General features: G+C 70.8%; 49 protein-coding genes and 1 pseudogene (2 of these 50 only partly in view). 19 read left to right on the top strand and 31 right to left on the bottom strand.

Going from position 1 to position 57671, the window contains the following annotated elements:
* The 3 genes from OG776_RS36210 to OG776_RS36200 form a co-directional block, all read right to left on the bottom strand.
* On the bottom strand, nt 1-784 hold the 5' portion of the coding sequence (locus tag OG776_RS36210) for a DUF2637 domain-containing protein (protein WP_148007299.1). 8 nt of this gene lie to the left of the window's left edge; the window shows 784 of its 792 coding nt (coding positions 1-784); the start codon lies at nt 782-784; its stop codon lies beyond the left edge, outside the window.
* Between the two features lie 798 nt (nt 785-1582).
* Nucleotides 1583-2629, bottom strand: a complete 1047-nt coding sequence (locus tag OG776_RS36205; RefSeq protein ID WP_148007300.1) for an NAD(P)-dependent alcohol dehydrogenase — start codon at nt 2627-2629, stop codon at nt 1583-1585.
* A gap of 210 nt (nt 2630-2839) precedes the next feature.
* Complete coding sequence (locus OG776_RS36200) at nt 2840-3538, bottom strand: type 1 glutamine amidotransferase domain-containing protein (protein ID WP_329323189.1); 699 nt, start codon at nt 3536-3538, stop codon at nt 2840-2842.
* A 242-nt stretch (nt 3539-3780) separates the two neighbouring features.
* On the opposite strand from OG776_RS36200, the gene OG776_RS36195 reads away from it, so the two are divergent.
* The gene (locus tag OG776_RS36195; RefSeq protein ID WP_329323188.1) at nt 3781-4695 is read left to right on the top strand and encodes a helix-turn-helix transcriptional regulator; all 915 of its coding nucleotides are present in this window, start codon (nt 3781-3783) and stop codon (nt 4693-4695) included.
* Nucleotides 4696-4836: 141 nt separating this feature from the next.
* On the opposite strand, the gene OG776_RS36190 is transcribed toward OG776_RS36195, so the two are convergent.
* Complete coding sequence (locus OG776_RS36190) at nt 4837-5205, bottom strand: hypothetical protein (RefSeq protein WP_329323187.1); 369 nt, start codon at nt 5203-5205, stop codon at nt 4837-4839.
* 497 nt (nt 5206-5702) lie between these two features.
* On the opposite strand from OG776_RS36190, the gene OG776_RS36185 reads away from it, so the two are divergent.
* Nucleotides 5703-6851 (top strand): serine hydrolase domain-containing protein, encoded by a 1149-nt coding sequence (locus OG776_RS36185; RefSeq protein WP_329323186.1) that lies wholly within the window; start codon nt 5703-5705, stop codon nt 6849-6851.
* Nucleotides 6852-6911: 60 nt separating this feature from the next.
* Here the strand turns inward: OG776_RS36185 and OG776_RS36180 are convergent, their stop codons facing one another.
* The 3 genes from OG776_RS36180 to OG776_RS36170 all read right to left on the bottom strand — a co-directional run bounded on the left by OG776_RS36180 (nt 6912) and on the right by OG776_RS36170 (nt 8829).
* Complete coding sequence (locus OG776_RS36180; RefSeq protein WP_148007305.1) at nt 6912-7382, bottom strand: hypothetical protein; 471 nt, start codon at nt 7380-7382, stop codon at nt 6912-6914.
* A 67-nt stretch (nt 7383-7449) separates the two neighbouring features.
* On the bottom strand, nt 7450-7962 hold the full coding sequence (locus OG776_RS36175) for a hypothetical protein (RefSeq protein ID WP_148007306.1): 513 nt from the start codon (nt 7960-7962) through the stop codon (nt 7450-7452).
* A 237-nt stretch (nt 7963-8199) separates the two neighbouring features.
* Nucleotides 8200-8829, bottom strand: coding sequence for a TetR/AcrR family transcriptional regulator (locus OG776_RS36170; protein WP_261994370.1), 630 nt, complete (start codon nt 8827-8829; stop codon nt 8200-8202).
* A gap of 96 nt (nt 8830-8925) precedes the next feature.
* Here OG776_RS36170 and OG776_RS36165 point away from each other — a divergent pair, with 96 nt between their 5' ends.
* Nucleotides 8926-11163 carry an MMPL family transporter gene (locus OG776_RS36165; RefSeq protein ID WP_329323184.1) on the top strand — a complete coding sequence of 746 codons (2238 nt, stop codon included), beginning with the start codon at nt 8926-8928 and terminating at the stop codon, nt 11161-11163.
* Between the two features lie 734 nt (nt 11164-11897).
* Here OG776_RS36165 and OG776_RS36160 read toward each other — a convergent pair.
* The 5 genes from OG776_RS36160 to OG776_RS36145 all read right to left on the bottom strand — a co-directional run bounded on the left by OG776_RS36160 (nt 11898) and on the right by OG776_RS36145 (nt 17696).
* Nucleotides 11898-12920 carry a macro domain-containing protein gene (locus OG776_RS36160; RefSeq protein ID WP_329323183.1) on the bottom strand — a complete coding sequence of 341 codons (1023 nt, stop codon included), beginning with the start codon at nt 12918-12920 and terminating at the stop codon, nt 11898-11900.
* Nucleotides 12921-13239: 319 nt separating this feature from the next.
* Nucleotides 13240-14094 carry an NUDIX hydrolase gene (locus OG776_RS36155; RefSeq protein ID WP_329323802.1) on the bottom strand — a complete coding sequence of 285 codons (855 nt, stop codon included), beginning with the start codon at nt 14092-14094 and terminating at the stop codon, nt 13240-13242.
* Nucleotides 14095-14211: 117 nt separating this feature from the next.
* Entirely contained in the window at nt 14212-14895 is a 684-nt protein-coding gene (locus tag OG776_RS42535; RefSeq protein ID WP_443077390.1) for a deoxynucleoside kinase, read from the bottom strand.
* A 31-nt stretch (nt 14896-14926) separates the two neighbouring features.
* The gene (locus OG776_RS36150; protein WP_329323182.1) at nt 14927-15949 is read right to left on the bottom strand and encodes a radical SAM protein; all 1023 of its coding nucleotides are present in this window, start codon (nt 15947-15949) and stop codon (nt 14927-14929) included.
* 22 nt (nt 15950-15971) lie between these two features.
* Nucleotides 15972-17696, bottom strand: a complete 1725-nt coding sequence (locus OG776_RS36145) for an SUMF1/EgtB/PvdO family nonheme iron enzyme (RefSeq protein ID WP_329326589.1) — start codon at nt 17694-17696, stop codon at nt 15972-15974.
* Nucleotides 17697-18239: 543 nt separating this feature from the next.
* On the opposite strand from OG776_RS36145, the pseudogene OG776_RS36140 reads away from it, so the two are divergent.
* Both OG776_RS36140 and OG776_RS36135 read left to right on the top strand, forming a co-directional pair.
* A pseudogene (locus OG776_RS36140) lies at nt 18240-18644 on the top strand (transposase family protein); the annotation flags it as partial.
* Nucleotides 18645-19180: 536 nt separating this feature from the next.
* Nucleotides 19181-20566 (top strand): MFS transporter, encoded by a 1386-nt coding sequence (locus tag OG776_RS36135; RefSeq protein ID WP_148012782.1) that lies wholly within the window; start codon nt 19181-19183, stop codon nt 20564-20566.
* 47 nt (nt 20567-20613) lie between these two features.
* Here the strand turns inward: OG776_RS36135 and OG776_RS36130 are convergent, their stop codons facing one another.
* The 4 genes from OG776_RS36130 to lnt all read right to left on the bottom strand — a co-directional run bounded on the left by OG776_RS36130 (nt 20614) and on the right by lnt (nt 25783).
* On the bottom strand, nt 20614-22539 hold the full coding sequence (locus tag OG776_RS36130) for a helix-turn-helix domain-containing protein (RefSeq protein ID WP_329323180.1): 1926 nt from the start codon (nt 22537-22539) through the stop codon (nt 20614-20616).
* A 72-nt stretch (nt 22540-22611) separates the two neighbouring features.
* Complete coding sequence (locus tag OG776_RS36125) at nt 22612-23484, bottom strand: 3-hydroxybutyrate dehydrogenase (RefSeq protein WP_329323179.1); 873 nt, start codon at nt 23482-23484, stop codon at nt 22612-22614.
* Between the two features lie 60 nt (nt 23485-23544).
* Nucleotides 23545-24018, bottom strand: a complete 474-nt coding sequence (locus OG776_RS36120) for an NUDIX hydrolase (RefSeq protein ID WP_148012785.1) — start codon at nt 24016-24018, stop codon at nt 23545-23547.
* Between the two features lie 151 nt (nt 24019-24169).
* Nucleotides 24170-25783, bottom strand: a complete 1614-nt coding sequence (lnt, locus tag OG776_RS36115; RefSeq protein ID WP_148012786.1) for an apolipoprotein N-acyltransferase — start codon at nt 25781-25783, stop codon at nt 24170-24172.
* A gap of 367 nt (nt 25784-26150) precedes the next feature.
* Between lnt and OG776_RS36110 the strand changes: the two genes are divergently transcribed.
* Nucleotides 26151-27227: an O-antigen ligase family protein gene (locus tag OG776_RS36110; RefSeq protein WP_148012787.1), complete on the top strand. Its 1077-nt coding sequence runs from the start codon at nt 26151-26153 to the stop codon at nt 27225-27227.
* A 9-nt stretch (nt 27228-27236) separates the two neighbouring features.
* Here OG776_RS36110 and OG776_RS36105 read toward each other — a convergent pair whose 3' ends face one another.
* Together OG776_RS36105 and OG776_RS36100 are read right to left on the bottom strand one after the other, a co-directional pair.
* Nucleotides 27237-27782 carry a hypothetical protein gene (locus OG776_RS36105; protein ID WP_148012788.1) on the bottom strand — a complete coding sequence of 182 codons (546 nt, stop codon included), beginning with the start codon at nt 27780-27782 and terminating at the stop codon, nt 27237-27239.
* 106 nt (nt 27783-27888) lie between these two features.
* Complete coding sequence (locus tag OG776_RS36100) at nt 27889-28674, bottom strand: glutamate racemase (protein ID WP_187285924.1); 786 nt, start codon at nt 28672-28674, stop codon at nt 27889-27891.
* Between the two features lie 58 nt (nt 28675-28732).
* Between OG776_RS36100 and OG776_RS36095 the strand changes: the two genes are divergently transcribed.
* The gene (locus OG776_RS36095) at nt 28733-29908 is read left to right on the top strand and encodes a glycosyltransferase (protein WP_148012789.1); all 1176 of its coding nucleotides are present in this window, start codon (nt 28733-28735) and stop codon (nt 29906-29908) included.
* Between the two features lie 4 nt (nt 29909-29912).
* Here OG776_RS36095 and OG776_RS36090 read toward each other — a convergent pair whose 3' ends face one another.
* Nucleotides 29913-31253 carry a TerD family protein gene (locus tag OG776_RS36090; RefSeq protein WP_329323178.1) on the bottom strand — a complete coding sequence of 447 codons (1341 nt, stop codon included), beginning with the start codon at nt 31251-31253 and terminating at the stop codon, nt 29913-29915.
* 290 nt (nt 31254-31543) lie between these two features.
* Between OG776_RS36090 and OG776_RS36085 the strand changes: the two genes are divergently transcribed.
* The 4 genes from OG776_RS36085 (at nt 31544) to OG776_RS36070 (ending at nt 36275) form a co-directional block, all read left to right on the top strand.
* Complete coding sequence (locus OG776_RS36085; RefSeq protein WP_329323177.1) at nt 31544-31990, top strand: DUF6643 family protein; 447 nt, start codon at nt 31544-31546, stop codon at nt 31988-31990.
* Between the two features lie 44 nt (nt 31991-32034).
* A complete protein-coding gene (locus OG776_RS36080; RefSeq protein WP_329323176.1) occupies nt 32035-32862 on the top strand; it encodes an MOSC domain-containing protein in 828 nt (275 codons plus the stop codon).
* Between the two features lie 222 nt (nt 32863-33084).
* Nucleotides 33085-33690, top strand: a complete 606-nt coding sequence (locus OG776_RS36075; protein WP_148012791.1) for an Rv1733c family protein — start codon at nt 33085-33087, stop codon at nt 33688-33690.
* A 158-nt stretch (nt 33691-33848) separates the two neighbouring features.
* Nucleotides 33849-36275: a right-handed parallel beta-helix repeat-containing protein gene (locus OG776_RS36070; protein ID WP_148012792.1), complete on the top strand. Its 2427-nt coding sequence runs from the start codon at nt 33849-33851 to the stop codon at nt 36273-36275.
* On the opposite strand, the gene OG776_RS36065 is transcribed toward OG776_RS36070, so the two are convergent.
* Nucleotides 36245-38644: a hypothetical protein gene (locus OG776_RS36065; protein WP_148012793.1), complete on the bottom strand. Its 2400-nt coding sequence runs from the start codon at nt 38642-38644 to the stop codon at nt 36245-36247. The genes OG776_RS36070 and OG776_RS36065 overlap by 31 nt on opposite strands.
* 278 nt (nt 38645-38922) lie before the next feature.
* On the opposite strand from OG776_RS36065, the gene OG776_RS36060 reads away from it, so the two are divergent.
* Both OG776_RS36060 and OG776_RS36055 read left to right on the top strand, forming a co-directional pair.
* The gene (locus OG776_RS36060) at nt 38923-39753 is read left to right on the top strand and encodes a DeoR/GlpR family DNA-binding transcription regulator (RefSeq protein ID WP_148012794.1); all 831 of its coding nucleotides are present in this window, start codon (nt 38923-38925) and stop codon (nt 39751-39753) included.
* A gap of 109 nt (nt 39754-39862) precedes the next feature.
* Entirely contained in the window at nt 39863-40342 is a 480-nt protein-coding gene (locus OG776_RS36055; protein ID WP_148012795.1) for an SRPBCC family protein, read from the top strand.
* Between the two features lie 270 nt (nt 40343-40612).
* Here OG776_RS36055 and OG776_RS36050 read toward each other — a convergent pair whose 3' ends face one another.
* Entirely contained in the window at nt 40613-41737 is a 1125-nt protein-coding gene (locus OG776_RS36050) for a PLP-dependent cysteine synthase family protein (protein WP_148012796.1), read from the bottom strand.
* 363 nt (nt 41738-42100) lie between these two features.
* Between OG776_RS36050 and OG776_RS36045 the strand changes: the two genes are divergently transcribed.
* Complete coding sequence (locus tag OG776_RS36045) at nt 42101-42424, top strand: hypothetical protein (protein WP_148012797.1); 324 nt, start codon at nt 42101-42103, stop codon at nt 42422-42424.
* A 264-nt stretch (nt 42425-42688) separates the two neighbouring features.
* Nucleotides 42689-43213 (top strand): ATP-binding protein, encoded by a 525-nt coding sequence (locus OG776_RS36040; protein WP_148012798.1) that lies wholly within the window; start codon nt 42689-42691, stop codon nt 43211-43213.
* Nucleotides 43214-43278: 65 nt separating this feature from the next.
* On the opposite strand, the gene OG776_RS36035 is transcribed toward OG776_RS36040, so the two are convergent.
* The 5 genes from OG776_RS36035 to OG776_RS36015 all read right to left on the bottom strand — a co-directional run bounded on the left by OG776_RS36035 (nt 43279) and on the right by OG776_RS36015 (nt 49446).
* Entirely contained in the window at nt 43279-45840 is a 2562-nt protein-coding gene (locus tag OG776_RS36035; RefSeq protein WP_148012799.1) for an ABC transporter permease, read from the bottom strand.
* Nucleotides 45837-46592: an ABC transporter ATP-binding protein gene (locus OG776_RS36030; protein ID WP_148012800.1), complete on the bottom strand. Its 756-nt coding sequence runs from the start codon at nt 46590-46592 to the stop codon at nt 45837-45839. The genes OG776_RS36035 and OG776_RS36030 overlap by 4 nt, the downstream gene beginning before the upstream one ends.
* Nucleotides 46589-46897, bottom strand: a complete 309-nt coding sequence (locus OG776_RS36025; protein ID WP_148012801.1) for an SHOCT domain-containing protein — start codon at nt 46895-46897, stop codon at nt 46589-46591. The genes OG776_RS36030 and OG776_RS36025 overlap by 4 nt, the downstream gene beginning before the upstream one ends.
* Before the next feature lie 545 nt (nt 46898-47442).
* Complete coding sequence (locus tag OG776_RS36020; protein WP_148012802.1) at nt 47443-48684, bottom strand: ROK family protein; 1242 nt, start codon at nt 48682-48684, stop codon at nt 47443-47445.
* A gap of 81 nt (nt 48685-48765) precedes the next feature.
* Nucleotides 48766-49446 (bottom strand): alpha-ketoglutarate-dependent dioxygenase AlkB family protein, encoded by a 681-nt coding sequence (locus OG776_RS36015; protein WP_148012803.1) that lies wholly within the window; start codon nt 49444-49446, stop codon nt 48766-48768.
* A gap of 126 nt (nt 49447-49572) precedes the next feature.
* On the opposite strand from OG776_RS36015, the gene OG776_RS36010 reads away from it, so the two are divergent.
* Nucleotides 49573-50715, top strand: coding sequence for a methyltransferase (locus OG776_RS36010; protein WP_187285925.1), 1143 nt, complete (start codon nt 49573-49575; stop codon nt 50713-50715).
* A 111-nt stretch (nt 50716-50826) separates the two neighbouring features.
* Here the strand turns inward: OG776_RS36010 and OG776_RS36005 are convergent, their stop codons facing one another.
* Nucleotides 50827-52920 (bottom strand): GH92 family glycosyl hydrolase, encoded by a 2094-nt coding sequence (locus tag OG776_RS36005; protein WP_148012805.1) that lies wholly within the window; start codon nt 52918-52920, stop codon nt 50827-50829.
* Between the two features lie 291 nt (nt 52921-53211).
* Here OG776_RS36005 and OG776_RS36000 point away from each other — a divergent pair, with 291 nt between their 5' ends.
* From OG776_RS36000 to OG776_RS35990, 3 genes are read left to right on the top strand one after another with little or no spacing between them, the layout of a single operon-like run.
* On the top strand, nt 53212-54351 hold the full coding sequence (locus OG776_RS36000; RefSeq protein WP_148012806.1) for an ABC transporter ATP-binding protein: 1140 nt from the start codon (nt 53212-53214) through the stop codon (nt 54349-54351).
* On the top strand, nt 54348-55055 hold the full coding sequence (locus tag OG776_RS35995; RefSeq protein WP_148012807.1) for an ABC transporter permease: 708 nt from the start codon (nt 54348-54350) through the stop codon (nt 55053-55055). Before OG776_RS36000 ends, OG776_RS35995 begins: the two co-directional genes overlap by 4 nt.
* Nucleotides 55052-55726, top strand: a complete 675-nt coding sequence (locus OG776_RS35990; protein ID WP_148012808.1) for an ABC transporter permease — start codon at nt 55052-55054, stop codon at nt 55724-55726. Before OG776_RS35995 ends, OG776_RS35990 begins: the two co-directional genes overlap by 4 nt.
* Before the next feature lie 76 nt (nt 55727-55802).
* On the opposite strand, the gene OG776_RS35985 is transcribed toward OG776_RS35990, so the two are convergent.
* The 4 genes in view from OG776_RS35985 to OG776_RS35970 are tightly spaced (at most 59 nt apart) and all read right to left on the bottom strand, a layout consistent with a single transcriptional unit that may run on beyond the window.
* Entirely contained in the window at nt 55803-56414 is a 612-nt protein-coding gene (locus tag OG776_RS35985; RefSeq protein WP_148012809.1) for a GTP-binding protein, read from the bottom strand.
* Nucleotides 56365-56796 (bottom strand): DUF742 domain-containing protein, encoded by a 432-nt coding sequence (locus tag OG776_RS35980; protein ID WP_148012873.1) that lies wholly within the window; start codon nt 56794-56796, stop codon nt 56365-56367. Before OG776_RS35980 ends, OG776_RS35985 begins: the two co-directional genes overlap by 50 nt.
* Before the next feature lie 59 nt (nt 56797-56855).
* Nucleotides 56856-57329, bottom strand: a complete 474-nt coding sequence (locus OG776_RS35975; protein WP_148012874.1) for a roadblock/LC7 domain-containing protein — start codon at nt 57327-57329, stop codon at nt 56856-56858.
* Between the two features lie 2 nt (nt 57330-57331).
* Nucleotides 57332-57671, bottom strand: the end of a protein-coding gene (locus tag OG776_RS35970) for an ATP-binding protein (RefSeq protein WP_148012810.1). It continues 2381 nt past the right edge of the window; only the last 340 of its 2721 coding nucleotides appear in the window; its start codon lies off the right edge, out of view — the gene reads right to left on this strand; the stop codon is at nt 57332-57334.

Genomic DNA, 57671 nt, shown 5'->3' with positions numbered 1-57671 from the left:
TCTCGTCCTCCACGCGTCCTGGTGACGCCGGACGCGCGCTCGGCCACGAGCGGGACGTGCGCTGCCGCGGTGGCCTGGTCAGGGTGATCTGCCGGACCAGTTGCTGGAAGCAGGTGAGGGACGCGAGCGCCGGTACGACGGCCGCGGCCACACCGGTGACGGACTTGTGCGCGTCGATCACACAGAACATCACCGCGACGAAGGAGAACAGCACGACGACGTACCACGAGTGCACGGCGCGGCGTCGGTGCAGTGCGGCGCGCAGGACCGAGAGCGACGCCACCATCCAGGGACCGTAGACGAGCAGGGGCCACCAGGGACCCAGGCCGCTCCGCGTACCGGACGCGATGCGCCGCAGTGGCGCGTAGGCCACCATGCCGCCGAAGACACTCACCATCGACACGATGACGGCGGCCAGCGCGGCGATCACGAAACTCACGGTCGTCAGCCAGCTGAACCGGGACCTGCGGACCCGCACCTTCCGATGCCCCGTCGTCGAAGGCCGGACGGACCGCCGTTCCGCCGCCCACTCCTCCGGAGTGTCCATCGGCTCACCGGGGAGGTCGTCGTGGCGCGTGGGCTCGCCGCGGGGTGCCGGCACGGTGGCCGCCTGCTCCGCGGCGACCGCGTCCTGCAGGAGGTAGGTGAGCTCCTCGACCGGGTCCCAGCCCGGTTCGTGGAGGGCGTCGGCGGGACCGCCGTACCGACCGCCACCCGTGCCGCCGGGATGCCCGGGAGGCTGTTCGTGGCGAGCGGCGGAGAGATCCGGATAGTCGTCATTCACGGACGTCCCGCCCCCGCCCGCTCAGGGCCGCGTGACAGCCGTGACGTCCTCGGCCGGTCCGCAGCGGGCCTGGTTCCTCGCGGACGGCCGGCGACTCCGGGAATTCGCCCGACGGTGACGCGGCGGAAACAGGGGGGACCTGTGTGCCACCCCCGCGTGCGGCGCTCCGGGTATCAGGTGATAAGCAGGAAGCGAAGAATGTGGGGGCGTGTCGGCCGAATGTCACGGCACGGTCCACGAACCGGCCCTGCGCTGCCCCGCCGCGAAGCGCGAGCCCTGGGATATGTGCTTGGGTCATATTCACTTAACGCCGACCGCCTCCCCCGGATGCGAGGCAAACGAGTGAGAATACGAAAGCGCCTCTCCCCTCTCTTGACAAGAGAAACGATCCCGACCTTGTCATACGCAAAGATCCCGCCCCTCGCGGACCTCGGTGGCACCCACACGGGTCGCTGCCCTGACCGGCAGCCTCACGGGGGCTGTTCTCCGTCCTGGAGAAGTTTTGTGCTGCCCTCACCGGAATCGCCGGCCACGGTGCAGAGATTTCTTACTTTCACAGGACAACACCCGAGACTTCCGAGAAGCTGCTTTGATGATCAGCATGCCGAAAGGGCCTCATGATTCCGTCCGCGTTCTCGGTGATAATCCGTTCAGCGTCCCGTCCGACCAGAAATCGGACCCGCGACCGCCACCCCGCCGGACGGGAGCGGACACTCACGAAAGCCCCGCGCCGTGGGCGGGCGCCCTCAGGTCCTGCCCCCCTGAGTGGCCGCCGTCAGGGGCGGCCACATCCGTCCGTCAGATCGTGGCCGTGTCGATCACGAACCGGTACCTGACGTCGCTCTTGAGTACCCGCTGGTACGCCTCGTTGACCTGGTCGGCCCGGATCACCTCGATCTCCGCGCCGAGCCCGTGCCCGGCGCAGAAGTCGAGCATCTCCTGCGTCTCCGCGATGCCACCGATCAAGGAGCCGGCGATGGCCTTGCGGCCGGTGACGATGCCGAAGAGGTCCACGGAGACCGGTTCCTCGGGCAGTCCGACGTTCACGAGGGCGCCGTCGGTCTTCAGCAGGGACAGGTACGCGCCGAAGTCGAGGGGGGCCGAGACGGTCGAGAGGATGACGTCGAAGGTGCCGTCCAGCTCCTCGAAGGTCCGCGGGTCGCTGGTCGCGTGATAGTGGTCGGCGCCCAGCTTCAGGCCGTCGTCCTTCTTCCGCAGGGACTGGGAGAGGACGGTGACCTCGGCCCCGAGCGCGTGGGCGATCTTGACCGCCATGTGGCCGAGGCCGCCCAGGCCGAGGACCGCCACCTTCTTCCCGGGGCCGGCGCCCCAGTGCCGGAGCGGGGCGTAGACGGTGATGCCCGCGCACAGCAGCGGGGCGGCGACGTCCAAGGACAGCCCCTCCGGGATGCGGACCACGTAGTTCTCGTCGACCACGATGGTCTGCGAGTAACCGCCGTGGGTGGGCAGTCCGTCCCGGCCGGTGTCGTTGTAGGTGCCGACCATGCCGCTGCCGGTGCAGTACTGCTCGTCGCCCGCCCTGCAGTTGTCGCAGGTGCGGCAGGAGTCGACCATGCAGCCGACTCCGACGCGGTCCCCGGCACGGAACTTGGTGACGCCCGTCCCGACCGCGGAGACGATGCCCGCGATCTCGTGACCCGGGACCATCGGGAAGATCCCTTCGTCCCAGCCCTCGTCGACCTGGTGGATGTCGGAGTGGCAGATACCCGCGAATCGGATGTCGATCAGGACGTCGAACTCGCCGACGTCACGGCGCTCGATGGTGGTGCGCTCCAGCGGAGCCTTCGGAGTGTGCGCGGCATACGCGACAGTCGTGGTGGTCAATCTGATGATTTCCTAACCAGAGAGTGGTGACGTGCGGGTGGTGAGGCGTGCGCGGTAGGTGTGGTGAAGCACGCGCCACGTGCTGTGCGATGTGGTCCGTGTGGACAGGGGACCTGGGTGTCCGTGCGGGCTCGGCTGTCCATGCGGACCCGGGTGTCCGTGCGGACTCAGGTGTCCGTGCGGATTCCGTGCCGACCGCAGATTCCCGGTTCAGCGACCGGTCAGCGCGGCGACGAGCCGTTCGGCCAGTGGCTTGCTGGAGGCTGGGTTCTGCCCGGAGTACAGGTTTCCGTCCACGACGACGTGCGCTTCCCAGGCGTTCGCGGACCGGACGACCGCGCCACGGGCCGCGAGTACGGTCTCGACGAGCCACGGCGCCCGGTCGGCGGTGCCGTTCAGCCGCTCCTCCTCGTCGGTGAACACGGTCAGTGCACGTCCGGCGAACAGCCAGTGTCCGCCCGGCAGGTTCGCCGACAGCAGCGCGGCCGGGCCGTGGCACACCGGGGCGATGATCGTCCTGGCGGCGTCGGCCTCGACGAGGATGCGCCCGAGGTCGGGATCGTGGGCAAGGTCCTCCATGGGACCGTGGCCCCCGGGCAGGAAGATCGCGTCGTACCGGGCCGTGTCGACGTCCGAGAGCGCCAGCGGATCGGCGAGCACTTCGGCGGCCGCGTCGATGTAGGCGGCGAACTCGTCGGCCTCGGGGCCGGCGACCTCGGGCCGCAGGCTCACGGGATCGGCGGCCGGCTTTCCGCCGGTGGGGGCGGCGATGTCCACGGTGAACCCGGCCTGACCGAAGATGCGGTGCGGGACCACGAATTCCTCGGCCCAGTAGCCGCTGGGGTGCTTGCTGCCGTCGGTCAGCGTCCAGTGGTCGACGCCCGACAGCACCATCAGGATCCTGGCCATGTCGGTTCTCACTTTCTTTGGGCGGTTGCCAGCCGTGGCTGGGCGGAAGGGGGAGAGCGAAGTCCGTTCCGGTCGCGGGATCCGGTGCCTGTCCGGTGGGCCTCCGCAATCCAGAACACCACGCGACCGGCACCCCGCGGACGCCGCTTCCCCGCCCTGACCTGCCGGGGAAGCGTCTGCGTAGGACTCGGCGACCCCCCTTCCCCGAGCCGTCGACCGGCGCCGCGGGCGAGAATGGAGGCATGGCGAGAAACGTCGAGCTCAGCGAATTCCTGCGCCGTAGTCGCGCCCGCATCACCCCCGAGTCGGTGGGGCTTCCCGAGCGGGGCGCCTATCGGCGGGTGCCGGGACTGCGCCGCGAGGAGGTCGCCCAGCTGGCCGGCGTGAGCACCGACTACTACACCCGCCTCGAACAGGGGCGGCAGATCAGCCCCTCGACGGGGGTACTGGAGGCCGTGGCCGCCGCGCTGCGGCTGGACGCGGCCGAGCGCGCCCACCTGTACGACCTCGCGGGGCCCAAGCCCGGCGCGGCCCGCCGTTCCGCACCGACCGTGCAACGCGTGCGGCCCGTGGTCCGGCGCATCCTGGACTCCTTCACCGACCAGGCCGCCTTCATCCTCGGGCGTCGCACCGACGTGCTCGCCACCAACCATCTCGCCCGCGCCCTGATCACCGACTTCGACGCGATGCCGGCACGGGAGCGCAACCTCACCCGCTGGGTACTGCTGGACGAGGCGGCTCGCTCCCTCTACCCGGACTGGGAACAGGTCGCCGCGGAGATGACCGCCGTCCTGCGACTCGACGCCGGCCGCCACCCGGACGACACCCGCACCGCCGAGCTGGTGGGCGAACTGGCCATGAAGAGCAACCACTTCCGCCATTGGTGGGCCGACCACAAAGTCTTCGACCGCACCCACGGGCACAAACGCCACCACCACCCCATCGTCGGCGACCTCACCGTCGACTACCAGGCGTTCACCATGCCGGGCGACTCCGACCAGACCCTGTTCCTGTATCTGCCGGCCCAGGACCAGCCCTCCCAGGACGCGTGGAAGCTGCTCGCCAGTTGGAGCGCCCAAGGACCCGCGGGTCCACGGCCGTCCAGCGGCCACGGCGGCACCACGGCGCGTGGCTCACACACCCGGCGCCCCGAGTAGCCCACCACGGCACCACCCGTGGTCCTGGCCGGGAGCACCGCATGCGCCGGCATCGGCATCGGCATCGGCATCGGCATGGAAGGCACGGCGGAGCCGGTCGGCGTTGTCCAAGTTCGCCCTGTCGGCCGCAGGTCGGCGGCGCTACTCGCCGAGGTACTGGTACTCCCCGTTCACGCTTCCGATCACCACGGCCCCATCGCGGACCTGCCACTCACTCATGCCCGTGATCTCGTGGCTGACGAGGAAGAGCCCGATGACCAGGTCGTTGTCGTCGTCGGAGGCTGGAATCGCTGCCACGAGCCGCAGTTGTTCCAGAAAGCAGTCGACGGCCTGCTCGCGCATGTCGGCGCCGAAGAAGACCCAGCTGGTCCAGTTGTACTGCCGCGCCGGAAAGCCCCAGCCTCCGCTGTACGTCCGATCCGGGTTCTCGGCGGCGACGATCTCCTTGACCTGGGCCAGCTGCCGGTGGTCGCACTCCAACCATCCCCTGATCCGGACGAAGACACCCACGACGATCGCTCCCTCGTGCCTCGGAACCCGCCCTGTCGCGGCTCCGCTGTGACACCGAATCGAACGGTAGGCGGGGCGAGTTCAGCCTCGCAAAGGACTTTTTCGGAGCCAACAGGCGGTCAGCAGCTTCGTACGGCCGCTCTTCTCCGGCCCGGCTCGGTCGAACAGCGTCTCCGCGAAACCGAGGCGGTACGGCTGCGGTACGCGTCAGGAAGCAGGGTGGAAAGCGCGATGGCGAGGTCCCCGCCGTCATACTCGAGACCGATCCGTCCGAGCCGCTGTCCCGCTCCCCCGCTCATCGGCTGCGGCGGTCTCCGTGTCGGCGCGACCGGCCACCGCGGCTCCCGGCCCCGCGTGATCCGCACGGGATCCCGCGGGTCGGGATGCCGGTCCCCGCCCCCTCGGCGATTCGGTGCCGGGGAGCGATGAGTTCGCGAGGGGAGGAGAGTCGTATCCGACGTGTTCGACCACGACTCCCCGGACCGGAAGGCCGACCGATGAGCTCTCTCCACGACACCCTGCGACGACGCGTCGACGACGGCACCGTGCCGGGGGCGGTGAGCCTGGTGGCCCGTGGCGACGACGTCGAGGTGGCCGCCGTCGGCTCCGTCGACATCGAAGGCACCACACCGATGGCCCGCGACTCGATCTTCCGGATCGCCTCGGTCAGCAAGCCGGTCACGGCGGCGGCGGTCCTGACGCTGGTGGAGGACGGGCGGTTGGCACTGGACACCCCGGTGGAGAAATGGCTGCCGGAGCTGGCGAAGCCGACGGTGGTCCGCACGCCCTCCTCGCCCGTCGAGGACGTGGTCCCGGCGGACCGTCCCCTCACGGTCGAGGACCTGCTGAGCTTCCGGACCGGCTGGGGCCTGCCCTCGGACTTCTCCCTGCCGGCCGCGCGGGCCCTGTTCGCGGTGCAGGATCACAGCCGCTCCTTCCAGGAGTGGCCCGAACCGGACACCTGGCTGGGCCTGCTCGCCCAGGTACCGATGCTGCACCAGCCGGGTGAGGCCTGGCTGTACGGCACATCGTCCGCCCTGCAGGGCATCCTGGTCTCCCGGGTGTCGGGCCGTACCTTCCCCGATTTCCTGGCGGAGCGGGTCTTCGAGCCGCTGGGCATGCGGGACACCGCGTTCGAGGTGCCCGCCTCGAAACAGCACCGCTTCACCTCCTCCTACGCTCCCGCCGCGGACGGCACCCTGCGCCTGACGGACGCCCCGGACGGCGCGTACAGCAGCCTGCCGCGCTTCCCGTCGGGCGGCGGCGGCCTGGTCTCGACCGCCGACGACCTCCTCGCCTTCTTCCGGATGCTCGCCGACGACGGCACGGCCCCGGACGGCACCCGCGTCCTCTCCCCCACCTCCGTGAGCCGCATGACCACCAACCACCTCACCGCCGCCCAGCGCGACGCCTCGACCCTGTTCCTGGAGGGCCAGGGCTGGGGCTACGGGGGCCAGGTCGACGTCACCCCCGTCGATCCCTGGAACGTCCCCGGCCGCTACGGCTGGGTGGGCGGCACCGGTACGACGGCCCACGTCGTCCCCCCGACGGGCACGGTCACCGTCCTGCTGACCCAGACGGCGATGACCGGCCCGACTCCGACACCGCTGATGCGAGAGTTCTGGCGGCACACGGCACAGTGCTAGGAGCAGTCCGGCAGGCCGGCTGTTCGGCACTCCGACTGTTCGGCACTCCGGCACATGTCTCTAATAGACGGGGTGGTCCTCCAGCCACCACGACAGATCGTGGGCGGAGTCGAGGACCACGTCCCGGTTCGTACCGTCCGCCGTGGCCCCCTGGTCCTTCCCCACCGCGATGCCCTTCTCCATCCTGTCGATCAGGACGTACGCCCCCGACCAGAACTCCGGACCCCTGACCTCGGTCCGGCGCATCGCCGTGCGCAAGGTCCGCGCGGACTCCATGAGCGCCTTCATCTGATCCCAGCACATCCCGGGCTCCTGGTAGACGCAGCCGCCGTCCCGGTCGAACTTGTCCACCGCGGCCCGGAACCTCTTGGTCGCCGTTCCCAGGGGCACCCGCCTCACCTTCGCCACCGGCGCCACCGATGCCGCCGCCGGCTTCGCCGCGTCCCCGCCGTCCGAGCCGCCGCACCCGCTCACGCCCGCCATGGTCACGGCCAGGACCACGGCCGCCTTCCCCACCCTGTGTCTCCCCATGACCGGCGATCATGGCACGGCCCGGACACGCACACGACAGAGGATGGCGTGCCGGGCTGTACGACGGTCAGGCCCCGGGCCGGACCGGGCCGACGACGGTTCCGGGCGCGACGGAGAGGTGGCCGTATGCGCTGGAGTCACCGGGGATCACCCCGTCCGGGGTCCTGAGCGTGAAGGACACCTCGTCGGCCGGGACGCCATCGGCCCCGTCGGGCACCTGGATGTCGAAGTGCACCGGGTGTCCCGGACCGAAGGTCGCCACCACGTGCTGGGGGCCGTATCGGCCTGCCGAGACCGCGTCAGGGGAGCCGTGGCGGTAGAACCGAACGTCGGTGGGCGAACCGGCCGGCCGGCACGGTTCGTACCCCGGCGCCGCGGTCAGCGTGACTCGGTAGTGGCGGTGCCCCGAAGACGCGCGGGCCGGAGCGATCCTGGCCGTGTGGTTCGCCGGACGGCACGCGGACGGACGCGCGGTGCCGACGGCCGTCGGGGCGGACGCCCGCGCCACTCCGGCTCCCGCCACACCCGCCAGCATGAGCGCCGCCGCGGACACGGCGGCCATCGACTTCGTGATCGGCATGGGGATTCCTCACGTAGGTCTCCGAGGGCGTGGTCGCGCCCCGGGCCCTCCACGCTCCCGCACCCGGCCCGTGCACCAGAGCCGCGCACCCACGCGGTCACCGGATCGGGCGGGACAGGACACCCCGTTCAGCCCTCACCTGGAGCCGTGGGAGGGCGCGGCACGGGCGTCGTCGGCGCCGCACGGATCGCGCCTGGGGCCCGCGCGACCGGTCGCCGGTTTGTCCGGCGCCCAGGATCATCGACGTGCGCTCGCGGCCACCGCCTCGATGCCCGCGGTGAGGAAGGTCATGGCCGTCCCGACGGCCTGGTCGCGCTCGGGTCCCTCGGGGTACTGGAAGATCTCGGTGACCACGGCCGCGGCGGCGGCCGCGGCGAGGCGGGGGGCGATCCCGTCCGGGGCCTGGCCGGTGTCCTCGGCGATGATGCGGGCGCCCTCCTCGATGGCCGCCGCCATCCGCGCGGTGCGTACCGCCCGCAGTTCCGGGTTGGCCTCGAACATGCGCATTTCGAGCTCGTCGTTCTCGTCGTGGCAGGCCATCTCCGCGCGCAACCAGCCCTCCAGTGCCTGCATGACGCTCTCCCCCGGGGCACGGCCGCGCAGCATCTCGGTCAGCTGGAGCACCGTGGCGTCGAAGGCCGCGAAGGCGATGTCCTGCTTGGTGCGGAAGTACAGCGTCACCGTGCGCGGGGACACCTCGGCCGCCGCGGCGATCTCCGCGATCGTCGTGGCGTCGTAGCCCTGCGCGGCGAAGAGTTCGAAGGCCGCGCGCGTGATCGCGGCCCGCCGCTTGGCCTTGCCGCGTTCACGCAGGCCGTCCTCCGTCGCAACCCTGTCCATGCCGTCCAGCATAGCTTCGGACTGCATTTTTACATCGTGCAGTAAAAATGCATTACGCTGTAAAAATTCTGCCGGACCACCAGGTACGGCGACTGTCGAACCCCGAAACGAAAGAGACCTGCCGTGGCGAAACGCTTGTACGCGCTGGGACGTTGGGCGGCACGCCGCCGGGGCCGGGTGCTCGCGGTGTGGGTGCTGCTCCTCGCGGTGGCCGCCGGTCTGGGCACCGCCCTCGGCGGAAAGGTGACGACGGAGTTCTCGGTGCCGGGCGTCGAGTCCCAGCAGGCCCAGGACCTGCTGAAGGCCAAGTTCCCGCAAGCCGCCGGCGGCACGGCCCGCATCGTGTTCGCCGCGCCTGAGGGCGCGAGTCTCACCGGCGAGAAGCAGCGGCGCGCCGTCGACGCGACCCTCACGGCGGTCGCCGCGGTGCCGGGGGTCATCAACGTGTCAGGCCCGGCGAAGACCGGCGCGGTGTCGAGGGACGGCACCATCGGCTACGCCGACGCGCTGTTCGGCAAGCCCGCCGACCTCGTGCCGCAGTCCGCCAAGGACCGGCTCGATGCCGCTCTGGACCCGGCGAGGAAGGCCGGCCTCGACGTCGAACTGGGCGGTACCGTGTCCACCCCGCCCGCCGAGGTCGGCGGCCCCGCCGAGGTCGTGGGCGTGGTCGTGGCCTTCGTGGTGCTCGCGCTCGCGCTCAGCTCGCTCCTGGCGGCGGGCCTGCCCCTGATGACGGCCCTCGTCGGCGTCGGGGTCGGCGTGATGACCGTCCAGTTCCTGTCCCGCTTCATCGACATGACGAACACCGCGACCGTCCTCGCGCTGATGATCGGCCTGGCCGTCGGCATCGACTACGCGCTGTTCATCGTCTCCCGCCACCGCGAGCAGCTCGCCGACCCGGCGCAGGACCTGCCCGACTCGATCGCGCGCGCCACCGCGACGGCGGGCAGCGCCGTGACCTTCGCGGGCGTGACCGTCATCATCGCGCTCGCCGCGCTCTCCGCCGCCGGCATCCCGTTCCTCACCGTGATGGGCCTGGCCGCCGCCGGAACCGTACTGCTCGCGGTACTGGTGGCCCTCACCCTCGTACCCGCCCTGCTGGGCTGCCTCGGCGAGCGGCTGCGCCCCAAGAGCGCACGGCCGGGGGCGAGTCCCGCGCGGGCCGGGACGCCCGGCCGCGAGCGCCGACCGGGATCCTGGGGTCTGGCCTGGGGCCGCCTCATGACCCGCTTCCCCGTTCCCGTCCTGGTCGTGAGCGTCCTCGGACTGCTCGCCCTCGCCCTGCCCGCCACCGGACTGCGCCTCGGCCTGCCGAGCAACGAGACCCAGCCCGCCGCGAGCACCCAGCACAAGAGCTACGAACTCCTCACCAAGGGGTTCGGTCCGGGCTTCAACGCGACCCTCGTGGTCGTCGTGGACAGCACGCGCATACCCGCCGCGCGGCGCGAGTCGGCCGTCGAGGGGGTCGCCGACGCCGTGGGCAAGGACCCGGACATCGCGACGGTGGCACCGCCCAGGGCCACGGAGGACGGCGCGATCACCGTGCTCGGCGTCGTGCCGAAGACCGGCCCCGACGATCAGCGGACCACCGACCTGGTGCACCGGCTGCGCGACCGCGCGGTGACGCCGGTGACCGACGCGGGCGGTACGGCCTACGTCGCCGGTGCGACCGCCGCCGGTATCGATGTGTCGGCGAAGCTGTCCTCGGCCGTGCCGCTGTTCGTCACGATCATCGTGGTGCTCGCGCTGCTCCTGCTGATGCTGGCCTTCCGCTCGATCCTGGTACCCCTCAAGGCCGTTCTGGGTTTCCTGCTGTCCATCGCGGCCGCCATCGGCGCGGTCGTGTGGGTCTTCCAGGACGGTCACCTCACCGGACTGTTCCAGGTCGCGGCGGCGGCCCCGATCGCGTGCTTCGTTCCGGTCCTGCTGATCGGCGTCCTGTTCGGCCTCGCGATGGACTACGAGGTGTTCCTGGTCAGCCGGATGCGCGAACACTTCCACCACCACCGGGACGCGCGGGCCGCGGTCGAGCACGGCGTGGAACGCAGCGGGCGGGTCGTCACCGCGGCGGCCCTCATCATGGCGGCCGTCTTCGGCGGCTTCATCTTCAACCACGACCCGACCGTCAAGACGATCGGTTTCGCCCTGACCATCGGCGTCCTCATCGACGCCTTCGTGGTCCGCCTCACGATCGTCCCCGCGGTGCTGAGCCTGCTCGGCCGTCACGCCTGGGCCCTGCCCAAGTGGCTGGACCGCGCCGTGCCGAACATGGACATCGAGGGCGACTCCCTGCCCCCGCGCGCCGCGAACACCCCCAGGGCCGACGCCGTTTCGGAGCTCGTACCGGCCGACAGGATCTGACCGGCGGCGGCATCGACCGCCGCACCGGCCGCCGCGTGGCACCGGCCGTCTGTCCGTCCGAGCGGAGCCGAAGGGCTCCTCGTCCCCGGCCTCGGGGGTGAGGAGCCCTTCGGCCTGCGGGTCCACCTCATGGGGGACAGGCGCGAGCCTCCGCGGGCGACGGCCGTCGGCCGTCGGAGGGGCGTGTCGTGTGTCGCTCGCAGGGACGTGAGGAGTTGGAGGCGTGTGGCGCGGCCACATGCGGACGGGCCCTGCTTCTCGCATGCCCGGCCACAGCATGCGGGTCTCGGGATTGCGGGTACAGGACAGCGGCATGTGGCGCTCACCGAGGGCCACGAGGTGGGACCGCCCAACGGTTCCCGGAAATTCTTTCCGCTGTACGCGCCTGGAGTCGGCACCGCACCGATGAACCACCCCCGAACCACCCGTCCCGGACGGCGTTCATTTCGATCGCCTTAGACCGTGTCCTACATGGTCCTAGGTCGGCGCCTCGCAAGCCGGTTCTTCAGTCTGGAGCCCGGTGGTGAACTCCTTGCGTGTGGGCCTGGTCGTAAGCTTCAACTCGCATTAGGGGATCGCCCGGTCACCGGCGTCATGGTTGGCGACGATCGCGATGGGCCGCAACTCCGTTCGCCGCCGTTCCCGTTCCCCTACGCGGGAGCTGCCGTCCCCCGTGAGACTCCCCTTGCTCACTTGTGGTCGTTGGAACCCGGTCGTACGGCTCGGGTTGCCGACTACCCACCGGTCGGATCGATGGATTCCAATCGCAGTTCCAGCACCTCACGGCAGACAGCCGCCTGGACATCGGTGTACGCCAACAAATAGACGGTTCGGATATCCGAGCCACGGTGTGCCTCGAAGTAGGCGACGGCTGACGCCACCAGAGAAGCGACCGTCGCCCGTAAGTCACTGTTGCCACCTCCCGTGCCAAGCAGCGGAAGCACGACAGAACGGAGCACGTCGCCTTCACTGTTCAAGCGGTCCACGGTGGTCAGGATGTTCCGCACGCACCGTTCCAGGTCCATGACCTGGCGGAAGCCCGATGCAGGCTCACCCTCCACCGCCGCCACGTGGACGATCCGCTGTACCTGGTGACTCGCACACAACTCTCCGGCCCCCGTGACCAGCACATGTCCGGCCGCCACTTGGGTCTGGCCGGACATGAGACCCGCCAGTTCGAGGGCGATGGTGTCGTCCACCACGTGGCCGAGCGTGTTCCGTCGACTCCCGTGATACCGGATAGTCGCCGAGACAGTGTGCTCCGTGATACGCGACATTTCCATTCGGGTGTTCTCAGGATTCACCCACACGTCGACACCCAGGACATTGGCCAGATTACCCGTGATCATTCCCAGGTGATGCCGGCGGGCACTCGGCAATTGAACCTCGTATCGACTGGTACCGGCCAGAGGAACGGGCGCCTCTGCCACAACCGCCCTGCCGTTCAGTTGTCTTCTGAGGCGAGCGTTCTCCTTTAACGTCGCTTTGAGTTCCGCAGCCATCTGGTCACGCGGGCGCGTTTGGGAAAGCCAGGAGAAGGAGGCGAGCATGAAAAAGGCCGAGAATCCGGCTGCTCCGCCGATCCCGAACCCCAGGGCTCGCCCTTCCGACAGTGAGTCCGGAAATATGGAGAACAAAAACAATGCGCTTGCCAGAGAGTACATGAGCACGGCCGGCAACTGGAGGGCGTACCGCCTGTCGGCTCTGGCCGAGCCGGACACCCATACCTGCAGTGCCACGCCGGCTGCGATGAGCACCCCAGTCACGCTCAACAAGAGTGAACCCATGGCGCCGCCCTCCCGGCTTGATACAAGCATCTACGTGCCCACCCCCGGGTGCCCTCAACCACAACGCACTACATACGACGGCTCGTCAATTCAACGAGATGCCTGTTCCGGCGTGTTTGCCGTGGCCGCGGTGGTCAGCACGGCTGCAGGTCGACTGTCGCGTCGGGTGGACGCCGTGCTCCACCCCTCCGGCAGGATGGTGCCCCTCGCCATAACGGACTGCATCCTCCAAGGTCCAAAAGACACAATCAGCCTTCGGCGACACGGGACTTCAGCCACTGATGGCGGCTCACCAATTGCAGGGTTTCGTGAGGTCTGCGTCTGGGATGGAATCGCTCAGCACAACTGGGATCTTGGGCCATTCCGTCTTCTTCCAGTGAGCAATCCGCCAAGCCAACCGTTTAGGCCACAATGGCAGATTTGGTAACTCCGAAACATCGAGCCACACCAGTCTAGAATTTTCTCTCAGGTCGAGCTCTCTCGGTTCGGCAGCAGAATCGCGGAAATCTGCGAGAAAATAATGCTCGCGTCTACCCTCTTTAAGAATGGTGGCCAGACCGAGGCGAATTACCACGGCCAAGCCCGTCTCTTCGGCGAGCTCGCGTACGGCGGCAACTTCCGGCAGTTCGTCCGGCTCGATCCCTCCACCCGGAATCTCATACCAACGACGTCCCGGACCGTTTCGCTCGATGAGAAGGACTTGCCCCTTCGCGTTGATGACCAGTGCCCCCGCCCGAACCCTGCTTGGTGGCTTCTCACAGGGATCGGAAAGCTCGGTCTGATCGTCCCACCACTCTCCTGTTGACAGCGCATGCATCGCCATCTCGGCCACACTGGGCGGAAACAGAGTTCCTGTTGCCAGAGACGGAAAATCGACGAACATCAGCTGTTTTCCTGCAAGGCGCATCGATGTGCCGATTGTCCCTGCGGTCGAGGGGAAGACGAGCGATGCACGAAAGTACCAATCTGTATGACTGACACCGGTAAGGCGGACACAGTCGCGTGTCGAGACCTCGACGTTGAGGCCGGTGTCCTCTCTCAGGCGACTCGCCGCTGCTACCGCCGGTGTCTCTCCGGCACCGATCTCACTGATAGGGAGTTCGAAGCAGACCGTGTCCAAGGCGAGACTGCCCGCGGGCGGCATGACGGCCAAGCGGCCTTCATGAACGAGAATGATCCCAGCTCGCTCACGCGGATCGCGACCTCGCGGCATTGATCAGGTCACCCTCTCTCCACATTACTTTCGTCACGTGCACTGGCCTCAGGGACCCACATGGGATGGGCTTTGTTCTAGAAGGCGGAGGAGGTGCACCGCGGAGGCGTGAGGTGACCTTTCGGTTGTGTCTAGTTCGAACGTGGCAGTACCGCTGTGTTCGGCTGTCTGCAAAATCTCGTGGAGAGCTTCGTCAAGCGCACCCAGGTATCGGTCGTCCACGCTCGCGTCACGGAGGCGGCCGCGTAGGCGCGTGCGCCGTTGGCGTTCTTCCCTGTCACAGGTGAGCAGGATCAGAAGAGGTGCCGCTGGTAGCGTCCTGGACGCAATCTCGTATGCGGTCAACCATGTCGAGACTTCGGTGTCGCCCAGCAGATCACACGCCCACAGAGCCCGCGTGTGCGCCAGTACCGCCTCGATAGGCTCATCGACGAGTGTCGTCCCGTCAGCCGGCCACTGCATGAGCGTCCGCTCGACCAGGGCCTCAAATTGACAGGGGAGGGCTGCATGGGAATCGGCCTCCACAAAAAGCCGATAGATGTAGTCAGCCATCCGCGAGCCGGATGTATGGAACGCACGCGTCCCGGCATAGGACAGATCGGGTCTTAACTTCGTGAGAGCTTCCAATACCGTTGACTTCCCTGCACCAGGAAGGCCCACAACTCCGAGTGCATAGAAGCCGCGAGAGGCAAGAGGGGCTGGATCGACACGTGACCGAGCCTCGGCTCGCATCTCTGACCATGCTGTCGTCTTCACAGAACCATCAACCGACACAGCTTGTCCTACCCGTGAGTGGAAAAGAGACAACCGACCCGTCACTCAATGCGATATCGACCTCTGTGCGATCTGGTTCCATTCGTTGTTCTGTTATCCCCATTGCACCACAGGGCCATGCCGAGACGTTTTTCATTTCCTGGTTGACGGCTCTGGACTGATTCAAACCGATCTCGCTGCGAGAGAAAGAGCGCGTGACCGGGCGATTAATGCAGGGAACCAGATTTCCGTGAGCATCGATGCGCGTCCACAGCCGACTACAAGCGCCGTACAAGCAGAAATTCTCACTGAACTGGACGAGTTGCCCCGCAGGAGAGCGGGCGTAAAACTTCATGACTACTGGATTGTATGCGACATCGGTCAGCAGATCACCCACATCTTCATATATTCGCGCGAACCAAGAGTGCCCTGCATCATCTGCGTAGGGTTTAATGGCATGAACTTCGGGACGCACTTCGATCAGTTCGAGAAACTTTACCCCCATGGAGTTCTGGTCGCACCACTCGACAACCTTGCGAATCCTGTGATAATTGAAGGCGCTGACCACTGAATTGAGATGCGATCCGGGCATGACGGTCGCCGCATACGCAGCGTTTGCAAGAACGTCCTGCTGAGCTGCGCGTGAGGCACGGTCCAGCGGCCCCTTCGTGGAAAGCGCATCTACGGCGTCGATGCCGAACTTGATGTAGCTGAGTCCACTTTCTGTCAAACAATCGATTACCGCTGGAGTCAGCCGGGTGCCGTTCGAGACCATGGAAATTTTCTTCGCTGTTCCATTCAGAGTTTCAACAATTTTTGTGAGCTGTGGATGCAGTGAGGGCTCACCTCCGCTCAGAATGAGATTGTCTACACGAATCGAGTTATCCTGCAACCATGCTGCGAGTTCGGCGACGAAAGACATCGACATGAATCTGCCTCGCCCGAACTGCCCCTCATTGTGACAGTAAGAACAGCTGAGATTGCACGAATCGGTGATCAGAAGCCGCAGTCGATCAGCATTGAACAGATGCACGGGCCTGCCTCCTTTAGTGACGTCATGATTCGTCCCGCGCGATGCGAAATCCCCGGCTGCACCAGGCGTCTCCTGGGGATCGACCATTTCGGAAAGCACAACGTGCTCGATGCTCTCCCCTACTGAACGATCCACCTCGGACGATACGAGAGGCAGATTGAAAACGGGGCGAGAAGTATTCATCGGCACACCATTCCCATACGTTGCCGCTCATATGGTAGGCACCGACAGGACTGCGGCCCAAGGGCATTGAGTTGACTGGAAGAGTTTTACGTTCGCCTCGCTCCTCGGTATTACAGTGAGCCGCGTCGAATGTGTCACCCCATGGATAACGCCGTCCGTCGACACCCCGCGCCGCGCGTTCCCATTCCAGTTCCGTCGGCAATCGACCACCCGCCCATCGACAGAAGGCATACGCGTCCCACCAATCCACGTTTACCACTGGATAGTTTCCCCAGGATGAGCTGGTCCAGTAATCCGGAGGGACTTCGTGGGGATGTGGCTCAGCCTGCGGAAGATGATCCTTGCCTGCCGGTTCGCCGGGATGACAAAAGGTCCGATCGTGATTCACACCTCCGCACCATCGGGCAAATTTTCGATACTCATCATTACTAGTAGCATGCTCACCGATGTAATACGGTTTGGCGATACTCTCTATTCTTATGAGTTCGTTTCCATGGCGCTCCCCTCCCGCGATGAACGGCCCTGCGGGAACTCGGATGAAACTATCACTCGAGATGGTTTGCGGAGACGTCTGGGGTAACGTACTCAGGTCGTTTCTTTTTCGTAGCCTGACAAGCAAGGCCGGGCTCATTGACAACTTTTCTGCTGTCCCGTTTGAAATCTGCTGAGCAATCATGTCTGCCGCAAAGTCTTGGAAGGTGATGTCCTTCAACTCTTCGGCAAAATATCGGTCACGTATCTCCTGCGAGGCCAGGACATCCGCATAGGGTGTTCTGTCCCCATGACGAGCCAACATGCGGAGGAACTCGGTGCCATCTGCTTGGTGAACTCGGAGCCCCAAGCTCTCAGTAATGAATCGATGGTCGTAGGATGCTGGATCGGACTTGTGAATTACGACCAGTCCAGGACGTCGTATGGCGGCAAATTTGAAGCGCAAAATACGCAGAATAGCCCGAAAATTCGGATCCGACAGAGAGTACCCGATGAAGCACAACGTCTTGGTCAGGAGCAGAGCCCTGACGAGTTCACGCAACTCGGGCTCACGATCCATCCAGTGGTAATAATCGTCCTCGGTTATGACACAACTTGACGGCGCATCAACCGTGCCATGTACTTTAATGAGCAGGGAGCCCGAGACGCTCGAAAGATGCTCGTCCTTCCAGGCCACCGACAGGCGCTTGCCGAAAGTTTGGAAAGAACGCTCAATGAGCGTGTCATAATTCGTAGTGATTATCGTGGCGCCAATGGCGGCCAATGCTTGATGAGCAGGCAAGGGCTGGATGTTCGGATCCGCGAAGGCCTCCGTCAGGATTGCCTCAAGGCGCTGTCGACTACCTGCGTCCTGCCAGACCGTCTCCTGGGCGACTTGCATCAGCGATTCATCTTTTGACAGCTTCCGCTCAAGCAGCCGATCAGCAATGAGCTCCGTTACCTCCAGCCCTCCCAGCATGCCCTTCTTGCCGGCGTAGGACAGGGAGATCCCTGAACCGACGAAGAGGAGGAGCTCGTCCCGGTCGAGAGCTTCCGTTATGAAGCGTGGTATCCCCTGACTGACCATAGCCATCAGAGCGTACCGGCATCATGACAATGAGTGAAGAGCGCCGATGGCGTTCGAACAAAGTTGGCTACGCTGCTCACCGGATCGTTCCGGTCCGCAAGTCTCGGTCTGGCGCACGGTCGACCGCATCGTCTTTCGGCCCTGTGGGCTCATGACCCATTCCGCCGCGACAACGACGCGCACGCCTGCGGCCTGACCCGCCAGGGCGAACACCGTCTTACCAACCCGGTTCTGCCCTCGGTCCGGAGAGCTCGTCGCCTAGTTGGGGACACACGCCGCCCCTGCTGTCAGCCCGCTGCTCTCAGCCCGACTCGATGCCCCCTTCACCGCCCCTGGCCGAGCCCTCCCCGCCGACGTCACCGAAGCGGTCACAACGCACCGCGATCCGAACCAACCGACCACGGCGGCGTGGTCGGAGCGGTCACCGGGGCCGCAGCCAGTGAGCCCTATCCAACCTCACTTGCCAGGCGGGCGGTTGGGCTGACAGACAGATGAAGCCCCTGGTAGATGGGTTTTGACTAAGAGAACCGTCTCAACCAGAGGCTTCGCATGCTTGTCTATACGTCCGGCGTCGACGCGTTCAGCTCGACCCTGCGCTTCCCCGCCGCCCGCCTCAAAGACCACCGCCGCGCTCTCGGAACCCTGTGGCGGCGCCTGAACGCAGGCCGACAGGCAGCCCTGCTCACCCTCGCCCACCTGCGCAACGGCCAGCCCCACGCCCAGCTCGCGACCGGAGTCGGGATCGGCACCACCACCGCCTACCGATACATCACCGAGGCCGTCAACCTCCCCGCCGCCCTCGCCGAAGCCGTACCAACTGCGCCGAAGAAGGCGTACGTGATCCTGGACGGGACGCCCTTGCCCATCGACCGGATCGCTGCCAACCGCCCGTTCTACTCGGTCAAACACAAGGAGCACGGCATGAACGTGCAGGTCATTGCCGATTCGAAGGGCGTCTGATTGGAATGGGCCCAGTGAGCCATTTCAGCGTTGCCAGAGTGAGGACGACCGCTGGATCGCGATGCGCAAGCAGCCACCGACACCGGACCCGTGACTACTTGGCCATGGCAAAAGGGCCAGGCCATGGGATTCGGGTTCCGAGCCGGAGTCTCTGAGCTGAGCGTGCGGGTCTAGAAGGTCACCTACCGGACAACGGCCCGGAGCCGATCGGCCCCAAGGTGTCCGAGTTCAAAGGAGCGTAGTCAGCACGGGAGGGATGGGCACGGGTGGTGACGTGAGCTTTTAGTCAGCACCGAACTAGTACGGGGGTCAGCACCACACCGCTGAATCACCCCGAACTACACGTTCCGGACTGTACTCGTTTCGATCGCCTTCGAGCCCCTGAACCGAGCGGCCGCGCAGCGGCATGGTGGACGCACGCATAGCCGACCGCCGAACTATGTTGCCCCGCCACATGTGCCCCTGACGTGCGTCTTCCTACGGTGTGCCCACACCCACCCGTCCCCACGGCACACAAGGAAGTGGCGCACATGGCCTCCGCGGCAACCGCTCCCCCACCACCCGCCAACCTCAAGCGCATCGTCGCCGCCAGCCTCATCGGCACCACCATCGAGTGGTACGACTTCTTCCTGTACGGCTCGGCGGCCGCGCTCGTCTTCAACAAGCTCTTCTTTCCCGGCTCCGACCCGCTCGTGGGCACGCTGCTGTCGTTCCTCACGTACGCGGTCGGGTTCGCGGCCCGGCCCCTCGGCGCGCTGGTCTTCGGACACTACGGGGACCGGCTCGGCCGCAAGAAGCTGCTGGTGCTCAGCCTGTTGCTGATGGGCGGGGCGACGTTCGCGATCGGTCTGCTGCCGACGCACGCGACGGTCGGCGCGGCGGCCCCCGTCCTGCTGACGGCGCTGCGTCTCGTGCAGGGATTCGCGCTGGGCGGCGAGTGGGGCGGCGCCGTCCTGCTCGTGTCCGAACACGGGGACGCGAAGCGGCGCGGGTTCTGGGCCTCCTGGCCGCAGACCGGAGCGCCCGCGGGGCAACTCCTCGCGACCGGTGTGCTCTCGCTGCTCACCGCCACCCTCACGGACGACGCCTTCGTCTCCTGGGGCTGGCGCGTCCCGTTCCTGCTGTCCGGCGTACTGGTCGTCGTCGGTCTGTGGATTCGTCTGTCCGTCGACGAATCGCCTGTTTTCCAGGAGGCGTTGGCGCGGGCCGAGGCACGCGGGCGGACGCCGGAGGCCGCCACGGAGAAGCTGCCGCTGGTGTCCGTGCTGCGCCACCACTGGCGTGACGTCCTGATCGCGATGGGCGCCCGTATGGCGGAGAACATCAGCTACTACGTGATCACCGCCTTCATCCTCGTGTACGCCACCACGTCGGCCGGCGTCTCCCGGCAGACCGCGCTCAACGCGGTACTGATCGCCTCCGCCGTGCACTTCGCCGTCATCCCCGCCTGGGGCGCGCTGTCGGACCGGATCGGCCGCAGGCCCGTCTATCTGCTGGGCGCCGCCGGGGTGGGCCTGTGGATGTTCCCCTTCTTCTCCCTCATCGACACCGGCGGATTCGGCGCCCTGGTCCTCGCCGTCACCGTCGGCCTCGTCCTGCACGGTGCGATGTACGCGCCCCAAGCCGCCTTCTTCTCCGAGATGTTCGCGACGCGGATGCGCTACTCCGGTGCCTCGATCGGAGCCCAGTTCGCCTCCGTCGCCGCGGGAGCCCCCGCTCCGCTGATCGCGACCGCGCTGCTCTCCGACTACGGCACCTCCACCCCGATCTCCCTGTACGTGATCGCGGCGGCCGTGCTGACGCTGGTCGCCGTGGGCGTCGCCGAGGAGACCCGGCACCGTGACCTGGCGGGTGTCGCGGACGACGGCGGGACGGAGGCGTCCGTGCCCGCGGCGGACGCGCGTTCCACTGCCTGACCGCCGGCATCTCCACATCTCCCGGCCCCCGTACGCGCGTACGGGGGTCAGTGCCGTGCCGTCGTGGACAACCGGTGCAGTCGCACGGCCAGTTGGATCTCCAGGACGCGCGCCGGACTCTGCCAGTCCTCCCCCAGCAGCCTGCCCACCCGCTCCAGCCGCTGGGCCACCGTGTTCACATGGACGTGCAGGTCGTCCTTGGTGCGCGCGGGGCTCATCCCACAGGCGAAGTAGGCGTCCAGGGTGCGCAGCAGATCGGTGCCGCGCTGCCGGTCGTAGGCCACGACCTGGCCGATGGTCCGGCCGACGAAGCCGGAGATGTCACGGTCCCCGGCGAGCAGCAGCCCCAGGAACCCGAAGTCCTCCGCGGCGGCGCCGTCCCCGGCGCGCCCCAGCAGGCGCAGCGCCTCCAGGCAGCGCTGCCCCTCGGCGTACGCCGCCGCCACCGCCTCCGGAGGCACGGCGAGAGGTTCCAGGGGTGCCGAGGCACCGACCGTGACCGTCTCCTGGACCGCGGCGCCCAGGTGCCGGGCCGTACGGCGGGCCAGTTCGGTGGCGCTCTCGTCCGCGCCGAGCGGGAGCAGCAGCACCGTGCCGCCGTCCCGGGCGGCGGCCAGTCCGTGTCCGGTCGCGGCCAGATGGGACGCGGCGGACCACAACCGTCGGCGGGCGTCCGCCTCTCGGTCGGCGTCCGGTGCCGTGGTGTCCAGCCGGGCGGTGAGCACCACATGGACGGCGTCGAGGTCGGCGTGCAGACGGGAGGCGCGCTCGCGCAGCAGGCGTGGGTCGCGGTCCCGGGCGTCGAGCAGGTCGTCCAGCAACTCGCCGCGGACGCGCTGTTCGGCCTCGGCGGCCGAGCGTTTGGCGAGCAGGAGCAGCGAGGTGACCATCGCGGCGCGCTCCAGGGTGCGCTGGTCGACGGGGTCGAGGCCCGGCTGTCCGCCCAGCACCAGCGCGCCGAGCAGTTCGCCGCCGGCCGCGACGGCCGCGACCCAGTCCTGGCCGTGCCGCACCGCGTGGCCCTCGGCACGGGAGGCCTGCAGGGCGGCGCCGGGCGCGCTGTCCGTGCCGGCGAACTCGACGGTGCCGTCGAGCACTTCGGAGACCGCGGCGGCCACGTCATGGACCCCGCCGCCGCGCAGTACCAGTTCCGCGAGGCGGTCATGGACGTCCGAGGCGCGCTCGATGACTCCGCTGCGGTCGCGGATGATCTCGTGGGCGCGGCCCAGGCGGTCGAGGGCCGAGCGGGTCTCCATCAGCCGGTTCGCCGTGTCGATGGCCGCCGCGGCGAGGGCCGCGAAGGAGCCGAGGAGGGCGATCTGCTCGCGTTCGAAGATCCGTGCCCGCCGGTCCGCGGCGAAGAGCACCCCGATCACATGCCGCCCGATCATGAGGGGGACGCCGAGGATGGCGACCAGGCCCTCGTCCCGCACGCCGGCGTCGATGGCCCGGGTGTGCTGGAAGCGGTCGTCCTTGAAGTAGTCGTCGGTGACGTACGGGCGGGCGGTCTGGGCGACGAGTCCGCCGAGCCCCTCGCCCATGCCGAGCCGCAGTTGCTGGAAGCGCGCCGCGACCGAGCCCTCGGTGACCCGCATGTAGGTGTCTCCCTCGGCCTCGTCGTGCAGGCTGAGGTAGGCGACGTCCGTGCCCAGCAGCGACCGGGCCCGCTGGACGATCGCGCGCAGCACGGCGTCGAGGTCGCGCAGGCCCGCCAGGTCGTGGGCGGTCTCGAAGAGCGCGGACAGTTCGGCCTCGCGCCGGCGGCGGCCCTCCATCTCGGAGCGCACGCGCAGGGCGAGGAGCTTGGCCTCCTCCAGGGCGGCGACGCGGGAGGCGGGGCGGCTCTCGGCACGGGCGAGCAGGACCGGCTGCTCGTACGCCTCGGCGGGGGCCCCTCTGGCCAGCAGCCGGAGGAAGGGCGTCTCGGCGTCGTCGGCGGGGCGTTCGGCGGACTGCGCGTGATCGCGGGACATGTTCAAAGGATGACCTGTCGTCGGGCCGGCCCGGCCTGCCCTGTGGACAACCCCGCCGCGGCGGGACGGCCCTCAGTGCGCCGTCCACCCTCCGTCCATGACCAGTGAGGTCCCGGTCACGAAGGAGGACAGGGGCCCGCACAGATAGGCCACCGCGTCGGCGACCTCCTCGGGTTCGACGAGCCGTTTGACCGCGCTGTCCCGCAGCAGCACCTCGGACAGCACACGTGCCTCGGGAACCGCGTGGGCCAGCGCCTGGTCCGCGAGCTGTTTCTCGACCAGTGGTGTGCGTACGTAGCCGGGGTTCACACAGTTCGAGGTCACTCCGTGGGGGGCGCCTTCCAGGGCCGCTGTTTTCGACAGCCCCTCCAGCCCATGTTTCGCGGCCACATAGGCGGACTTGAAGGCCGATGCGCGCAGCCCGTGGACCGAGGACACGTTGACGATACGGCCCCAGCCCTGTCCGTACATGTGCGGCAGTGCGCCTCGGATCAGCCGGAACGGGGCCTCCAGCATCACGGTGAGCATGGTGTGGAAGGCCTCGGGCGGGAACTCCTCGATGGGCCGCACCGTCTGCAGTCCGGCGTTGTTGACGAGGACGTCCGTGTCCGCGGCGGCGTGCTCCGCCGCGTCGAGGTCGGTGAGGTCGAGCGGGTACGGCTCGACGGCCCCCGGGAGGCCCCGGGCCAGTTCGGTGAGTTCGTCCAGTCCGGCGGCGTCCAGGTCCACCGCGCGTACCTCGGCCCCGGCGGCGGCCAGCCGCAGCACACAGGCGCGGCCGATGCCGCCGGCGGCGCCGGTGACCAGGGCGGTGCGGCCGGCGAGGCCGGACGAGGGGGCGTGGGGTCCCGGGAGGGGCGCTGGCCCCGGGGTGGTGTGGGGCCCCCGGGTGGTGCGGGGTCCCGGGAGGGTGGGTGGGTCCGGGAGGGCGTGGGGCGCGGTCATGGCTCGACCCTAGGCAGAGCTTCAGCCCCGACACATGTGGTCATCCCACACACTTACGCCTCAGACCGTAGTGTCGAACCATGTGGGTGCGTGGGACAGCGCCTGCTTGATCCGGAACATCGCGAACTCGTTCAGTTCCGGCAGGGCGTCAACCGGGAACCAGCCGACCTCCAGCGACTCGTCGTCGTTGACCCGCGCCTCGCCGCCGACCGCCCGGCAGCGGAAGGTGACGTCCATGAACTGACAGGTGTCGTCGTTCGCGTAGGTGACCGGGTCCAGGGCCTGCACGAGGACGACGCGCTCCACGACGCAGTGCACCGCCGTCTCCTCCAGGACCTCCCGTACGGCGCAGGCAGCGGGCTGCTCGCCCGGATCCGGGATGCCACCGATCACCGACCACTTGCCGGTGTCCGAGCGCCGGCCCAGCAGCACTCGGTCCTCGTCGTCGAGGACGACGGCGGTGACTCCGGGAAGCCAGAGCAGCTGATGCCCGGCGGACGCCCGGATCGTACGGATGAAGTCAGGAGTAGCCATGGCCCGACCCTAACGGTCCGCACCCGGCCCTCCACCCCGCACGCCGTCGCCCCGGCCTCGCGGTCCCCCTCACGGGAGCGGCCTTCCCCACCTCGGCGGCTCACGCTTTCGTCCGGGACCGCGGTCCGTTCCCCCGGGTGTGCCGCGACCCTTACAGCGTGCCGTCCCGGCGCGCCCGGAGCGCCCTGGCCCCGGCCCATCCGAGACCGCCGGTCGCGACCAGCACCAGAAGCATCTCGGGAAGGATCCCCAGCCGCGTCGCGGGGGTCTCCGAGGAACGCAGCGGCACCTTCTGGACCAGCGAGTCCGCCACGAACATCCCGGTCCGCTGGGCGATCCTCCCGTCCGGCATGATGACGGCGCTGACGCCACTGGTCACCGGCACCGTGACGGTGCGGCTGTGCTCCACGGCGCGGACCCGGGACATGGCGAGCTGCTGGTAGGTCATCTCGCTGCGGTCGAAGGTCGCGTTGTTGCTCGGCACCGAGATGATCTGCGCGCCGTCCGTGACGGTGCTGCGCACGGCCCAGTCGAAGGCGGCCTCGTAACAGGTGACGAGTCCGACGCCGGTGCCGTCCATGCGGAAGACGCCGGGCTTGTGTCCCCGGCTGAAGTCCTGGCGCACCATCGACGTCCAGTCCTTGTTGATCGCGCCGAGCAGCGAGCGCAGCGGAAGGTACTCGCCGAAGGGCTGGACCTGGCGCTTGTCGTAGGTGTCCAGCGGGCCCTTCACCGGGTCCCACAGGATCTGCTCGTTGTAGAGCTTGCCGTCCCGTTCGACGACACCGCCGACCGAGATGGGCACGCCGATCGCCTTGGCCGCGGTGTCGATGACGGCGCGGGCGTCGGCGTTGGCGAACGGGTCGACGTCGGAGGAGTTCTCCGGCCACAGGACGAAGTCGGGCCGTGCGACTTTGCCCGCCTTCACCTCGGCGGCCAGCCGCTCCGTCTCCCGCGCGTGGTGGTCGAGGACGGCCCGCCGCTGGGCGTTGAACTCGAGCCCCGCGCGCGGCACGTTGCCCTGGATCACCGCGACGGTCGCCGTACCGTCCTCCGCCTTGTCGCTCACCAGCGCACGCGCGGCGAGCGCCCCCGCCACGGGGACCACGACGGCGAGCAGCGCCACCGCGGCGGCACCCCGTCGAACGACTCCGTCGCGACGCCGCTCCACGACCTGGCACACGATCTCGTACAGCCCGAAGCCGCACAGCACCACCCCGAAGCCGAGCACCGGAGTGCCGCCCAGCGCGGCCAGCGGGAGGAAGACCCCGTCCGCCTGGCCGAAGGCGATCTTGCCCCAGGGGAAGCCGCCGAACGGCGCGCGCGCACGGGCCGCCTCGCCCGCTATCCATACGGCCGCGGCCCACAGCGGCGCGCCGGGCAGCCGGGAGACCAGGGTGATGCCCGCCCCGACGAGCGCGATGTACACCGCTTCCACGGCGACGAGCGCCAGCCACGGTCCCGGGCCGACCTCGACGCCCGTCCACACGAGCAGCGGCAGCAGGAAACCCAGGCCGAACAGGTAGCCGAGTCCGAGGCCCGCCTTCCAGGAGCGACCGCGCAGGACCCAGGCGAAGACCGCGAAGGCGGGCAGGGCCAGCCACGACACCGTGCGGGGCGGGAAGCTGACGTAGAGCAGGACCCCGGCAAGCGCCGCGGCGGCGGCCGGAGCACCGCGCCGCGCCAGTCTGACCCCGCGCGGTACGGGCGCGGCGTGGGGTTCGAGCTGTTCCGGCTCGTCTACGGAGGTTGCGGTGGCGGTCACTCGGGGAGTGTACGGCGCGTGACCTGGGCACCGACAGGTCGGTCTGCCTGGGGGCCACCGTCTCCGGTCCCGCGGTTCCCGATCGGCCCCGTCCGTCGGTTTCACGCCAGTCGCGCCCTCGGTCCGCCCGCCCCGGCCCCCCGTTCCCACACCGCCCCGAAGCCCGGTCCCGCTCCGCCGCGACGGCGGATCACGCACCCCGCGGGCCGCCCGGCGTCCCTCCGATGCATCGTTTTTCTGCGCAAGTCATCCACAAACCGACGCATCTGCCGTTACGGTGTGCCCGAGCCTCTGACGTGCCCGGATGCGGTCACGGCGGTCGGGGCTCGTCACGGCTCGGGGGGTTGACGGGGTGGGTTCCACGGGGATGACGTCCGCGGCCGGTGGTGCGACGGCCGCGAGCGAGAGACGAAACGTTTCGGACGCGGCGGGCGTGATGGTACTCGGCGCCTGCGCGATCTGGTCGCTGATCACCGCGGCGGCGCACGACGGGCGCCCCGAGGGCGTCCTGCTCGCGGTGCTCGCGATGGCCGCCGGTTACGCCTCGGGCCGGATCCTGGGCGCGGTCGCCCCCGTCGTGACGCCCGCCGCCGGCGCGCTCGCCGGACTCGGCCTGGCCCTCACCGCGCGGTACACCACCCCGGGCCCCCAGGTGACGGTGCCGCTCGGACACACCGGCGCCACGGCGGCGCTGCTGACCCTGTCCACCGCGGCGGCGTGCTGCGCCGCCTGGGCGGCGCGCCCGCCCGCGCTGCGGCTGGCGCTGCGTCTGCTGGCCGTCGGGATCACCGTGACCGCGGCGGTCCTCGGCTCCGCCGCGGGATGCGCGCTCGGTGCCGCGGTGGTGCTGTGCTCGCTCGCCGCGGACCGCGTGCGACGCCGCGCCCTGGGCCTTTGGGCCTTGGCGCTCGCCGCGGCATCGGTCACGTCGGTGACCTGGGCCCTCGCCGAGAACGCGCTCCCGGACGGTCTGTCCGCCTCCCTCGACGGCCAGCTCACCGGACACCGGGTGCTGCTCTGGCGGGACGCGCTCCACCTGACCGGCCGGGACCCGGCGCTGGGCGTGGGCCCGGGCCGCTACGGAGAGCTCAGTCCGACGATCGCGCAGACGTCACTGCCGGACGGCAGACCGCATTCCGCCGCACTGCAGCAGCTGGCCGAGCAGGGTGTGGTCGGCGCCCTGCTGCTCGCCCTGCTCTTCTGCTGGGTCCTCTACTCGCTGTGGCGGTCTCCGCGGTCCACACCGCTCGTACTGACGGCGGGGGCGGCGCTGACCGCCCTGGCGGTGATCGCGTCGGTGGGCAACGCGCTGAGTTTCACCACGGTCACGGCCGGAGCGGGGCTGCTCGCGGGACTCGCGACGGCACGGCCACTGGTCGACGGGTTGTCCGAGAGCCCGGTGCGGGAGGACGAACGCCTCCGGGCGTTCCGGCTGGAGCCGTGAACTCCGGGGTCAGATCACGGCGCCGGGAGTGGCCGGCCGGAGCCTGTCCCGGATCACCCGTACGGCGGCTTCCGCGTTGTCCACCGTGATGGTGAACGTATGACCGTCCCCGAGGCGGAGCACCATGCCCTCGCCGCGCCGGACGATGACGGCGGTTCCCTTCTCGGGACGCCAGCGGTACCCCCAGCCGCCCCACTGCCACGGAGTGACACTGGGCGCGAAGTCGGCGCCGACCACGTCCGAGAGCGGGATGCGGCGCCGGGGCAGCCCGACGTGACCGCAGCGCACTTCGAGCGAGTCCTTGTCTACCTTCACGGCGACGTGCACGAAGGCGAGGGTGCCGAACAGGACGAGCAGTCCCGCGGCGATGCAGCCGACGACGGACATGGCGAGCGCGGCGACGCCCGAGGTCCAGGTGGAGTCGACGGCCAGTTCGATGCCGAGCGCGATGCAGGCGGCCCCGGCGAGCGCCGGGAGCCACTGGACACGGTTGGTCGCACGCCCGGTCCAGACGTCGGAGTGCGCGATGTATTCGCCGTGGGGGTGGTCCCTCATGGCTACGAGACTACTCATGTTCCGCAGCGCGGGCACCGGCTCGCGGAGGGTGACTGCTCCGGGCGAGCGGTCCGCGGACGGAGCGCGTCCGGGCGGTGACCGGCGGTCAGCGGACGGGGCTGACCGCCTTCAGGAGGCGGCCTTCCTCGTACTCCAGCGTGTGCTCGGGCAGCGCCCCCGTCCGGCCGCCGAGAAGCACGGTGACGGTGCCGTCGGCGGACGCTCCCGGGGCCGGGGCCGCGCCGATCCTGCGCAGCGCCTGCGAGGCGACGGCATCGGCGGAGGCGTGCAGGACGAGCGGCGGGAGGCCGGGCGCCTGCACGGCCGCACGGATCCGTTCGGCGACCAGTTCGTAGTGGGTGCAGCCGAGGACGACGGCCCGCACGTCACCGGGGGTCAGGGCGGCGGCAGCGGCGATCGCGGCGTCGATGCCCTCCTGGTCACCGTGTTCCACGGCGTCGGCGAGCCCGGGGCACGGCACCTCGGTGACGGCGACCCCCTGCGCGAACTCACGGATCAGTCCCCGCTGATAGGGGCTGCCGGTGGTGGCGGGCGTGGCCCAGATCGCGACCGGACCGCCGTCGGCCGCCGCGGGCTTGATCGCCGGGACCGTGCCGATCACGGGCACGTCCGGTTCCAGACGGGCGCGCAGCGCGGGCAGTGCGTGCACGGAGGCGGTGTTGCAGGCGACGATCAGCGCGTCGGGACGGTGTGCGGCGGCCGCCTCGGCGACCGCGAGCGCCTGCTCGGTCACGTACTGGGGCGTACGGGGTCCCCAGGGCATGGTGTCGGGCGCCGAGGAGAGGACGAGATCGGCGTCGGGCCGCAGCCGACGTACCGCGGCCGCGGCGGCGAGCAGTCCGATTCCGGAGTCCATGAGCGCGATCTTCACCCGGTCACCATAGACGATCCGCCCCGGCGGGCCGCCGGGGTGGGGCAGACTGCCGCGCGTGGATGCCGTCGTGTGGACCGCCGTGGGATCACTGACCGTCTGGCTGTGGCTGCTGCTCGGCCAGGGCTTCTTCTGGCGTACGGATCTGCGGCTGCCACCGCGCCGGGAGCCGGACGACTGGCCGTCCGTCTGTGTGGTCGTGCCCGCGCGCGACGAGGCGGGCGTGCTGCCCGCGAGCCTGCCGACCCTGCTCGCGCAGGACTATCCGGGACGGGCCGAGGTCTTCCTCGTCGACGACGGCAGCTCGGACGGCACCGGGGAGCTGGCCCGTGAACTGGCCCGCGCGCACGGCGGGCTCCCGCTCACCGTCGACTCGCCCGGGGAACCTCCCACGGGCTGGACCGGCAAGCTCTGGGCCGTACGCCACGGAATCGCCCTGGCCCGCACGCGGGAGCCCGTGTACCTGCTGCTGACGGACGCGGACATCGCCCACGCGCCCGACAGCCTGCGAACCCTGGTGGCCGCGGCACACACGGGCGGTTTCGACCTCGTCTCCCAGATGGCCCGGCTGAGGGTGGAGAGCGTGTGGGAGCGGCTGGTCGTGCCCGCGTTCGTCTACTTCTTCGCCCAGCTCTATCCCTTCCGGTGGATCGCGGTACGCGGGGGGCGCACGGCGGCCGCGGCCGGTGGCTGTGTGCTGCTGCGCGCGGACGCCGCCGAGCGGGCGCGGATCCCGGACGCGGTCCGGCACGCCGTGATCGACGACGTGGCGCTGGCGCGGGCCGTGAAGCGCGCGGGCGGCCACATCTGGCTGGGCCTCGCCGAACGGGTGGACAGCGTGCGGCCCTACCCGCGGCTGCGCGACCTGTGGCGGATGGTGGCGCGCAGCGCGTACGCCCAGCTGCGGCACAACCCCCTGCTGCTCCTGGGGACGGTCCTCGGTCTGGCGCTGGTCTATCTGGTCCCGCCGCTCGCGCTCGTCACCGGGCTGGTCGTGGGGAGCACGGGCACGGCGGCGGCCGGAGGGCTCGCGTGGCTGCTGATGACGGCCACCTACCTGCCGATGCTGCGCTACTACCGGCAGCCCCGGTGGCTCGCCCCGCTGCTGCCGGTCACCGCGTTCCTGTACCTCCTCATGACGGTCGATTCCGCGGTGCAGCACTACAGGGGGCGCGGCGCGGCCTGGAAGGGCCGCACCTACGCCCGCCCCGGCACCGTCCTCGACGAGCGCTGACCGCTCACTTCCTGCCGGGCGTCCAGTTCATGCCCCACCCGTAGACGCGGTCGACGGTGCGCTGCGGGCTCACCCCGCGTTCGGGCACGAGGTAGCGGGCCTCGCGCTGGACGATCAGGTCGCCGCCGTTGTTGGTGATGAGAGCGAGGGCGCAGACGGTCGAGGGCACGGTGCACTCGTCGAGCGAGAAGTCGACCTGGGCGCCGTTCGCCGGCTGGAGGGTGACCGTGGCGTGCAGGTCCGCGAAGGAGCGGGCGCCTTCGTAGATGGTGACGAAGATGAGGACGCGCCGGAAACTCTGGCGGTGGTCCAGGTTGATGGTGAGGTTCTCACCGCTCTCGACGGCGCCGGTGCGGTCGTCGCCGTCGAGAAAGATGTACGGCGGCTGGTGGAGCGCCCCGAAGGCGTTGCCGAGCGCCTGGACGACTCCCTTGCGGCCGTCGGACAGTTCGTAGAGGGCGCACAGGTCGAGGTCGAGGTCGGCGTGCATCGCGACGGCCCGGCCCCGTTTGCTGCCCCATCCCGAGAACTGTTTGCGCACCTGCCAGTTGAGGTTCACGCGCAGGCTGCCGGAGGTTCCGCCCTGTTTGGCGAGGGACACCGAGGGCGCCTCTTTGGTGAGGGTGACCTTGGACAGGCGTACGGGGGCCTGGGGCGGTACGGGCGGCGGGGGCTGCGTGGGGGGCGTCATGGTGACGGGTGGCGCGACCGGCGGGGGCGGACCGGTCACGCGGCTGCCGGGTGCGGGCGGCGGGGCGGTGGGCCGGGGGGACGCGGGCAGCGGGGCGGGGGGCGCGGCGGCGGGTGGCGCGGCACGCTGCGGCTCGTCCACGGTGATCCCGTAGTCGGTGGCGAGACCTTCCAGGCCGCTGCCGTAGCCCTGTCCGACCGCACGGAACTTCCAGGCGCCCTGGCGCCGGTAGAACTCCCCGAGCACGAAGGCCGTTTCGACCGTCGCGTCCCCGCTGTCGAAGCGGGCGACCTCGGTGCCCCGGCCGGCGTCGAGCACCCGGACGTGCAGGCCGGGGACCTGCCCGAAGGTGCCGCCGTCCGCGGAGGCGGCCAGCACCACGGTCTCCACGGCGGGCTCCACGCGCGTGAGGTCGACGAGCAGCGTGTCGGTCACCTGTCCGCCCGCGGCGCGCTTGCCTTCGTGGCGCACGGCGCCGGAGGAGTGCGCCGGCTGGTTGTAGAACACGAAGTCGCCGTCCGAGCGCACCTTCCCGGACACCAGCAGCAGCGCCGAGGCGTCCGCGTCGGGCACTCCGGGACCCGAGGTCCAGCCCATTTCGACGCGCAGCGCACTCGTCGGCACCGGAACATTTGATCCTTTAGGCATTGTCATGTCCGCCCCCACATGTCAGCACGCCAGGCCGTACCCCTGGGCCGCCTCATCGGCCCGTTGCCGACCAACCTATTCCAGCGGGGCCGGGAAGCACCCGGACAGCACGGGAAGACCAATGGTCAACCCCCGGTAACCCCTTGGGAACTCGGCCTTTACACGATCCGAACCCGGCTTGGCGCCCTTTTTTGCCGAGTTCGCTCGCATTGGGGATCCCGAGGTGTCGCCGACACGGAAAACAACCCTCTTATCGGTCTCCCCAACCAGCACATCGTGGGCTTAACTTATGTCCCATGACCTCCCCCCGCTCCACCTATGGCGGCGGTTACTACTCCGCGCCGTCCTTCCCGGACACCCCGATCTACGACTCGCTCGTCGCCGAGCGGGGCACCCCCCAGATCGCCCCGATCCGGGTTCCCGCCGCCTACGACACGAGCAGCAGCTACCTGCCCGCGCTCCCGTCGGCACTCCCGGCCCTGCCGGCCGGTCCCTCCCAGCAGGTCCCCGCCTACGGCTCCTACCCGCAGGCCCAGCAGCCCTCGCCGCTGCACCAGGCCCCCGCGCCCTACATCCCCCAGCAGGTCGGAGCCCCGCGCGGCTACCCGGGCCCCCAGCAGCAACAGCCGCAGCGCCCGATGGCGACCGGCACCGGCTACGAGGCGATGCGCCCCGCCGCGCCCCGCCCCGCCCCGGCCCCCTACCAGGACCCGTACAACAACCAGCAGTACCGCGGGTACTGAGGTCACGGGACGGAGACACCGGCGCCACCTGGCACGATGGCGCCATGGGGAACGCGGAGCTGCACTCGATCCACGTCCATCCGGTCAAGGCGCTGCGAGGTCGGTCGCCCCGGGACGCCGTGGTGGAGCCCTGGGGACTGGCCGGGGACCGGCGCTGGGCACTGATCGACGACGGGGGAAAGGTCGTCACCCAGCGCGGGCGACCGCGTCTGGCACTGGCCGCCGCCGAGCTTCTGCCCGGCGGTGTCCGGCTGTCCGCCCCCGGACGGGCGTCACTGGACGTCCCCGTCCCGGATCCGGCGGCCGCGGACCGTGTCACGCTGGACCTCTTCGGCGACAAGGTGGAGGCGGTCCTCGCCGGTACCGCCGCGCACGTCTGGTGCAGCACGTACCTGGGATCCGAGACACGCCTCGTCCACCTGGACGACCCCGCCGCCCGCAGACCGGTGGACCCGCGGTACGGGCGACCGGGCGAGACCGTGAGCCTCGCGGACGGCTATCCGCTGCTGGTCACCACCCTCGCCTCGCTCGACGCGCTCAACTCCCTGATCGCCGGGGGTGACCACGCCCACGAGGGCCCGCTCCCGATGAACCGCTTCCGGCCGAACGTGGTGGTGGCGGGCACCGAGGCCTGGGCCGAGGACGACTGGACCCGCGTCACGATCGGCGACGTCTCCTTCCGGGTCGCCAGGACGTGCGGCCGCTGCGTCGTGACCACCACCGACCAGGAGACCGCCGAGCGCGGCAGGGAACCCCTGCGCACGCTGGGGCGTCACCGGCGCTTCGGGTCCCGGCTGATCTTCGGACAGAATCTGGTGCCGGAGGCCACCGGCGTGGTCCGCGTCGGCGACCCGGTCACGGTCGTCACCTGACCGGCGCGCCGGGTTTCGGTCATCCCCGGGCTCCGTGTTCCGCGCGAGCCCCGCGCGCGGGAACCCGGGCACCGGGCACGGGCGTTGAGACCGTGTGAGAAGTTCATGAGAGAACCGCGGGAACCGCGGGAGGGGTGATTTCGCTCTCTCCTTCCCGGGTCCGCGGGTGAACGGCTCCGCCGGGGGTTATCACGGACACGGAAGGCGGAAGGGGGCACGGAGATGCGCGCACTCTGCGGGCTCTGGCGCTGGCGGCACAATCCGCTGCGCCGTGGCACCGATCGGGCCGAGGCCTGGCTGGCCCTGCTCACCCTCGTACTGATCGCCGTCGTCGCCCCGCTGGCCGGCGTCGCCGCCGGAGGCGCCGCCGAGCACGCCCTCCAGCAGTCCGTCCGGGACCAGCACCGGGACCGCCACGAGGTGGTGGCCACCGTGGTCCGGAAGCTGTCGCGCGCGCCCCTGGAGCCCGACCCCGAGGCCTCCTCGGCACAGGACCCGCACAGCCGCGTGCTCGCCGACTGGACCGCGCCGGACGGCTCGGCGCACCGCGGCAGAGTGGTCACGGTGCTCAGATCCCCGCACCGGGGCGATCACTTCGCGCTCTGGACCGACCGGCACGGGCACATGGTCGGCCGCCCCCTGGACGCCGCCACCGCGACGACGCACGCGGTGCTGGCGGGGATCGGCGCGGCCCTCATGACGGTGGTGCTCCTGGAGGCGGCACGGCGTCTGGTCCTGTGGCGCATGGTCCTGGGCCGGTACGCGCGTTGGGATCAGGCCTGGGACCGGGCGGGCCCGGACTGGGGCAGGACGGGCGCCGGCAGCTGACCGCCTTCCCGCTCCGGTCAACCCTCCGTCCCCGCGCACGCTACGGTGGGACGGCCGGACTGCTCGGCATCGTCGTGAGAAGGTGTTCTTGATCGCGACGGCGTTTCAGCACGGCCTCGCAGGACCCGCGTACGACGAGGTGGGGGCAGAACAGCGCCATGGCACAGGGCACGGTCCAGGTGACGCACACCGGCACCTCGCGGTGGCGGCGCCGCACGGGAGAGTACGCATCACTGGCCGCGGCCCTGGAAGCGGCAGCCGACGGAGACGTGCTCACCGTCGCCCCCGGCACCTACCGGGAGAACCTCGTCGTCGAGCGCGCGGTGACGCTGCGCGGCCCCGAGGGCTCGCCCGGCTCCGTGCGCATCGCGCCGGTCGACGGGGTCCCGTTGACCGTCCGTGCCTCCGCCGTCGTCCAGGACCTGCACGTGGAGGGCCAGGACTCGGCCGCACCCGCGCTGCTCGTCGAGGAGGGCACCCCCGAGCTGCTGGACGTGCGGATCGTCACCCGCTCCTCGGCGGGCATCGAGGTGCGCGGGGACGCGCGTCCGACGGTGCGCCGCTGCACGGTCGACAATCCCGCGGGCGTCGGCATCGCCGTACTCGACGGCGGCGGTGGGGTGTTCGAGGAGTGCGAGGTCGTCTCGGCCGGACAGTCGGGCGTCGCGGTCCGCGGCGGCGGCCGTCCCCGCCTGGAGCGCTGCCGGGTGCACCACACCTCGGGCGCCGGCCTGTCGGCCACCGGCGAGAACTCCTCGCTGGAGGCGGTCGGTTGCGAGGTCTACGAGGTCAAGGGCTCCGGGGTGCAGATCACCGGACGGGCCGCCGCCCACCTCACCGACTGCGATGTGCACCGAACGACCTCGGACGGCGTCACGCTGGACACGGACGCGGTGCTCACGCTCGCCGACTGCCGCATCCACGACATCCCGGAGAACGCGGTCGACCTGCGCTCCCGCTCGGTCCTCACCCTCACCCGCACCACCGTCCGCAAGTTCGGACGCAACGGCCTGTCGGTGTGGGACCCGGGCACCCGTGTCGACGCCAACCAGTGCGAGATCTTCGACAGCACGGGCGACTACCCCGCGGTCTGGGTCAGCGACGGCGCCACCGCCGTGCTGGAGTCGTGCCGGGTGCACGACGTGCCGGACGCCCTGTTCGTCCTCGACCGCGGTTCACGGGTGGACGTCGTCGACAGCGATCTCTCCCAAGTGCGCAACACCGCCGTCTCGGTGAGCGACGGCGCCACCGCGCAGCTCGACGACTGCCGTATCCGGGACGCCGCGACGGGCGCCTGGTTCCGTGACCACGGAAGCGGCGGGACCCTGTCGGGCTGCACCGTCGACGGCACCCAGACCGGGGTCATCGTCACCAAGGGCGCCGACCCCACCATCGAACGCTGCACGGTCGACTCCCCCGCGGAGGCCGGCTTCTACGTGTCGGCGGGCGGGCGCGGCAGCTTCCACCACTGCCGGGTGACGGGCAGCGGGGGCTACGGCTTCCATGTCATCGACGGCTGCCGGGCGACACTGAGGAAATGCCGTACGGAACGGTGCGCGCGCGGCGGCTACGAGTTCGCCGACGGCGGCAACGCGGCGGGGGGCGGCCCGGTCGTCGAGGACTGCACGAGCGACGAGAGCGCCGGGGTGCGGTCCCCGGCCCCCGAGACGGCCGTGCAGACGTCCGGCCCGTCCACCGGTCTGCTCGGCGCGATCCCGGGCCAGCGCAGCACGGAGCAGGAGTCACCCGCCGCCGTCCCGGAGCCCGAGCCCGCCCGTCCCTCCAAGGCCGTCCTCGGCGAACTGGACGCGCTGGTCGGCCTGGAGAGCGTCAAGCGCGAGGTACGCGCCCTCACCGACATGATCGAGGTGGGCCGCCGGCGTCAGGAGGCGGGCCTCAAGGCCGCCTCGGCACGCCGCCATCTGGTCTTCACCGGCTCCCCCGGCACCGGCAAGACGACGGTCGCCCGGCTGTACGGCGAGATCCTCGCCTCGCTCGGTGTCCTGGAGAAGGGCCATCTGGTCGAGGTCTCCCGTGTGGACCTGGTCGGCGAGCACATCGGCTCCACGGCGATCCGCACCCAGGAGGCCTTCGACCGGGCCCGCGGAGGTGTGCTCTTCATCGACGAGGCGTACGCGCTGTCGCCGGAGGACTCGGGGCGCGACTTCGGGCGCGAGGCCATCGACACGCTCGTCAAACTGATGGAGGACCACCGGGAGGCGGTCGTCGTGATCGTCGCGGGCTACACGGCCGAGATGGAGCGCTTCCTCACGGTCAACCCCGGTGTGGCGTCCCGTTTCTCACGGACCATCACCTTCGGCGACTACATGCCCGAGGAACTCCTGCGGATCGTCGAGCAGCAGGCCGAGGAGCACGAGTACAGCCTCGGGGCCGGGGCGGCCGAAGCGCTGCTGAAGTACTTCACGGCGATCCCCAAGGGGCCCGCGTTCGGCAACGGCCGCACCGCGCGGCAGACTTTCGAGGCGATGGTCGAACGGCACGCGGGCCGGGTCGCCCAGCTCGACGAACCGAGCACCGAGGACCTGACCCTGCTCTACGCGGACGACCTTCCCGAGCTGCCCTGAGCGTCCCCGTCCGGGCGCGGGCCCGGCACCTCGTGCCGCAACCGCGCCAGCAGCCGCTCCCGTTCCTCCGCGAAGGCCGGGTCCGCCCGGTAGTCGGAGTGGCCGAGGATCGGGGCGGGCAGCGGATGCTCCAGGGTGCGTCCGTAGGCGAGCGGGTCGTCCAGGGGAGCCCGGTCGACCTGGGGCCCGCAGTCCCCGGGCAGGCGTACGGGGCCCCCGATGGGGTCGGTGAGCCGGTACAGGTTGCGCCAGCGGTCCACGTCCTGGTGCAGGGAGGCCAGGGCCGCGGGCCCGAAGTGGGCGGGGAACCAGCGCCCGTAGAGCCTCTCCAGCGGTGAGCCGTAGGTGAGCAGGGCGACCCGTCCGCGGACCGAGGGCTTCAGCTGCCAGGCCGCGGCGGCGGCCAGCACACTGCCCTGCGAGTGTCCGGACAGCACGAGCCGACCGCCGGTGGCACGGGTCCACGTGACCATGCGCCAGGTCAGGTCGGGCACGGCACGCTCCGCGTAGCAGGGCGGCGCGAAGGGGTGGGCGGCACGCGGCCAGAAGGTGCCGACGTCCCACAGGATGCCGATGGTGCGGCGGGCCCCGGGGTCCTTGTAGGCCCGCCGTCCCGAGGTGACGAGCAGTATGAAACCGAGTCCGATCAGCCAGGAGCCGAGGGACTGCGCGGCCTCGGCGGCGCCGTGGACGAAGGCGTACGATCCGCGCGCGGCGCCTGCCGGTGTGTCGCCGGTCGTCAGCGCGCCCACCAGCGCTCCGGAACCGAGGAGCAGCGTCACGAAGGAGACGGTCCCGACGACGAGGGGGGCCCGGTCGGTGAGCGTGGCCATGGCGCGGGTGCCGGCGATGCGGCGGGTGCGGGCCCTGTCCTTGTGCTCCCCCCGGTAGTGGTGTTCGACCGTGCGCGTCTCGCGGGCGCGCAGACGCAGGGTGCGCACGGCCAGGCGGCCGCAGAGTCCGAGGAAGACGAGCAGGGTCACCGGGATCACGGAGGCCTGCCAGGTCAGCAGGACGGGTGGCCCCGGCAGGGTGCCCCGGGTGCCGTCCAGCCAGTCCGCGACGCGCTGGGCCACTCCGCCGGACATCACACCGCCCAGCGCGCAGGACAGCATCGCGACGGCGGGTCCGGCCAGACCGCGCATCGCCGTGCGGGTGTCGCCGGCGGTCTCCCCCGCGCGTACGGAACCGGCGTTCCCCGCGAGGGGGCGGTGCAGGACGCCGGCCACCGCGCCGAGCGCGACGACGAGCAGCACCTGGGCGAGGGCGATGCCGCCGAAGACCGCGTCGCCGGGCAGCCGGCCCGTCGACCGCCAGCCGGCCCGTGACCAGCCGGCGTAGAGCACGGTGAGGGCGAGCAGGACGCTCGTGCCCAAGGGCAGCGCGCGCACGAGTGTCGCGTCCAGTTCCCGGTCGAGCCGGTGCTCGCTGCGTCCGCGGCGGCAGACCACCCACAGCACGACGAACGCGCCGACGGCGAGGGCGGTGTGCAGCAGCCGTCCCAGGGTGTCGAGCAGGACAGGACCTCCGGCCCCGGTGTCGAAACGGGCGGCGGGTCCGCCGACCGCGGCAGTGACGGTCAGCAGACCCGCGGCGGTGTGCGCCGCGCGCAGCCGGGCGACCAGCCGGCGCCCGTACCAGAAGCCGGGGCGGCCGAGCGCGGTGCGGTCGGTCTCCTCCTCGGGCTCGGCCGCGCGGGACACCGGCTGCTGGGACTCGTACGCGCTCCAGGTGCGGTGGGACAGGTACCACAGCAGACAGATGAGGACGGTGGGCACCAGGCAGGCCAGGGCGAGGCGACGGCCGGGCGCGCTCCACCAGCCGTCCTGCGACAGGTCCGGGGAGAGGAAGGCCAGCCAGGTGTGCTCCCTGGCGCACGCGCGCGTGCCCGTGCACTGCCAGGCGGCCAGGTCGAGGGCGACCTCGCAGGCGGCGGCGACCAGCAGGACGGTCAGGGTGAGCCCGGTCAGCCGGACGAGCAGCCCGTACAGACGGACCGCGCCGCGGCGGCCGCGGCCGGCCGGGCGCATCCAGTGGGCGAGGTTGACGACCATGAAGGGCAGCAACAGCAGCCACAGGGCGCGGGCGCCGTTGCCGGAGGTGAGGTTGCACCACACATAGGCCTCGGGGACCGGTCTGCCGCGGTAGTCGTCGGGGCGCCGCTCGGCGTCCACGTCCGCACGGCGCCGGTGGACGGCCGCGACATCGTCGCCGCTGATCCGCACCGTGCGCGGATCGTCCAGCATCTCCTCGGGTGTGGTGCCGCCGACCCCGTGGACCAGGAGTTCGAGGGCGGTCTCGGCCACTTCGGGCCGTTGCGCGGGACCGGTGAGCTCCCCCGCCGAGGTCTGTTCGTGTGCGCGCTCCACAGTCCGTGCTTCCCCCGTGCCGTGTCCGTCGCCCTTGTCATGGGCAGGAACAAGGATCTCCGCCGGGAGCCGCGCCCGCACCGAGGGTCACGGAATCTCCCCGATATGTGTGACAGAGGCGCGCGGAGAGGTGAGCGGTGTCCTCACAGGGAGTGGCGTGTCTGTCGGTGCCCCGTGCGAGGATGGGGCGTCCTACAGGCCTCGGGGAGGAGAATGGCCACGTGGGAGTGGGTACGGACGGTGTGTCGGGCAGGTCGGACGGAAGGACCGGAGCGGACGTGAGTGAGAATCAGAACCTTCTCGCGGAGCAGCGTCGCGCCCTGATCCTCGACGAGGTGCGGCGCCGGGGCGGCGTCAGGGTGAACGAACTGACGCGCAGGCTCGGAGTCTCCGACATGACGGTCCGCCGTGACCTCGACGCCTTGGCGCGCCAGGGCATGGTGGAGAAGGTGCACGGCGGCGCGGTGCCGGTGGCCGAGGCGAGTACGCACGAGCCGGGGTTCGAGGCCAAGTCGGGCCTGGAGCTGACCGCCAAGGAGGACATCGCGCGGGCCGCGGCCGAGCTGGTCGCGCCGGGTACCGCGATCGCGCTCTCGGGCGGTACGACGACGTACGCACTGGCCCAGCGTCTCCTGGACGTGCCGGACCTGACCGTGGTCACCAACTCGGTGCGGGTGGCCGACGTGTTCCACGCCGCGCAGCGCCTGACCGGTCAGCGGCAGGGCGCGGCCACGGTCGTGCTGACCGGTGGGGTGCGCACGCCCTCGGACTCGCTCGTCGGCCCGGTGGCCGACCAGGCGATCGCCGCGCTCCATTTCGACGTGCTCTTCCTGGGGGTGCACGGGATATCCGTGGAGGCGGGTCTGTCCACCCCGAACCTGGCCGAGGCGGAGACCAACCGGCGGCTGGTGCAGTCCGCGCGGCGTGTCGTGGTGATCGCGGACCACACCAAGTGGGGCACGGTGGGGCTGAGTTCGTTCGCCGCGCTGGATCAGGTCGACACGCTGGTGACGGACGCCGGGCTGCCGGCCGAGGCACGCGCCCAGATCGCCGAGCACCCGACCAACCTCGTGGTGGCCGGTGAACCGGCGGACCCTACAGACATCTGACGACTCGTCAGCTAAGGTTTTCGCCGCCCGTGCGGGGAGCCGGTGCGGGTGCGCTCCGGCCGCTGTCGGCCCACGCCCGGGACTCCGTTCCCGTCAGGGGGTTTCGTCCATGGCACACCGTCTGCGCCCGGTGGGTCCCGACTTCACCGGGACCGCTCCCCTGCGTCTGGTGTTCACCCGCGGGATGAGCGCGCCTCCCGAGGCCGTCTTCCGGGCACTTGCCGAGGACGTGTCCGGATGGAGCGAATGGTTCTCGGCGGTGACGCTCGCCCGGCCGAGCGGGGACGGCACCGGGCGGGAGGTCCGGCTCCGCGGGGGCACGCGCTTCCAGGAGACCGTGCTCGTCTCCGAGCCCCCGGAGGTGTACGCGTACCGGGTGGACGTCACGAACGCGCCCGGCGCCCGTGCGCTGGCCGAGGAGTGGCGGCTGACGCCGGAGGGACGGGGCACGCGGGTCCGTTGGACGTTCGCCGCCGACGGGACCGCTCCCTTCCGGGTGGCCCTCAAGGTGGGCCGGCCGGGTCTCGGCCGGGCGTTCAGGGACGCGGTCACGGCGCTGGACCGACGGCTGGAGTCGGCACGCACGTGAAGCCGACCGGCGCGTGAGGCGGACCAGTGCACGAGGCGAACCGGTGAGTGAGGCGGACCGGTACATGGGGCGGACCGGTGCCGAACCAGGTCGGCAACGGCATGTGTACGTACGGCGTATGCCCCCGTGCCACGCGAACGACAACCGGGATCAAGGGCGTTGAACACCCCGACAAGAGAACCTGCTCCGGGTAGCCGCGCCCAGGACTCCGTGTCCGGGGTTCCGACACCCGTCACCCCCGTAGGCGCGGCGTGCGCGCACGACGCGGGGTCAGTCGGGCCAGACGCCCGTCTCCAGGAGCGACGCGATGGCGGCGGTGTAGGGCGCGATGTCCAGACCCTGATCGGCCAGCCAGGTGTCCGAGTAGTACTTGTCCAGATACCGGTCCCCCGGGTCGCACAGCAGCGTCACGACACTGCCGTTGCGTCCCTCGGTCACCATCTCGGCGACGATCTTCAGCGCGCTCCACAGCCCGGTGCCGGTCGAACCGCCCGCCTTGCGCCCGATGGCCTGTTCCAGCGCCCGCACGGCCGCCACGGTCGCGGCGTCGGGCACCTTCATCATCCGGTCGATGGCCCCGGGTACGAAACTCGGTTCCATCCGGGGCCGGCCGATGCCCTCGATCCGCGAGCCGCAGTCGTAGGTGACCTCCGGATCGCCGGTGGTCCAGCCCTCGAAGAAGCACGAGTTCTCCGGGTCGGCCACGCAGATACGGGTGTCGTACTGCATGTAGTGGACATAGCGCGCGAGCGTCGCCGAGGTGCCGCCGGTACCGGCCGTGGCGACGATCCACGTGGGTTCCGGGAAGCGCTCCAACTCCAGCTGCCGGAAGATGGATTCGGCGATGTTGTTGTTCCCGCGCCAGTCCGTGGCCCGTTCCGCGTAGGTGAACTGGTCCATGTAGTGGCCGCCGGTCTCGACCGCGAGGGCGGCGGCCTCCTCGTACATCCGGCGGGAGTCGTCCACGAAGTGGCACTGCCCGCCGTGGAATTCGATCAGGCGGCACTTCTCGGCGCTCGTCGTGCGCGGCATCACCGCGATGAAGGGCACTCCGACGAGCTTCGCGAAGTACGCCTCGGAGACGGCCGTCGAACCGCTGGAGGCCTCGATCACGGGACGGCCCGGACGGACCCACCCGTTGCACAGGCCGTAGAGGAAGAGCGAACGGGCCAGCCGGTGCTTGAGGCTCCCGGTGGGATGGGTCGACTCGTCCTTCAGATACAGGTCAATGCCCCACGCCTCGGGGAGCGGAAAGCGCAGCAGGTGCGTGTCGGCGGAGCGGTTCGCGTCGGCGTGCACTTTGCGGACGGCCTCTTTGAGCCAGGTCCGGTACCGCGCGTCGCTGTGGTCGACGTCGAGGGTCTCGCCGGTCCGGATCTGCTGGGGGCTGCTCACGGCAGGGCTCCTTACGCATCGCGCCGACGCCGGTGCAGACGGTCGGACGCCCCGATCATAGACACCTCGCTCACGCTTCTCACCTGCATAAACACGTCTTTGAGCGGCTCAAAGGCACCCCTGGGGCAGGATGTCCGAAGCGACGGGGGCGCACCCGCGCGAGTGCTCCCGTCCCCGCTGTCACCTCGTCATGCGCACTGGTGCTCGCCGCTGCCTGCGGGCAGACTGCACCGCACGGGACGCTGCCCGCGCCCGGGCGCACCGCACGGGACGACCCTCCCGCGCCGGGTGCGCGCACCGGCCCCCCGCCCGCGCGGGAACCGGGACAGGGCACAGCCGAGGCGCACAAGGGGGCGGGGCATCATGGCGGAGCCGGAGTTCACGGCCACGGGCGTGCGGATCGGGAAGAGGCTGCGCTCGCTCACCCGGGCCGGACAGGTCCGGATCAGCGACGGCAGGCTGGAGCTGCTCACGAGCTACGGCAGTGAGATCGACAGCGCCCCGGTGCAGGCGGTACGGGCCTCCAGGCCCTGGTTCGGACCCGGGGACCGGGCGTCGGCGGACGTCAACGGCACGCGTTACTCGCTCACCCTCGGCGAACACGACCCCTCGCCCGGCACACCGGGACCGCCCTCGGCGCGCCGGTTCATCGAGGCGGTCCGCAGGGCGGCGGGCGGCAGCGGCTGACGTGGTCGCCGCGCGGTGCGTGAGGGGAGCCTCCTCGTACCGGCGCCGCGACGGCCCGGCGCGTGAGCCGTGTCCGCCGAACGCGCCGCGAGTTGCGGGACGGCACCCCCTGAGTCACGCTGTTCTCACATCACTCTGGGTTTACCGGCGATAACGCTGCGAACCAGCCCGCCGGACACCACAGCAGGCGGCTGTTCCACTTCAGCCGCCCTGCTGGATCCGATCTCCGTCTTCTTCCGGACCTCAATTCGGGGAGTCGCAGCCGTGATCAGCCAGCCGAACAGGCATTGCACGGTGGAGCTCCAAGCCCTGCCGTCGCGGATCGGCCAGGTCCGCAGAATCGTTTCAGCGCAATTGCGCTACTGGCATCTCGACCCTTTGATCGACCGGGCCGCGCTCGGCGTGACCGAACTGCTGACCAACGTCCATCTGCACGCCCAGCCGGACAAGGTGTGCACGGTGGAGATCGAGCTGCTGCTCGACCGGCTCACGGTCTCGGTGCACGACCACGACCCCCGCCTGCCCGAGATGCAGGACGCCGGTCCCACCGCCACCTGCGGGCGGGGCCTCGCGATGGTCGCCGCCGTGAGCGAGAGCTGGGGCGTACGGCCGGACGGGGAGTCGGGCAAGGTCGTGTGGTTCACCCTCCCGGCACCCTCACCCGCGGTGGCGGCGCCCGTCCGAGCGCCCTACGACACGATCCGCGAGCCCACCCTCCGGCGCTCCGTCGACCCCCTCGACGGGCCGAGGCCCGAACACACTCCCGCCCGGTCGGCCGTTGCCGGCTGACCGGGCGGTGACCCTTTCCCCGTCCGCCACGGGCGGGAACGGGGGGCCGTACGGCCCCCCGGGGCTCACTCCGTGCCGATGGCCCACAGCACGTCCAGGCGTGCCGCCCGCCGTGCCGGACGCAGGCCCGCGAGGGCTCCGGCAGCGAGGCCCACCAGCGCCACCACGAGGAGCCGCGCCGGCGGGACGGCGAAGACGAAGGCGCTGTCCGACGTGCCGTCGGACGCCTTCACCAGCACCCAGCCGAGGAAGGCACCGAGGGCGAGCCCGCCCGCCGTGCCGAAGGCCGCGACGAGGACCGACTCCCAGCGGACCATCGCACGCAATTGCCCACGGGTCTGTCCGACCGCGCGCAACAGGCCCAGTTCCCGGGTGCGTTCATGGACCGCGAGGGTCAGCGTGTTGGCGATGCCGAGCAGCGCGATGAGCACCGCGAGCGCGAGCAGCGCGTAGACCAGGGTCAGCATCATGTCGATCCCACCGGCCGAGGACCGCGCGTACTCCTCGCGGGTCTGCACCTCGGGGTCGCCGTAGCGGGCGGCCACCTGCCGCACCGCGGCCTTGCCGTCGGCCGTGCTCACCCCGTCCCTGAAGGTGACGGCGACGAGCGTGTCGGCGTCCTGGGTGCGGTGCGGGGCCCATGCGGCCCGGGTGATGACGTAGTCGCCCGCGAGTTCCGAACGTCCGTACACCGCACGGACGGTGAAGTCCCGCTGACTGCCGTCGGTGAAGGCGAGCCGGGCGGTGTCCCCGGTCGTGAGGTGCCGCCGGACGGCCTCGCTCCTGGTGACGGCGATCCCGTCGGTCCCCAGGCGGGCCAGCGAGCCGCGCACCGCGCCGAGATCGAAGACCTTGCCGAGCAGTACCGGGTCGGTCACGGTCAGGGCACGGCCCTTCCCGTCGACCTCGGCGACCCCGCGGCCCAGCCCGACGGCGTACTCCACGGCGGCTTGCCGCGCGATCGCGGGGGCCAGCGCCGGGCTCAGGCCGCTGCCGCCGGCGCCGAACGACGGGGTGCTCACGGCGACGTCCCCGGCGAACGACCGGGAGACCGTGCGGTCCATGGTGGCCTTCAGCGAGGCGCCGAAGACCGTGAAGAGCGAGACGACGGCGACCCCCACCATCAGGGCGCTCGCGGTGGCCGCGGTCCGTCCCGGGCTGCGCAGCGCGTTGCGCCGGGCGAGTGAGCCCGTGACACCCCGCAGCCGGTCGAGGGGGACGCCGAGGACACGGACCACCGTCGAGGACGCGACCGGACCGAGGACCACGAAGGCGGCGAGGGCGAGTACGGCACCGAGGCCCGCGAGCCACAGGGTGGGGCCCGCCAGCACGCCGGTCAGGGTCGCCCCCGCCGCGAGCGCGGCCAGCCCGGCACCCACGGCGGCCCGTGGCCGTGAGGCCCCGGACCGGTCGACGGCCGTCTCCCGCAGCGCCGCCAGGGGGGCGGTCCGGCCCGCGCGCACGGCGGGCAGCAGCGCGGAACCGAGACAGACCAGCACGCCGACCGCGAGGGGCAGCAGCAGCGACAGGCCGCTGATCACCAGGTCCCCGGACGGGAAGGGGAATCCGATGGCCGGGAAGAGCGCCTGCAGCCCGGCGGCGATACCGACGCCGCCCCCGAGGCCGGCCGCTGAAGCGATGACCGCGACGGCGCTCGCCTCCACCAGGGTGGTGGCGGTCACCTGGCGCCGGGAGGCCCCGAGGGCCCGCAACAGGGCGTTCTCACGGGTGCGTTGGGCGACGACGATCGCGAAGGTGTTGTGGATGGAGAAGGTCGCGACGAGCAGGGCGACGCCGGAGAAGACGAGCAGGAAGGTGGTGAAAAGGGTCAGGAACCGGCTGGCGATCATGTCGGTGTTCTCTTGTGCCGACGCCTCACCGGTGATCGCCTCGACACCGGCGGGCAGCAGGGGCGCCAGGTCGGCGACGAGCTTCTCCTGACCGACGCCGGGGAGCGCCCGCACCCGGATACCCGCCGCCTCGCCGGGTTTCGCCGTGAGGTACTTCTCGGCGTCGGCCTGCGTCATGCCGGTGAAGGTCACCTGCGCCATCCCGTCCGCGCCGCCGAAGGTCGCGAGGCCCACGATCGTCACCCGGACGGGGTCGGGGGTGCGCAGCGTCGTCGTGTCACCGATCCGCAGGCCGCCCTTCTCGGCGGCGCCCCGGTTGATGACGACCTCTCCGGACCTCGTGGGCGCGCGGCCCTCGGTGATCCGGTACGCGTTGAGCCGGGGGTCCTCGATCCAGTTGCCCGCGAGGGTGGGCGGGCCCTGCCCGCCGATGGGTCTGCCGTGCGCGTCGACGAGCTGGCCCGTGCCCTCGATGTCGGGCACCGCGGCGGCCACCCCGGGCGCCTTCGCGACCGTCTTCACCAGGCCGATGTCCACGGGCCGCCGGACGCCCTGGCCGTCGCCGGGCGTGGTGATGGTGTCGGCGCCTCGGACGACCGCGTCGGTGCCCTCGGCCGCGCTGGTGAACATGGTGTCGAAACCGGCCCGCAGGGTGTCGCCCATGACCAGGGTCCCGGCCAGGAACGCGACACCCAGGAACACCGCCACGAACGTGCCCGCGAAGCGTCGTCCGTGGGCGCGCAGCGACGCGGCGCTGAGGCGGAGCGTGGCGTTCACGAGCCCGTCCCCTTGGTGTCGAAGGCCTTCATGCGGTCCAGTACCTTGTCGGCGGTCGGCGCTTGCATCCGGTCCACGAGGCGCCCGTCGGCCAGGAAGACGACCTCGTCGGCGTGGGCCGCCGCCACCGGGTCGTGGGTGACCATCACCACCGTGCGGTTCGTCCGGCGGACCGCGTCGCCCAGCAGGTCGAGGACCTCGGCGCCGGCCAGGGAGTCGAGGTTCCCGGTGGGTTCGTCGGCGAAGACGACGTCGGGCCGGCCGGCGAACGCCCGTGCCACGGCGACGCGTTGCTGCTGTCCGCCGGAGAGTTCGGCGGGGCGGTGGTGGAGCCGGTCGCGCAGCCCTACGACGTCGATGAGCGCGTCGATCCACTCGGGGGACGCCTCGGTCCCCGCGAGGTCCAGCGGCAGGGTGATGTTCTCCGCGACGGTGAGCGTCGGAACCAGGTTGAACGCCTGGAAGACGAAGCCCACGTGGTCGCGGCGCAGCAGGGTGAGGCGCCGGTCGTCGAGCGCGCTCAGGTCGGTGTCGCCGATGAAGGCGGTGCCGGAGGAGAGCGTGTCCAGGCCCGCCGCGCAGTGCAGAAGCGTGGACTTTCCGGAGCCCGAGGGCCCCATGACGGCGGTGAACCGCCCGGCGGGGAAGCTCACGCTCACCCCGTCGAGGGCCCGTACGGCGGTGTCGTCCACGCCGTGGACCTTCACCGCGTCGGTGACGCCCGCGGCCGCCCTTGTCGCCACCGCGGTCATGCCGTTCCGCCCTTGCCCGTGAGGCCGAACTGCTCGTCCAGGACGGAGAGCCGGCGCCAGTACTCGTCCTCGTCGATCTCTCCGGCCGCGAACCGGCGGCCGAGCACGGCGACCGGCGAGTCGCCGCCCGTCCGGTGGGCTCCGGCCGGGCCGGGGCCGCCCCGTCCCTGCCACCGCCCCCGGCCGCCTCGCCAGGCGGTACGGCGCAGGACGGTCACCACGCCGATCACGGCGGCCGCCCAGACCAGCGGGAAGAAGAGGATCCACGGCCCGGGGCCGCCGTCCCAGTTCGCCAGGGTCTGCATGTCGGGTCATCTCCTCGTGGGGATCTGCTGTGTCCCCCAGAGACTCGCTCCCGAGGTGCTCCCGGGTCGTCTTACGGCCAGCGGCAGTTCGCGTACCCCCGCGGGAGTACGTAGGGCGGATCCGCCTGCTTCCCCCCGTCCGGACGCGGCCCCCGCCCGCGAGGAGTTGTGGGCGGGCGCCGAGGCGGTGCTCGACGCACCGGGCACACCGTACGAGAGCGTCGAGGCGTAGTACCCGCGCCGCGAACGCGACATCCCGCGTGGCTGTCCGGCCGGACGGCTGACGAGGGACCCGGGCGTGATCGCCGACGACGAGCTGCGGGCGTCCGTCGACAAGACCTTCGACCGGCCGCACGGGCGTCCGGCCGGCATCGTTGAACAGGTCAGGGAACAGGGGCGGTTCGCGGGCTCGCCGGACGGTGAGAGGGCCGGTGGTGCGGCACCGGACGGGCCCTGCCCACGAGGCGGGGCGCCGCCGCCGGTGCCCCGGCGCGGGTCGCGGTACGGCACCGGCGGCCCGAGCCGGAGGGAGCCGCCGGGGCGGATCAGGCGTGGGCCAGTGCCCCCGGCGGATCGTCCAGCACCGGTTGCCACGCCAACTCGGCAGCCCCCACCAGGCTGTTGTGGTCCAGCGTGCAGGCGAGGATCGGGACTCCGCCGCTCTGCCCCCACAGGCTGCGGTCGGCGACCACGGCGCGCAGCCGCTCCGGGTCGGCGTCGAGCAGGGTGCGGTGCAGTCCGCCGAGGATGATCCGGTCGGGGTTGAGGATGTTGACCAGTCCCGCGAGCCCGAGACCCAGCCGGTCGATCAGGGCCTCGGTGACCGAGCGTACGGTCGGGTCCGCGTAGTGGTTGCGGATGAGGTCGTTGGACTGTTCCAGCAGGGACACCTCGGGGCCCGGGTCGCGGCCCGCCGCCGTGAGGAACGCCAGGGGGTCGGCCTCCACGTCCAGGCAGCCGCGGCTGCCACAGTGGCAGGGGCGGCCCTCGGGGTTGACGGTGAGGTGGCCCACTTCGAGGGCGAGGCCCGAACTGCCCGTGTGCAGACGGCCGTCGAGCACCAGCGCGCCGCCGACGCCCCGGTGTCCGGTGGCGACGCAGAGCAGGTCGCGCGAGCCCCGGCCCGCTCCGTGCCGATGTTCGGCGAGGGCGGCGAGGTTGACGTCGTTGGCCGCGAAGGCCGGCCCCTGGATGCCCGCCGCGCGCACCCGCTCGGCGAAGATCTGCCGGACCGGGGCTCCCGCGGGCCAGGCCAGATGCAGGGGGTTGAGGGCGAGTCCGTCGGGTTCGGCGACGGCGGACGGCACGGCGAGTCCGGCGCCCACGCAGCGCCGTCCGGTCGCGCGCAGCAGTTCGGCGCCCGCCTCGACGACCGAGCCGAGCACCTTCGCCGGATCGGCGTCGACGGTCTCGCAGCCGGGCGCGGTGGCGACGATCCGTCCGCCGAGTCCGACCAGCGCGGCCCGGAAGCCGTCGGCGTGCACCTGCGCGGCGAGTGCGACCGGACCGCCCTCGGCGACTTCGAGACGGTGCGAGGGCCGGCCCTGCGAACCCGCCGCCGCACCTGGACGCGCGTCGACCCGGATCAGCCCGAGCGCCTCCAGTTCCGCGGCCACCGCGCCCGCGGTCGCCCGGGTCACCCCCAGCTCGGCGGTGAGCACGGCACGCGTCGGCGCACGTCCGGTGTGCACGAGTTCGAGCGCCGGCCCGAGCGCGCCGCGCCCCCGGTCCAGCCTCGTCCGTGTGTTCCCTTCCCCCGCCACCCGGGGGCCCGCCTTGCCGTTCATGAGGGCGAGTCTCCCATGATCCGCTCGTACGGTGACCCGTCCGGCCGCCTGGAAACGCTCACCTCCGGCGTGACGTTCCGCTCACCCGTCACTCACCCACGGTGCCCGCCCGGCGGCGAAGCCGCTCACCCGGAGGGTGATGTTCAGCCGCCCGGTCAGGCCGAGTTCCGGCGGGGCCGTGCCGGCGTACACCCGGGGTACGCCGTGGTAGGCCAGCCGGGACGCCCCGCCGAACACGAACAGGTCTCCGCTGCGCAGTTCCACGTCCACGTAGGGCCTCGTCCGCGACTCGGTGTTCCCGAACCGGAAGACGCAGGTGTCGCCGAGGCTCAGGGACACCACCGGTGCGTCCGACCGCTCGTCGCCGTCGCGGTGCATGCCCATGCGGGCGTCCGCGCCGTAGAAGTTGATCAGCGCGATGTCGTAGGCCGCCGTCGCCGCGTCGGCACCGAGCGCGTCCGAGGCCGCGCGCCGCCCCAGTTCGTCCAGCCAGGCCGGGAAGGGCTTCACGGGGCTGCCGTCGCCGTCGACGGCGGTGCGCGCGTACCGGTACGGGTACCAGTGCCAGCCGAGGCACACCTGGCGTGAGGTCATCGTGCCGCCGCCGGGAGTGCGGACCGTACGCAGTCCCGCGGGTGGGCGGGCCCAGTCCCGGCACGCCTCCAGCAGCTCCCGCGCGAGGTCCCCGCCCAGCCAGTCGGGCAGGTGCACCGCGCCCGGCGCGACCTCCCGCCCGGTCCGGGGAAACAGCTCGCCGTCCATGGAAACCATCATCACGCATCGTCCGGGCCGCTCCCCCGGCCGATCCACGTCCCGGAACGGTCCGATCCGGACTGCGAGGGCCGCCGGCCAGGGGAAGGGGCCGCGCTCGGCTAGCCTGGAGCCACGATGAACGACCGGATGACCACACCCTGGGCCGAGTACGCGCTGACCCGATTCCCCGAGGACCCCCGCGACCAGCTGCGTGCCTGGGACGCCGCCGACACGTATCTGCTGCGGCACCTCGCGGAGAGCGGAACCGCGCTGTCCGGGACGGTCGTGGTGGTCGGGGACCGCTGGGGCGCGCTCACCACGGCGCTGTCGGAGCACCGACCGACGCAGATCACCGACTCGTACCTCACCCAGGAGGCGACCCGGGCGAACCTGGTCCGCAACGGAGCCGCGACGGACTCGGTGCGGCTGCTCACCACCCAGGACACGCCGCCCGGCCGGATCGACGTACTCCTCGTCCGGGTGCCGAAGAGCCTCGCCCTGCTGGAGGACCAGCTGCACCGGCTGGCGCCCGGTGTGCACGAGGGCACCGTCGTCGTCGGTACGGGCATGGTCAAGGAGATCCACACCTCGACGCTGCGTCTCTTCGAACGTGTCCTCGGCCCGACCCGCACCTCACTGGCCGACAAGAAGGCCCGGCTGATCTTCTGCACCCCGCTCCGCGGGACGGCACGGGGAGTCAACCCCTGGCCGTACCGCTACCAGCTGCCCGAGGGTGTCGGCGCGGTCTCCGGCCGCACCGTGACCAACCACGCGGGGGTGTTCTGCGCGGACCGTCTCGACATCGGCACCCGGTTCCTGCTCCAGCATCTGCCGCGCGTCCGCGGCGCCGAGCGCGTCGTGGATCTGGGCTGCGGCAACGGGGTGGTGGGGACGGCGATCGCGCTGGCCGACCCGGCTGCGGAGGTGCTGTTCGCCGACGAGTCGTACCAGGCGGTGGCCTCCGCGCGGGAGACGTACGAGGCGAACGCAGCAGGCCGCGCGGAGTTCCGGGTCGGCGACGGGCTGACCGGCATCCCGGCGGAGGGTGTCGACCTCGTCGTGAACAACCCGCCGTTCCATTCGCATCAGGCGACGACGGACGCCACGGCCTGGCGGATGTTCACGGGCGCGCGGCGCGCGCTGCGGCCGGGGGGCGAGCTGTGGGTGATCGGGAACCGTCATCTCGGCTACCACCTGAAGCTGCGGCGGCTGTTCGGCAACAGTGAACTCATGGCCAGCGACGCCAAGTTCGTGGTGCTGCGAGCCGTCAAGAAGTGACCCCGCCCGCCGGGGCGCCGCTCCGGAACCGCGGGGCCGCGCACGGAACCGCGGTGCCACCGCGGTGCCGCGGTACGCATCCGTGGCGCGCTCAGCCGCCCGCCGTGCCGGTCAGGAACCCTTGCGCGCGTCCGCCGTGCGGGTCAGCGTGCTCAGGTCGACGCTGGTGGCCGAGGCCGCCGGTGCGGTGATCGCGATCCTCGGACCGCCGGGCCGGTGCAGCGTGACGGTCCGGAAGAGGGGCTCCGCCAGGGCCAGTTGTCCGGTGCCGGGCGTCTGCGGGTACATCCCCAGGGCGGCCCAGACCGCCCAGGAGGACATCGCGCCGAGGTCGTCGTTGCCCACGAGACCGTCCGGACGGTCGGCGAACAGGGTGGCCAGGGCGCGGCGCACGGTGTCCCGGGCGCGGTCGGGGCGGCCCGCGTAGTCGTACGCCCAAGGGGTGCCGAACGAGGGCTCGTTGCCCAGGTAGGCGTACGGCTCGCCGCCGCCCGCGTTGAGCCGGGTGAAGAAGGTGTCGAGGCGGCCGGTGACCGCCGCGTTCCCGCCCATCAGCCGGAACAGGCCGGGCAGGTCGTGCGGCACCATCCAGGTGTACTGGGCGGCGTTGCCCTCCACGTAGTCGGTGGTCTGCGCGGGAGTGAAGGGCGGCCAGCTGCCGTCGGCGGCACGCGGCTGGAGGTAGCCGGTCGCCGGGTTGAAGAGGTTGCGCCAGTTCCCGGAGGCCTTCAGCAGGGTGCGGTGGGCGGCGGTGTCACCGAGCCGGCCCGCGAGCTGGGCCAACGCGTAGTCGCTGACGGCGTATTCGAGGGTGGTGGCCGCCGGACCCCACACGCCCTTGGCACCCGCGGGCACGTAGCCGAGGGTGTCGTACTGCCGGTGTCCGGGCCGCTGGCGGTCGTCCTCGCGGCCCGCCATGGCGGCGCGCAGCAGACCCCGGGCGTCGAAGTCGGTGGCACCGAAGGCGTGTACGGCCGAGGCGATCACCGGCAGCGGATCGCCGACCATGACGCCGGTGCCGCCGTTCGCGAGGGTCCAGCGGTCGAAGTAACCGGCCTGGAGCCCCTGGTCGAGGACGGACTGCGCGATGTCGGAGGCCTCCGCGGGCGCCAGCAGGGCGACCAGCTGGACCTGTGAGCGGTAGACGTCCCACCCGGAGAAGTCCGCGTACTGGGCGTGTCCGGCCCGGGCGCGGTGCACGGCGCCGTCCGTGCCGGGGTACCGGCCGTCGGTGTCGCTGAACACGCTGGGGTGCAGGAGCGCGTGGTACAGGGCGGTGTAGAAGACGCGGCGCTGTGTCTCGGTGCCGCCTCCGACGGCGATGCGTCCGAGCCAGTCGTTCCAGCGGGCGCGGGCGGCCCTGCGGACCTCGTCGTACGGGCGCCCCCGCTGCTCGGCCGTGAGGTTGCGGAGCGCGCCCCCGACGTCGACGAACGAGACGCCGACCCGGACGGTCACCGTGCGCACGCCGGGGCCGAAGGTCACCAGGGCCGCGCCCGGCCTGCCGTCCGGGTGGACGGCGCGGGCGAAGGGATGGTCGAACGTGGCGTGGAAGTGGAGCCGGTAGCGGTTGCGCGACTTGCAGAATCCGCCGCTGTCCGTGAAGCCGGACAGCGTGTCGGTGCCGATGTCTACGCTTCCGGTGGCCGCGTTGAAGGCCTTGCCCGCGTCGACGCTCAGCGCGGCGGGCCGGCCGGCGGTGGCCGGGTAGGTGAAGCGGGCGACGCCGGAGCGCTGGGTGACGGCGAGTTCGGTACGGATGCCGTTGTCGAACGTGACCCGGTAGTCGCCGGGCGACGCCTGCTCGTGGGAGTGCGAGAAGGTGGCCCGGCCGGTCGTGTCGCCGTCGAGCGACGGCATGAAGGGCACGTTGCCGTAGTCCTTGCACCCGGCTCCGGAGATGTGCGTGAGGCTGAACCCTCTGATCCGGTTGTCCCCGTACGCGTAGCCGCCGTGCTGGTAGGTCACCGTGTCCGGGCTCCACTGCACCCCGCCGAGCGGCGCCGTCGCTCCGGGGAAGGTGTTGCCGGCGCCCCCGCCGTGGCCGAAATCGGCCCCTCCGGGCGCGGTGCCGACGAAGGGGTTCACATAGCGCGCCGGGTCGGCGACCGTGTCGTCCGCGACGGCGGGCGCGGTCGGGGCGGTCGTCGACACGACGAGAACGGCGGCGCCGGCCAGCGCGGCCCGGTGGAAGGGGAATCGCACGAGGTCTCTCCGGGCTGTGGCAGGGACTGCGTCCCCGGGCGGCGGGCGTGAGGGCGACAGTCTCACCGGCGCCCGCGGTCGTGCTCCGCCGCCACGCCCTGAGGTCACCCGCCCGGTGGAGAGCGCGCCGGGCGCGGCCGCTCGCGCGCCGCCGCGCGCTCCACCTGGGCGTCACAGCACGGTGGACCCCCCTGGGGTGACCGGAGGTACGCGTCAACTGGCTAGACTACGCACCCTCGTGCACGTGATCCGGTCACGTCCGATCACAGCCGTCCCGAAGGGTTTCGACGCTTGATAGCCATCGAAGATGTCAGCAAGCGATATGCCGACGGCACGGTGGCCGTCGATCGCCTGTCCCTAGAGATACCGAACCACTCCATCACCGTGCTCGTCGGACCGTCGGGGTGCGGCAAGACCACCACGTTGCGCATGATCAACCGCATGGTCGAGCCCAGCAGCGGCACGATCCGGGTCGACGGCGAGGACATCACGCGGCGGCCGGTCAACGCCCTGCGTCAGTCCATGGGTTACGTCATCCAGAACGCCGGTCTCTTCCAGCACCGGACCATCCTCGACAACATCGCCACGGTGCCGCGGCTGCTCGGCTGGACCAAGCAGCGGGCCCGCGACCGGGCGGCGGAGCTGATGGAACGGGTCGGGCTCGACCCGGGCATGGCCCGCCGCTACCCGTACCAGCTCTCCGGCGGTCAGCAGCAGCGCGTCGGTGTCGCCCGCGCGCTGGCGGCGGACCCGCCGATCCTGCTGATGGACGAGCCCTTCTCCGCGGTCGACCCGGTCGTCCGCCGCGGTCTGCAGGAGGAGTTGCTGCGCATCCAGGGCGAGCTGGGCAAGGCCATCGTGTTCGTCACGCACGACATGGACGAGGCGATCACGGTCGGCGACCGGGTCGCCGTGCTGCGCACCGGCGGGAAACTCGCCCAGTTCGCGGCCCCCGACGAGCTGTTGTCGGCGCCCGCCGACGCGTTCGTCGAGGAGTTCCTCGGCGGTGACCGGGGCATCCGCGGTCTGTCGTTCCTGTCCACGCGCGATCTCGCGCTCGACCGCTCCCAGGTCTTCCCCGTCGGCAGCGACTGGCGGCAGCTCGCCGGGCAACCGGCCGCCCAGGCGCCGGTGCTGGTCACCGACGCCGACGGAAAGCCGCTGGGCTGGGCCGACTTGACGGTGTGGTCCGGCGAGGTGCAGAGCCTGGAACCGTACGGGCAGGGCTTCGAGGTGGGCCGGGACTCGCTCCGGGTCGCGCTGGACCGGGCGGTGCTGTCGCCCACGGGCCAGGCGGTCGGCGTGGACGCCTCCGGACGCGTGCTCGGGCTCGCCGGCCAGGAGACCGTCGCCGCGGCGATCCGCGCGGCCCGGCAGCGGCGCGCGGCGGACGCCCCGCAGGAGTCCGCCCCCGCGAAGGTCGTTCGATGAACGGTTTCTTCGACATCCCGAGCGACCTCCAGAGCAGCTATGCCGGTCTGATCGGCGGGCACATGCTGGAGGCGCTGGTCCCGGTGCTCGTCGGCCTCCTGCTGGCGTTGCCGGTCGGACTGCTCTGTGTGCGTTTCGGGTGGATCTATCCGCCGGTGCTGTGGACCACCACGGTGCTGTACGCGATCCCGTCGATCGCCTTCTTCGTGGTGCTCATCGACTACACGGGGCTGAGCCGCACCACCGTCATGATCCCGCTGTGCCTGTACAGCCTGGTGGTGATCGTGCCGGCGGTCGTCGACGGTGTCCGCTCGGTCCCCGAGGAGACGAACGCGGCCGCGGCCGCGATGGGCATCGGCACCGTGCGCCGCTACCTCCAGGTCCAACTGCCCATCGCCGTACCGGCGATCATGGCCGGACTGCGGGTGGCGACCGCCTCCAGCATCAGTCTGGTCAGCGTCGGATCACTGATCGGCAACCAGGGGGCGCTGGGCAATCTGCTGACCACGGCGATGCTCTACCACCGCCCGCTGCTCGCGGTGAACTCGGTGGTCACCACCGCCGTCCTCGCGGTGCTGGTCGACGCCCTGCTCGTGCTGCTCCAGCGGGTGCTCACCCCCTGGCAGCCGCCCTCGTCCCGCAGGGCCGGGCGCGCCACGACCACGATCCCGGGCCCCACCCGTACACCGGAGAGCGTCTCGTGAACGTACTGAACTTCATGCAGTCCTTCTTCAGCGACGGGTCCCACTGGCACGGCTACGACGGCATTCCGCAGCGTGTGTGGGAGCACGTGCAGTACACGGCCGGGGCGCTCGCCATCGCCGCGGCCGTCGGGCTGCCGATCGGCCTGGTCACCGGGCACACCGGCCGTGGCGGCAACGCGCTCGCCTTCGTGTCGGCGGGCGCCCGCGCCCTGCCCACGTTCGGTCTGCTGGTGCTGATGTTCGTGTGGCTGGGGCTCGGCATCGTGCCTGTGATGATCCCGCTCGTGGTGCTGGCGATCCCCCCGATCCTCATCACCACCTACGAGGCGATCCGCACGGTGGACCCGTCCCCCGTCGACGCCGCCCGGGGCATGGGCATGGCGGAGCGGAAGATCCTGTTCCAGGTCGAGGTGCCCGCGGCGCTGCCGCTGATCCTGAGCGGCCTGCGCTCGGCGGCGATCCAGATCGTGTCGACGGCGACGATCGCGGCCTACGTGAGTCTGGGCGGGGTCGGCCGCTACATCCTGGACGGTCTCTACCAGCGCAACTACGAGAAGGTGGCGGGCGGTGCCGCGCTCACCGCGGTGCTGGCGCTGCTCGTGCTCGTGCTCTTCTGGGGCATCACCCGGGTCGCGGTCTCCCCCGGGGTGCGCAGGCGCCGTACGGCCTGAGGCACAACGGGAGAACGCGGGAAGGGGGGACGGGCCGGGCCCGTCCCCCCTTTGCCGTGCGGTCAGTTCCCGGCGGTCACCTCTCCGCCGTCGCCAGGGCGTGTTCGAGGACGACGAGGAGCGCGTCCCGGACCGATCCGCGCTCGCGCGCGTCGAACACGGTCAACGGCACGTGTTCGCCGACGTCGAGCGCCCACCGTACGTCGTTCAGATCGTGCTCGACCTTGCCGTCGAAGGCGTTGACGGCCACCGCGAACGGGATCTCGCGGTGCTCGAAGTAGTCGACGGCCGCGTAGCAGTCGTCGAGCCGGCGGGTGTCGACGATGACGAGCCCGCCGAGGGCGCCCTCGACGAGGTCGTCCCACATGAAGCCGAAACGTTCCTGGCCGGGCGTGCCGAACAGGTAGAGCTTCAGCGTCGGGTCCAGCGTGACGCACCCGAAGTCCATGGCGACGGTGGTCGTCATCTTCTCCGGGGTGTGGGACAGGTCGTCGATGCCCGCGGCAACCGAGGTGATGGACGCCTCGGTGGTGAGCGGCTCGATTTCGGAGATGGCGCCCACCGTGGTGGTCTTGCCGACGCCGAAGCCGCCCGCGATGACCATCTTGACCGGCATGGGCGGCCGGGACGCCTCGGAGTCAGCGCTCACGGATCGCGCCCCGGGAGTCGGGGATAGCTCGGAGACCATCGATAACCCTTCGCAATACGGTGGCGTCGCGCGCGGATTCGGCCTGCGGTGCGTACAAGGCCAGTTGACCGTCGGCGCGCAGATCGTCAGCGAGCACCCTGATCACATTCAAATGCATCCGCAGCTTCGCCGCGATCTCCGCCAGTGACTGCGGCTGGCGGCAGACCGTGATGATGTCGCGGTGCTGGTCGAAGACGAAGGCCTCCAGCGTGGCCAGACCGAGTTCGGTCGCGACGACCTGTGTCTCGATCGGGATCGGCGGCACCAGGCTGTCGCCTCCGGCGATCCGTCCCGCGGTCAGCAGGAATGGCCGGACGACCGACGCGGGGGGTTCCACACCCCACGCGCCGTCGTCGGCGGCTGATGGCTCGCCGGCCGTCATCACGTCCTCACCCTTCACCTCGCGGGTCGTCGCGGCCTTCGCGACGCCCCCGCCGACCCTCAACGGGTCGGCGCGATCCCCACGGTGTTCTTGAGTTCCATGACCAGTTGCGGACTCAGGGCGGCGCCCGCGCGGTTGGCGAAGAGGGTCATCTCGTACGCGATGTTCCCGAGCTTCGCCTCCTTGGAGGCGACCACGCCGAGCACCGCGCCCGCGCCCAGCGCGGAGACCAGGACGTGGCCCTCCTCCAGGTCGATGATGACCTTGTTGAGCCCGCCGAGGCCGTAGTTGCCCGACGCTCCCATGGCGAGGCTGGTGATCCCGGAGACGATGGCCGCGAGCCGCTCCGAGTCCGCCTTGCCACGCAGTTGGGACACCGCGATCAGCAGGCCGTCGGAGGACACTCCGATCACGTCGACGACTCCGGCCGTCTCGGTGGCGAAACGATTGAGCAGCCAATTGAAGTCGGCGGCGGCGGTCTTCACGTCCGTCGCCGGTTCCACGGCCGCGGACTCCGGCCCGCCTGTCCACATGGTCACTTGCTCATGCCTTCCGGGAATGTGGGTCTGTTGTTCTCTGTGCGGTGTTCGGTCGAGGTGTCGGGCCGGCCCCCTGAACGGGCCGGTCCGCCGCCGCCTGGGTACCCGGCCGCGCTCTCGCGCTCGGCCCGCAGGACGGCCTCCTCGAACTCGTCGATCTCCGAACGCGCCGCTTCCGCGTCGGCGGTCTGCCAGGCGGAGGGGCGCGGGTTGGGGTGGGCGACGGGCTGCCTGGGCAGCCGGGTCGACGCCGTGGTGGACTGCAGGGTCGCACCGCGCACGCGGCGCCGCAGCGGGCCGGCACCACCCTCGGCCGGACGGACCGGAGCGTCACCG

Source organism: Streptomyces sp. NBC_01689, from assembly GCF_036250675.1.
Lineage (GTDB): Bacteria > Actinomycetota > Actinomycetes > Streptomycetales > Streptomycetaceae > Streptomyces.
Note: the sequence above shows the minus strand (reverse complement) of the source record. Positions and strands in the feature narration are given on the sequence as shown.

Excerpts from the sequence above, each read along its gene's own strand:
- OG776_RS36185 (WP_329323186.1), top strand. The coding sequence starts at position 5,703 with ATGAGCTCTCTCCACGACACCCTGCGACGACGCGTCGACGACGGCACC.
- OG776_RS36075 (WP_148012791.1), top strand. The coding sequence starts at position 33,085 with ATGCGCGCACTCTGCGGGCTCTGGCGCTGGCGGCACAATCCGCTGCGC.
- OG776_RS35985 (WP_148012809.1), bottom strand. The coding sequence starts at position 56,414 with ATGGTCTCCGAGCTATCCCCGACTCCCGGGGCGCGATCCGTGAGCGCT.
- OG776_RS35995 (WP_148012807.1), top strand. The coding sequence starts at position 54,348 with ATGAACGGTTTCTTCGACATCCCGAGCGACCTCCAGAGCAGCTATGCC.
- OG776_RS36155 (WP_329323802.1), bottom strand. The coding sequence starts at position 14,094 with ATGCCGCCCGCGGGCAGTCTCGCCTTGGACACGGTCTGCTTCGAACTC.
- OG776_RS36120 (WP_148012785.1), bottom strand. The coding sequence starts at position 24,018 with ATGGCTACTCCTGACTTCATCCGTACGATCCGGGCGTCCGCCGGGCAT.
- OG776_RS36135 (WP_148012782.1), top strand. The coding sequence starts at position 19,181 with ATGGCCTCCGCGGCAACCGCTCCCCCACCACCCGCCAACCTCAAGCGC.
- OG776_RS36090 (WP_329323178.1), bottom strand. The coding sequence starts at position 31,253 with ATGACAATGCCTAAAGGATCAAATGTTCCGGTGCCGACGAGTGCGCTG.
- OG776_RS36125 (WP_329323179.1), bottom strand. The coding sequence starts at position 23,484 with ATGACCGCGCCCCACGCCCTCCCGGACCCACCCACCCTCCCGGGACCC.
- OG776_RS36170 (WP_261994370.1), bottom strand. The coding sequence starts at position 8,829 with ATGCAGTCCGAAGCTATGCTGGACGGCATGGACAGGGTTGCGACGGAG.
- OG776_RS36175 (WP_148007306.1), bottom strand. The coding sequence starts at position 7,962 with ATGCCGATCACGAAGTCGATGGCCGCCGTGTCCGCGGCGGCGCTCATG.
- OG776_RS36025 (WP_148012801.1), bottom strand. The coding sequence starts at position 46,897 with ATGCAGACCCTGGCGAACTGGGACGGCGGCCCCGGGCCGTGGATCCTC.
- OG776_RS36145 (WP_329326589.1), bottom strand. The coding sequence starts at position 17,696 with ATGGCTATGGTCAGTCAGGGGATACCACGCTTCATAACGGAAGCTCTC.
- OG776_RS36010 (WP_187285925.1), top strand. The coding sequence starts at position 49,573 with ATGAACGACCGGATGACCACACCCTGGGCCGAGTACGCGCTGACCCGA.
- OG776_RS36015 (WP_148012803.1), bottom strand. The coding sequence starts at position 49,446 with ATGGACGGCGAGCTGTTTCCCCGGACCGGGCGGGAGGTCGCGCCGGGC.
- OG776_RS36080 (WP_329323176.1), top strand. The coding sequence starts at position 32,035 with ATGGGGAACGCGGAGCTGCACTCGATCCACGTCCATCCGGTCAAGGCG.
- OG776_RS36180 (WP_148007305.1), bottom strand. The coding sequence starts at position 7,382 with ATGGGGAGACACAGGGTGGGGAAGGCGGCCGTGGTCCTGGCCGTGACC.
- OG776_RS36045 (WP_148012797.1), top strand. The coding sequence starts at position 42,101 with ATGGCGGAGCCGGAGTTCACGGCCACGGGCGTGCGGATCGGGAAGAGG.
- OG776_RS35975 (WP_148012874.1), bottom strand. The coding sequence starts at position 57,329 with ATGTGGACAGGCGGGCCGGAGTCCGCGGCCGTGGAACCGGCGACGGAC.
- OG776_RS36130 (WP_329323180.1), bottom strand. The coding sequence starts at position 22,539 with ATGTCCCGCGATCACGCGCAGTCCGCCGAACGCCCCGCCGACGACGCC.
- OG776_RS36070 (WP_148012792.1), top strand. The coding sequence starts at position 33,849 with ATGGCACAGGGCACGGTCCAGGTGACGCACACCGGCACCTCGCGGTGG.
- OG776_RS36055 (WP_148012795.1), top strand. The coding sequence starts at position 39,863 with ATGGCACACCGTCTGCGCCCGGTGGGTCCCGACTTCACCGGGACCGCT.
- OG776_RS35980 (WP_148012873.1), bottom strand. The coding sequence starts at position 56,796 with ATGACGGCCGGCGAGCCATCAGCCGCCGACGACGGCGCGTGGGGTGTG.
- OG776_RS36110 (WP_148012787.1), top strand. The coding sequence starts at position 26,151 with ATGACGTCCGCGGCCGGTGGTGCGACGGCCGCGAGCGAGAGACGAAAC.
- OG776_RS36020 (WP_148012802.1), bottom strand. The coding sequence starts at position 48,684 with ATGAACGGCAAGGCGGGCCCCCGGGTGGCGGGGGAAGGGAACACACGG.
- OG776_RS36195 (WP_329323188.1), top strand. The coding sequence starts at position 3,781 with ATGGCGAGAAACGTCGAGCTCAGCGAATTCCTGCGCCGTAGTCGCGCC.
- OG776_RS36200 (WP_329323189.1), bottom strand. The coding sequence starts at position 3,538 with ATGGCCAGGATCCTGATGGTGCTGTCGGGCGTCGACCACTGGACGCTG.
- OG776_RS36085 (WP_329323177.1), top strand. The coding sequence starts at position 31,544 with ATGACCTCCCCCCGCTCCACCTATGGCGGCGGTTACTACTCCGCGCCG.
- OG776_RS36105 (WP_148012788.1), bottom strand. The coding sequence starts at position 27,782 with ATGAGGGACCACCCCCACGGCGAATACATCGCGCACTCCGACGTCTGG.
- OG776_RS42535 (WP_443077390.1), bottom strand. The coding sequence starts at position 14,895 with ATGCGAGCCGAGGCTCGGTCACGTGTCGATCCAGCCCCTCTTGCCTCT.
- OG776_RS36030 (WP_148012800.1), bottom strand. The coding sequence starts at position 46,592 with ATGACCGCGGTGGCGACAAGGGCGGCCGCGGGCGTCACCGACGCGGTG.